At 62.8% G+C, this 56,987-nt stretch carries 53 protein-coding genes (2 of these 53 only partly in view); 29 read left to right on the plus strand and 24 right to left on the minus strand.

The genetic code is table 11. The features are described 5' to 3' along the window. The 7 genes from cycA to AC1DWA_RS13775 form a co-directional block, all read left to right on the plus strand. Window positions 1–1,268, plus strand: the 3' portion of a protein-coding gene (cycA, locus tag AC1DWA_RS13745; protein WP_019744791.1) for a D-serine/D-alanine/glycine transporter. Its footprint begins 196 nt before the window's first position; only the last 1,268 of its 1,464 coding nucleotides appear in the window; its start codon lies beyond the left edge, outside the window; the stop codon is at window positions 1,266–1,268. A gap of 122 nt (window positions 1,269–1,390) precedes the next feature. Beyond that, window positions 1,391–2,161, plus strand: a complete 771-nt coding sequence (locus AC1DWA_RS13750; RefSeq protein ID WP_003946431.1) for a M23 family metallopeptidase — start codon at window positions 1,391–1,393, stop codon at window positions 2,159–2,161. A gap of 125 nt (window positions 2,162–2,286) precedes the next feature. Next, window positions 2,287–3,792 carry a glutamate-cysteine ligase family protein gene (locus AC1DWA_RS13755; RefSeq protein WP_477846264.1) on the plus strand — a complete coding sequence of 502 codons (1,506 nt, stop codon included), beginning with the start codon at window positions 2,287–2,289 and terminating at the stop codon, window positions 3,790–3,792. A 141-nt stretch (window positions 3,793–3,933) separates the two neighbouring features. Then, a complete protein-coding gene (locus AC1DWA_RS13760) occupies window positions 3,934–4,827 on the plus strand; it encodes a universal stress protein (RefSeq protein WP_020970378.1) in 894 nt (297 codons plus the stop codon). A gap of 175 nt (window positions 4,828–5,002) precedes the next feature. After that, window positions 5,003–6,043 (plus strand): LLM class F420-dependent oxidoreductase, encoded by a 1,041-nt coding sequence (locus AC1DWA_RS13765; RefSeq protein WP_007727670.1) that lies wholly within the window; start codon window positions 5,003–5,005, stop codon window positions 6,041–6,043. A gap of 376 nt (window positions 6,044–6,419) precedes the next feature. Continuing rightward, window positions 6,420–7,313 carry a universal stress protein gene (locus AC1DWA_RS13770; protein WP_477846265.1) on the plus strand — a complete coding sequence of 298 codons (894 nt, stop codon included), beginning with the start codon at window positions 6,420–6,422 and terminating at the stop codon, window positions 7,311–7,313. Window positions 7,314–7,389: 76 nt separating this feature from the next. Further along, window positions 7,390–8,028, plus strand: a complete 639-nt coding sequence (locus tag AC1DWA_RS13775; protein ID WP_019744786.1) for a response regulator — start codon at window positions 7,390–7,392, stop codon at window positions 8,026–8,028. Between the two features lie 2 nt (window positions 8,029–8,030). Here AC1DWA_RS13775 and AC1DWA_RS13780 read toward each other — a convergent pair whose 3' ends face one another. The 5 genes from AC1DWA_RS13780 to AC1DWA_RS13800 form a co-directional block, all read right to left on the minus strand. Continuing rightward, entirely contained in the window at window positions 8,031–9,722 is a 1,692-nt protein-coding gene (locus AC1DWA_RS13780) for a sensor histidine kinase (RefSeq protein WP_021332279.1), read from the minus strand. A 27-nt stretch (window positions 9,723–9,749) separates the two neighbouring features. Further along, complete coding sequence (locus tag AC1DWA_RS13785) at window positions 9,750–10,445, minus strand: hypothetical protein (RefSeq protein WP_046379004.1); 696 nt, start codon at window positions 10,443–10,445, stop codon at window positions 9,750–9,752. A 19-nt stretch (window positions 10,446–10,464) separates the two neighbouring features. Continuing rightward, window positions 10,465–10,797 (minus strand): cupin domain-containing protein, encoded by a 333-nt coding sequence (locus tag AC1DWA_RS13790; RefSeq protein WP_003946336.1) that lies wholly within the window; start codon window positions 10,795–10,797, stop codon window positions 10,465–10,467. 84 nt (window positions 10,798–10,881) lie between these two features. Continuing rightward, window positions 10,882–11,373: a dihydrofolate reductase gene (locus AC1DWA_RS13795; RefSeq protein WP_019744784.1), complete on the minus strand. Its 492-nt coding sequence runs from the start codon at window positions 11,371–11,373 to the stop codon at window positions 10,882–10,884. A gap of 2 nt (window positions 11,374–11,375) precedes the next feature. Next, window positions 11,376–12,176 carry a thymidylate synthase gene (locus AC1DWA_RS13800; RefSeq protein ID WP_477916716.1) on the minus strand — a complete coding sequence of 267 codons (801 nt, stop codon included), beginning with the start codon at window positions 12,174–12,176 and terminating at the stop codon, window positions 11,376–11,378. A 47-nt stretch (window positions 12,177–12,223) separates the two neighbouring features. Between AC1DWA_RS13800 and cobF the strand changes: the two genes are divergently transcribed. The 4 genes from cobF (at window position 12,224) to AC1DWA_RS13820 (ending at window position 16,320) form a co-directional block, all read left to right on the plus strand. Next, window positions 12,224–12,952, plus strand: coding sequence for a precorrin-6A synthase (deacetylating) (cobF, locus tag AC1DWA_RS13805; RefSeq protein ID WP_477916718.1), 729 nt, complete (start codon window positions 12,224–12,226; stop codon window positions 12,950–12,952). 75 nt (window positions 12,953–13,027) lie between these two features. Further along, complete coding sequence (locus tag AC1DWA_RS13810) at window positions 13,028–14,194, plus strand: GGDEF domain-containing protein (RefSeq protein ID WP_257209767.1); 1,167 nt, start codon at window positions 13,028–13,030, stop codon at window positions 14,192–14,194. A gap of 43 nt (window positions 14,195–14,237) precedes the next feature. Continuing rightward, window positions 14,238–15,413, plus strand: coding sequence for a GGDEF domain-containing protein (locus AC1DWA_RS13815; protein ID WP_046379002.1), 1,176 nt, complete (start codon window positions 14,238–14,240; stop codon window positions 15,411–15,413). 40 nt (window positions 15,414–15,453) lie between these two features. Next, on the plus strand, window positions 15,454–16,320 hold the full coding sequence (locus tag AC1DWA_RS13820) for an Fpg/Nei family DNA glycosylase (protein ID WP_019744780.1): 867 nt from the start codon (window positions 15,454–15,456) through the stop codon (window positions 16,318–16,320). Here the strand turns inward: AC1DWA_RS13820 and AC1DWA_RS13825 are convergent. Further along, entirely contained in the window at window positions 16,313–17,188 is an 876-nt protein-coding gene (locus AC1DWA_RS13825; RefSeq protein WP_019744779.1) for a LysR family transcriptional regulator, read from the minus strand. The two genes, AC1DWA_RS13820 and AC1DWA_RS13825, sit on opposite strands and share 8 nt — an antisense overlap. A gap of 72 nt (window positions 17,189–17,260) precedes the next feature. Between AC1DWA_RS13825 and AC1DWA_RS13830 the strand changes: the two genes are divergently transcribed. Then, a complete protein-coding gene (locus AC1DWA_RS13830) occupies window positions 17,261–18,493 on the plus strand; it encodes an MFS transporter (RefSeq protein ID WP_041815142.1) in 1,233 nt (410 codons plus the stop codon). 48 nt (window positions 18,494–18,541) lie between these two features. Here the strand turns inward: AC1DWA_RS13830 and AC1DWA_RS13835 are convergent, their stop codons facing one another. The 6 genes from AC1DWA_RS13835 to AC1DWA_RS13860 all read right to left on the minus strand — a co-directional run bounded on the left by AC1DWA_RS13835 (window position 18,542) and on the right by AC1DWA_RS13860 (window position 24,545). After that, entirely contained in the window at window positions 18,542–19,321 is a 780-nt protein-coding gene (locus AC1DWA_RS13835; RefSeq protein ID WP_046379000.1) for a DUF427 domain-containing protein, read from the minus strand. Between the two features lie 57 nt (window positions 19,322–19,378). After that, entirely contained in the window at window positions 19,379–19,855 is a 477-nt protein-coding gene (locus tag AC1DWA_RS13840) for a nitroreductase/quinone reductase family protein (RefSeq protein ID WP_041815139.1), read from the minus strand. Between the two features lie 255 nt (window positions 19,856–20,110). Further along, complete coding sequence (locus AC1DWA_RS13845) at window positions 20,111–21,904, minus strand: DEAD/DEAH box helicase family protein (RefSeq protein WP_046378999.1); 1,794 nt, start codon at window positions 21,902–21,904, stop codon at window positions 20,111–20,113. After that, complete coding sequence (locus AC1DWA_RS13850) at window positions 21,904–22,764, minus strand: SDR family oxidoreductase (protein ID WP_046378998.1); 861 nt, start codon at window positions 22,762–22,764, stop codon at window positions 21,904–21,906. Before AC1DWA_RS13850 ends, AC1DWA_RS13845 begins: the two co-directional genes overlap by 1 nt. Window positions 22,765–22,823: 59 nt before the next feature. Next, window positions 22,824–23,726, minus strand: a complete 903-nt coding sequence (locus AC1DWA_RS13855; RefSeq protein ID WP_046378997.1) for a dihydrodipicolinate synthase family protein — start codon at window positions 23,724–23,726, stop codon at window positions 22,824–22,826. A 33-nt stretch (window positions 23,727–23,759) separates the two neighbouring features. Continuing rightward, window positions 23,760–24,545, minus strand: coding sequence for an aldolase (locus AC1DWA_RS13860; protein WP_019744772.1), 786 nt, complete (start codon window positions 24,543–24,545; stop codon window positions 23,760–23,762). A 165-nt stretch (window positions 24,546–24,710) separates the two neighbouring features. On the opposite strand from AC1DWA_RS13860, the gene AC1DWA_RS13865 reads away from it, so the two are divergent. Together AC1DWA_RS13865 and AC1DWA_RS13870 are read left to right on the plus strand one after the other, a co-directional pair. Continuing rightward, a complete protein-coding gene (locus tag AC1DWA_RS13865) occupies window positions 24,711–25,301 on the plus strand; it encodes a helix-turn-helix domain-containing protein (RefSeq protein ID WP_019744771.1) in 591 nt (196 codons plus the stop codon). Continuing rightward, on the plus strand, window positions 25,298–25,723 hold the full coding sequence (locus tag AC1DWA_RS13870) for a hypothetical protein (RefSeq protein ID WP_003946354.1): 426 nt from the start codon (window positions 25,298–25,300) through the stop codon (window positions 25,721–25,723). The genes AC1DWA_RS13865 and AC1DWA_RS13870 overlap by 4 nt, the downstream gene beginning before the upstream one ends. 7 nt (window positions 25,724–25,730) lie before the next feature. Here the strand turns inward: AC1DWA_RS13870 and AC1DWA_RS13875 are convergent, their stop codons facing one another. The 3 genes from AC1DWA_RS13875 to AC1DWA_RS13885 are packed head-to-tail and all read right to left on the minus strand — an operon-like array spanning window position 25,731 to window position 30,168. Continuing rightward, complete coding sequence (locus AC1DWA_RS13875; protein WP_477916720.1) at window positions 25,731–27,203, minus strand: carboxylesterase/lipase family protein; 1,473 nt, start codon at window positions 27,201–27,203, stop codon at window positions 25,731–25,733. After that, entirely contained in the window at window positions 27,200–28,729 is a 1,530-nt protein-coding gene (locus AC1DWA_RS13880; protein WP_021332290.1) for a carboxylesterase/lipase family protein, read from the minus strand. Before AC1DWA_RS13880 ends, AC1DWA_RS13875 begins: the two co-directional genes overlap by 4 nt. A 29-nt stretch (window positions 28,730–28,758) precedes the next feature. Beyond that, entirely contained in the window at window positions 28,759–30,168 is a 1,410-nt protein-coding gene (locus AC1DWA_RS13885; protein ID WP_046380000.1) for a dihydrolipoyl dehydrogenase family protein, read from the minus strand. Window positions 30,169–30,250: 82 nt separating this feature from the next. Between AC1DWA_RS13885 and AC1DWA_RS13890 the strand changes: the two genes are divergently transcribed. Together AC1DWA_RS13890 and AC1DWA_RS13895 are read left to right on the plus strand one after the other, a co-directional pair. Next, window positions 30,251–31,003, plus strand: a complete 753-nt coding sequence (locus tag AC1DWA_RS13890; protein WP_046378995.1) for an SDR family oxidoreductase — start codon at window positions 30,251–30,253, stop codon at window positions 31,001–31,003. Further along, on the plus strand, window positions 31,003–32,325 hold the full coding sequence (locus tag AC1DWA_RS13895) for an NAD(P)/FAD-dependent oxidoreductase (RefSeq protein ID WP_046378994.1): 1,323 nt from the start codon (window positions 31,003–31,005) through the stop codon (window positions 32,323–32,325). Before AC1DWA_RS13890 ends, AC1DWA_RS13895 begins: the two co-directional genes overlap by 1 nt. A 3-nt stretch (window positions 32,326–32,328) precedes the next feature. Here AC1DWA_RS13895 and AC1DWA_RS13900 read toward each other — a convergent pair whose 3' ends face one another. Further along, window positions 32,329–32,832, minus strand: a complete 504-nt coding sequence (locus AC1DWA_RS13900; protein ID WP_046378993.1) for a COG4315 family predicted lipoprotein — start codon at window positions 32,830–32,832, stop codon at window positions 32,329–32,331. Window positions 32,833–32,956: 124 nt separating this feature from the next. On the opposite strand from AC1DWA_RS13900, the gene AC1DWA_RS13905 reads away from it, so the two are divergent. From AC1DWA_RS13905 to AC1DWA_RS13915, 3 genes are read left to right on the plus strand one after another with little or no spacing between them, the layout of a single operon-like run. Beyond that, window positions 32,957–33,433 carry a MarR family winged helix-turn-helix transcriptional regulator gene (locus AC1DWA_RS13905; protein ID WP_052740958.1) on the plus strand — a complete coding sequence of 159 codons (477 nt, stop codon included), beginning with the start codon at window positions 32,957–32,959 and terminating at the stop codon, window positions 33,431–33,433. 1 nt (window position 33,434) lies between these two features. Continuing rightward, on the plus strand, window positions 33,435–34,286 hold the full coding sequence (locus tag AC1DWA_RS13910) for an ABC transporter ATP-binding protein (protein ID WP_046378992.1): 852 nt from the start codon (window positions 33,435–33,437) through the stop codon (window positions 34,284–34,286). Further along, a complete protein-coding gene (locus tag AC1DWA_RS13915) occupies window positions 34,246–35,064 on the plus strand; it encodes an ABC transporter permease (protein ID WP_019744762.1) in 819 nt (272 codons plus the stop codon). The genes AC1DWA_RS13910 and AC1DWA_RS13915 overlap by 41 nt, the downstream gene beginning before the upstream one ends. 13 nt (window positions 35,065–35,077) lie before the next feature. Here AC1DWA_RS13915 and AC1DWA_RS13920 read toward each other — a convergent pair whose 3' ends face one another. Continuing rightward, entirely contained in the window at window positions 35,078–35,521 is a 444-nt protein-coding gene (locus AC1DWA_RS13920; protein ID WP_019744761.1) for a helix-turn-helix domain-containing protein, read from the minus strand. 892 nt (window positions 35,522–36,413) lie between these two features. Here AC1DWA_RS13920 and AC1DWA_RS13925 point away from each other — a divergent pair. Next, window positions 36,414–37,226, plus strand: coding sequence for an FAD:protein FMN transferase (locus AC1DWA_RS13925; RefSeq protein ID WP_020970361.1), 813 nt, complete (start codon window positions 36,414–36,416; stop codon window positions 37,224–37,226). Between the two features lies 1 nt (window position 37,227). Here the strand turns inward: AC1DWA_RS13925 and pgi are convergent, their stop codons facing one another. After that, window positions 37,228–38,883 (minus strand): glucose-6-phosphate isomerase, encoded by a 1,656-nt coding sequence (pgi, locus tag AC1DWA_RS13930; RefSeq protein WP_477846266.1) that lies wholly within the window; start codon window positions 38,881–38,883, stop codon window positions 37,228–37,230. 92 nt (window positions 38,884–38,975) lie between these two features. On the opposite strand from pgi, the gene AC1DWA_RS13935 reads away from it, so the two are divergent. Further along, a complete protein-coding gene (locus AC1DWA_RS13935; protein ID WP_024487185.1) occupies window positions 38,976–40,430 on the plus strand; it encodes an NAD-dependent succinate-semialdehyde dehydrogenase in 1,455 nt (484 codons plus the stop codon). Window positions 40,431–40,504: 74 nt separating this feature from the next. Here the strand turns inward: AC1DWA_RS13935 and AC1DWA_RS13940 are convergent, their stop codons facing one another. After that, window positions 40,505–40,831 carry a chorismate mutase gene (locus AC1DWA_RS13940; protein ID WP_019744757.1) on the minus strand — a complete coding sequence of 109 codons (327 nt, stop codon included), beginning with the start codon at window positions 40,829–40,831 and terminating at the stop codon, window positions 40,505–40,507. Between the two features lie 316 nt (window positions 40,832–41,147). Here AC1DWA_RS13940 and pcrA point away from each other — a divergent pair, with 316 nt between their 5' ends. Beyond that, the gene (gene pcrA / locus AC1DWA_RS13945) at window positions 41,148–43,640 is read left to right on the plus strand and encodes a DNA helicase PcrA (protein WP_020908650.1); all 2,493 of its coding nucleotides are present in this window, start codon (window positions 41,148–41,150) and stop codon (window positions 43,638–43,640) included. A gap of 78 nt (window positions 43,641–43,718) precedes the next feature. On the opposite strand, the gene AC1DWA_RS13950 is transcribed toward pcrA, so the two are convergent. Continuing rightward, on the minus strand, window positions 43,719–44,741 hold the full coding sequence (locus AC1DWA_RS13950; RefSeq protein ID WP_020970357.1) for a M23 family metallopeptidase: 1,023 nt from the start codon (window positions 44,739–44,741) through the stop codon (window positions 43,719–43,721). Window positions 44,742–44,973: 232 nt separating this feature from the next. Here AC1DWA_RS13950 and AC1DWA_RS13955 point away from each other — a divergent pair, with 232 nt between their 5' ends. From AC1DWA_RS13955 to sucD, 3 genes are all read left to right on the plus strand, one after another. Continuing rightward, window positions 44,974–46,815, plus strand: a complete 1,842-nt coding sequence (locus AC1DWA_RS13955; protein WP_477916723.1) for a hypothetical protein — start codon at window positions 44,974–44,976, stop codon at window positions 46,813–46,815. A 179-nt stretch (window positions 46,816–46,994) separates the two neighbouring features. After that, window positions 46,995–48,164 carry an ADP-forming succinate--CoA ligase subunit beta gene (sucC, locus tag AC1DWA_RS13960; protein ID WP_019744753.1) on the plus strand — a complete coding sequence of 390 codons (1,170 nt, stop codon included), beginning with the start codon at window positions 46,995–46,997 and terminating at the stop codon, window positions 48,162–48,164. Window positions 48,165–48,179: 15 nt separating this feature from the next. Then, window positions 48,180–49,082, plus strand: coding sequence for a succinate--CoA ligase subunit alpha (gene sucD / locus AC1DWA_RS13965; RefSeq protein ID WP_003946432.1), 903 nt, complete (start codon window positions 48,180–48,182; stop codon window positions 49,080–49,082). Window positions 49,083–49,124: 42 nt separating this feature from the next. On the opposite strand, the gene AC1DWA_RS13970 is transcribed toward sucD, so the two are convergent. Further along, window positions 49,125–49,760, minus strand: coding sequence for an IMPACT family protein (locus tag AC1DWA_RS13970; RefSeq protein WP_020970355.1), 636 nt, complete (start codon window positions 49,758–49,760; stop codon window positions 49,125–49,127). Between the two features lie 86 nt (window positions 49,761–49,846). On the opposite strand from AC1DWA_RS13970, the gene AC1DWA_RS13975 reads away from it, so the two are divergent. The 4 genes from AC1DWA_RS13975 (at window position 49,847) to purH (ending at window position 54,843) form a co-directional block, all read left to right on the plus strand. After that, the gene (locus tag AC1DWA_RS13975) at window positions 49,847–50,899 is read left to right on the plus strand and encodes a DUF5336 domain-containing protein (protein WP_021332301.1); all 1,053 of its coding nucleotides are present in this window, start codon (window positions 49,847–49,849) and stop codon (window positions 50,897–50,899) included. 121 nt (window positions 50,900–51,020) lie between these two features. Continuing rightward, window positions 51,021–52,565, plus strand: coding sequence for a cell division protein PerM (locus AC1DWA_RS13980; protein WP_019744750.1), 1,545 nt, complete (start codon window positions 51,021–51,023; stop codon window positions 52,563–52,565). A gap of 6 nt (window positions 52,566–52,571) precedes the next feature. Continuing rightward, complete coding sequence (purN, locus tag AC1DWA_RS13985; RefSeq protein WP_019744749.1) at window positions 52,572–53,291, plus strand: phosphoribosylglycinamide formyltransferase; 720 nt, start codon at window positions 52,572–52,574, stop codon at window positions 53,289–53,291. After that, window positions 53,284–54,843, plus strand: a complete 1,560-nt coding sequence (gene purH, locus AC1DWA_RS13990) for a bifunctional phosphoribosylaminoimidazolecarboxamide formyltransferase/IMP cyclohydrolase (protein ID WP_003946407.1) — start codon at window positions 53,284–53,286, stop codon at window positions 54,841–54,843. Before purN ends, purH begins: the two co-directional genes overlap by 8 nt. 78 nt (window positions 54,844–54,921) lie before the next feature. Here purH and AC1DWA_RS13995 read toward each other — a convergent pair whose 3' ends face one another. The 3 genes from AC1DWA_RS13995 to AC1DWA_RS14005 form a co-directional block, all read right to left on the minus strand. After that, a complete protein-coding gene (locus AC1DWA_RS13995; protein WP_003946391.1) occupies window positions 54,922–55,143 on the minus strand; it encodes a hypothetical protein in 222 nt (73 codons plus the stop codon). 451 nt (window positions 55,144–55,594) lie between these two features. Next, window positions 55,595–56,563, minus strand: a complete 969-nt coding sequence (locus tag AC1DWA_RS14000; protein WP_020908642.1) for an alpha/beta hydrolase family protein — start codon at window positions 56,561–56,563, stop codon at window positions 55,595–55,597. Window positions 56,564–56,590: 27 nt separating this feature from the next. Then, window positions 56,591–56,987, minus strand: partial view of a DUF4126 domain-containing protein gene (locus tag AC1DWA_RS14005; RefSeq protein WP_097387063.1) — the 3' portion only. 176 nt of this gene lie beyond the right edge of the window; the window shows 397 of its 573 coding nt (coding positions 177–573); its start codon lies beyond the right edge, outside the window — the gene reads right to left on this strand; its stop codon occupies window positions 56,591–56,593.

Raw genomic sequence — 56,987 nt, forward strand, 5'->3', positions numbered from 1 at the left:
TCATGCTCTTCTTCGTCATGCGGGCGATGGGGGAGTTGCTGCTCTCGAACATGGCGTACAAGTCGTTCTCCGACTTCGCCGCGGATCTGCTGGGCCCCTGGGCGGGATTCTTCACCGGCTGGACCTACTGGTTCTGCTGGATCGTCACCGGCATCGCGGACGTCATCGCGATTTCCGGATACTTCAAATACTGGTGGCCAGGTCTCGCGGCATGGATACCTGCTTTGCTGACGATCGCGGCGCTGCTGCTCCTCAATCTCCCGACCGTTCGCGCCTTCGGTGAAACCGAGTTCTGGTTCGCGCTGATCAAGATCGTCGCCATCGTCAGCCTTATCATCGTCGGCATCGTCATGGTCGTCTCCGGGTTCACGGCGCCGAACGGTGCCACCTCGGGTATCGACAACCTCTGGAACGACGGCGGCATGTTCCCGACCGGATTCATGGGCTTCGTGGCCGGCTTCCAGATCGCCGTGTTCGCCTTCGTGGGAATCGAGCTCGTCGGCACCACCGCCGCCGAGGCGAAGGACCCGGAGAAGAACCTGCCGAAGGCCATCAACTCCATCCCCATTCGTGTCCTGCTGTTCTACGTCGTTGCACTGACCGTGATCATCGCGGTCACTCCGTGGCGCGAAATCAGCGCAGACAAGAGTCCGTTCGTCGCCATGTTCACACTCGCCGGCCTCGGCATCGCTGCATCTGTCATCAACTTCGTCGTGCTGACCTCCGCTGCGTCTTCGGCCAACTCGGGTATCTACTCCACCTCGCGCATGGTGTTCGGCCTTGCACAGGAGGGCGACGCACCGCGGGCACTCGGCAAGCTGAACTCGCGCAAGGTCCCCGCGAACGCCCTGATGTTCTCCTGCATCTTCTTGCTGGCGTCGCTGATCCTGCTGTTCTCGGGCGATTCCGTGATCGAGGCCTTCACCGTCGTCACGACCATCTCGGCGCTGCTGTTCATGTTCGTGTGGACGATCATTCTGGCGAGCTACATGGTGTACCGGAAGCGTCGTCCGCACCTGCACGAGGCGTCGAAGTTCAAGATGCCCGGCGGCATCGTGATGTGCTGGGTCGTGCTCGCGTTCTTCGTCTTCATCCTCTGGGCGCTGACAACCAAGGACGACACCCTGCAGGCACTTGTCGTCACACCGATCTGGTTCGTGGTTCTGGGAATCGCGTGGGCGATCATTCGTCGCCGACCCGCTCACCGGGCACGATACGACGCATTCAAGTCAGAACTGGACGCCAGCCGACAGAACGGCGAGAAATAGTTTTGGTCAAGATCGGGTAACGGTGGCGGCCGCCTTGATCAAACTGTTACATTCTTCGGCAGACAGAGGAGCGGGCTTCATCAGAAGGACGCTGCACGCCGACGACTGACGGAGTACACACTGTGGGAAACCACCACCGCACGGGCAATGACGATGTTGTCTTCGAGATCGATCCCGAGGCAGCAAGCGGCCGCCACCGCACCCCGTCGGCTGGCCCTGGTGCCGGTGTCAAGGCGGGTGTCGTAGCTGCGGCTACCGGTGCACTCCTCGTCGGTGCAGGCCAGATGGGTGCAGGAACCGCTGCTGCGGCGCCGGCAACTCAGACCATCGCCGGCATCGAAATCCCGCAGGGTCTGCTCCCCGAGGGCGTTGTCGTTCCGGCTGAATTGGCGGCACTTCCCGCTCTCGACATTCCCGAGCTTCCCGATTTTGCTGCCGATCTCAACACGCAGGCACAGCAGTTCCTCGCGGGGATCAACCCCGGCACCTCTGCTCGCACCGTGCAGCCGGTGTCCGGAACGCTGACCTCCACCTTCGGTTCGCGCTGGGGAGCACACCACGGCGGTCTCGACATCGCGGCTCCGATCGGTACGCCGATCCTGGCCGCAGCCGACGGCCAGGTCATCGACGCCGGCCCGGCGTCAGGTTTCGGCCTCTGGGTCCGCGTCCAGCACGACGACGGCACGGTCACCACGTACGGCCACGTCAACGACTACCAGGTCAACGTCGGCCAGCGCGTCAATGCTGGCCAGCAGATCGCCACAGTGGGTAACCGTGGCCAGTCCACCGGCCCGCACCTGCACTTCGAGGTTGCCGAGAACGGCGCAAAGGTCGATCCCGCAGCGTGGCTGCAGGCTCGCGGCGTGGCTGTCACCTGGGTAGACAACTCGTAAGAGAAACTTTCGGAGAACTGCGGTGGCGTCGGGAAATTCTTCCCGGTGCCACCGCAGTTCTCGTTTGTCGGTGACACCGGCCGGATAGCCTTCAGTGACGTTGATCGTCGAAGGGGGAATGCGCGATGGGTGCAGAAGTCACGGCGCGAGAATTCACGCGGGCGGACCGTAGGCTCTTTCGCAAGAAAGTGCGGTCATGCGTCGACGCCATGAAGCAGATGCTCGACGGTGGTGACTTCCGAGACGCCGTCGACAAGCCGGCGCCGCTGCTGGGCATGGAGATCGAATTCAACCTGGTGAACGGGGACATGGCTCCTGCGATGTCCAACCGTGAAGTGCTCGAATCCATCGACGACGCTGCGGTTTTCCAAACCGAGCTCGGACAGTTCAACGTCGAGATGAACGTTGAACCCGGCCCACTCACCGGTGATGCAACTTTCGAATTGGAAAAGAAACTGCGCGCCTCCCTCGACGTCGCAGACGCGCGAATCCATGCGCACGACGCCGAGATGGTGATGATCGGGATGCTGCCGACCCTGCAACTCGAGCATCTCGATCGAGAGTGGATCACCGCGAACCCGCGCTACGAATTGCTCAACGAGCAAATTTTCACCGCTCGAGGCGAGGACATCGAACTCGACGTCGAAGGTGTCGCGCTACCTGGCAGCGACGTGGAAATTCTTCGGGCCGATACCAATTCGGTAGTCCCGGAGGCGGCATGTACGTCCATGCAGTTGCATCTCCGCGTTGCGCCGGAAGAGTTTGCCGCGCATTGGAATGCCGCGCAGTGTCTGGCCGGCGTACAGGTGGCGTTGGCGGCTAATTCTCCTTTCCTGGCAGGCAAGGCACTCTGGCACGAATCGCGCATCCCGATCTTCGAGCAGGCCACGGACACAAGAACTTTCGAGCTGAAGAACCAAGGTGTGCGGCCGCGGGTGTGGTTCGGTGAGCGGTGGATCCACTCAGTGCTCGACTTGTTCGAAGAGAATTCACGGTACTTCCCGGCCCTGCTGCCTGACGTGTCGGACATCGATCCACTGGAAGTGCTCGCGGCGGGTGGGGGTCCGGAGTTGAGCGAGCTTCAGATGCACAACGGCACGGTCTATCGCTGGAATCGTCCGGTGTACGACTGCTCGGATGGCAAGCCGCACTTGCGTATCGAGAATCGAGTGCTGCCGGCCGGACCGACTGTCGTCGACATCATGGCCAATGCGGCCTTCTATTACGGCACAGTTCGGGCGCTGGTGAACGCGGAGCGGCCACTGTGGTCGCACATGTCGTTCCATGCGGCAGAAGAGAACCTGCACATCGGCGCCAAGTACGGACTCGACGCAACTTTGTACTGGCCGGAGATCGGTTGGGTCGGTGCCGACGAGTTGGTCCTGCGAAGGCTGCTGCCGTTGGCGGACGAGGGTTTGGCGGACTTCGGGTTGTCCGCCGCGGCCCGCGATCGGTATCTCGGCGTCATCGAGGGGCGGTGCCTGAATCGGCAGACCGGTGCCGCCTGGCAAAGAGAGCACGTGGCGCGCGCGGAGGCCTCGGGCGCGGACCGCTCGACTGCGCTCACCGGAATGCTCCGCGGTTACGTCGAGAACATGCGGGCGGGAGATCCCGTTCACACCTGGTCCTGATTGCTCTGCTAATTCTCCTATCCGTCAACAGTTTCGGGGACCTAAGTCCCCGAAATGAAGAGGGGGCGACCCCAAAAAAGCCGGACAAGTGGGATGGTTAGAGTGAAAGTGGCTCGGTTACTTCTTCAGGAAGGTGGGCACATGAGTTCACGCGAACATAACAGTGTTGTTGTCGGAGTCGAGGGTTCGGACACTGCGTCCACTGCGCTCCGCGAGGCCGCGAAAATCGCCGCCCAGCGCGAATTGCGACTCGACATCATCCACGCTCTCGACTTCGCGCCTTACGGTTTCGGCGGACCGTACGTCGACGCGGGTGGGGTGTACGAATGGGTCGAAGAGGCGGGAAAAGCGATCTTGGCAGAGGCGGAACAATTCGCCCGTGAGATCGATCCGAAACTCGAAGTTCACACCGAAATCGCCATCGGCAGCGCAACTCAGTGGTTGATCGAGAGTTCGGCGCAGGCCAGGCGGGTCGTTGTCGGAGCGTCCGCTTCAGGCAAGGCGGCGACGGCAGTTCTCGGCAATACAGCGGTCGGTGTTGCCAGTCACGGCAAGTGCCCGGTCATCGTCGTGCGGGACCGCGACGGCGCAGTGCCTTCGGAGGGACCCGTCGTGGTCGGCGTCGACGGCAGTGCGCTCAGCGCGCAAGCAGTGGGCGCGGCATTCGAGGAAGCAGCGTTCCGCGGTGCCGAGTTGGTGGCGCTGCACGTGTGGAGTGACCTCGGCAGCGCGGCATTCGAAGACCCGAGGGCAGCTGCGCTTGCCCCGCAGTCTCTCGAAGAGGAAGAGCACGCCGTACTCAGCGAGAGCTTGGCCGGTTGGTCCGAGCAGTACCCGGACGTGAAGGTCCGGCGCGAGGTATACCTCGACAACCCACGAGGACGGCTGCTGGACTGGTCGGCAAAGGCGCAGCTTGTTGTAGTCGGCAGCCGTGGCCGTGGCGGATTCCGTGGCATGCTCCTCGGCTCGACCAGCAATACCCTGATCGCTTCGGCCAAGTGCCCCGTCATGGTGGTTCGCCCCGAAGAATCCTGACCTCTCCAGGTTCTCCCGCTACCCCGTTCGTTTCGGTCATCGAATACGAACGGGGTAGTCACATGAATGCGGACTCATGTTCCGTAGTGTTCGATGTGAGTTAAGTGTTCGATGGGAGTACCAAGGCTGTGTGCGCGTCGCACACGGCGGCAATCGTCTGGATTGGGGTTACAACGTGCGTATCGGTATGGGTTTGAACTACAGCGGCGGGTTCGCCGAAACCGTCGAAGAGGTCGGTGACCTGGAGAAGGCGGGCCTGGACATCGCCTTCGTTCCGGAAGCGTATTCCTTCGACGCGGTCAGCCAGCTCGGTTACCTGGCGGCCAAGACGTCCACCATCGAACTCGCTTCGGGAATCTTCCAGATCTACACCCGTACGCCCTCGTTGACCGCCATGACGGCAGCGGGCCTGGACTTCGTCTCCAACGGTCGCTTCGTTATGGGCCTGGGTGCTTCCGGACCGCAGGTGATCGAGGGATTCCACGGCGTCAAGTACGACGCTCCGTTGGGACGCACGCGTGAGGTCGTCGAGATCTGCCGTCAGGTGTGGCGCCGCGAGAAGGTCGAATACCAGGGCAAGTACTACCAGGTTCCGCTCCCCGCCGAGAAGGGCACCGGACTGGGTAAGCCGCTCAAGCTGATCAATCATCCTGTGCGTGAGCGCATCCCGATCCTGATCGCTTCGCTCGGACCCAAGAACGTCGAGCTGACGGCTGAGATCGCCGAAGGCTGGGAACCCATCTTCTTCCATCCGGAGAAGGCAGCAAGCGTATGGGGCGAGCCGATTGCGAAGGGCAAGGCCAAGCGCGATCCGAGCCTCGGCGAGCTTCAGGTGTACGCGTCGCCGGCCCTGGCCATCGGTGACGACGTCGACCACATGCTCGACTGGGTACGCCCGAGCCTTGCGCTCTACATCGGCGGTATGGGCGCCAAGGGCAAGAACTTCTACAACGACCTCGCGGTGCGATACGGCTACGAAGAGGCCGCCGAGAAGATTCAGGATCTCTACCTCGCGGGCAAGAAGGACGAGGCCGCAGCAGCGGTCCCGGACGAGTTGGTTCGCGCCGTGTCGTTGATCGGTCCCGAGAGCTACGTCAAGGAACGCGTCGCAGCCTTCGCCGAAGCCGGCGTCACGACGCTCAACGTCACGCCGTTGGCGGCCGATCGCAACGGCCGTGTTCAGCTGATCGAGAAGTTCCGCAAGATTTGTGACTGACCCTGCCGTGGGGGGGGGGGGGGGGGGGGGGGGGGGGGGGGGGGGGGGGGTTAATAAAGGCGCACAGCAGATCGGGTGATTCGGGATCTCTTGCGCACGAAACCCGATTTTCGGCGCTTTCATATGGGACTTTTTTCACTTCTGACCGGTCGGGTTCTTCGCCTAACGTGGATCGAGTAGCCAGGGTTTGCGTGCGAATCCGGCACCGGTGGCCTCGTTGACGCCCGAAAGGGATGTTGGCGGGGCCGTTGCCGCAGTCCACCCGAACTCCGAATGTCCGATTCGGGACTCGCGTCGGCTGATGAATCCTTTTTGCCGTCATTGGGCAATAGTGTGAGGGCGAAGAGATTCTCTGGTCGATCGTGGAGGGACGAACATGAGTGCAACCAAACCCGTAGTCGTGGCAGTGGACGGCTCGGAATCGGCGTCGTCGGCTGTCGTCTGGGCCGCTCGAACGGCGGTGGCGCTCGGTCGTCCGCTGCACATTGCGACGGTGGTGCACATCCCCGCTTTCTACTACTCCGAGCCGTACCTCGCCGAGAGCTTCAAGGACGAACTTCGCCGTACTGCCACCGCTCGTCTGGACAGCGCGCAGATCCTCGCGCGGCAAAGCATCGACGACGACCTCCAGATCGTCACCGAACTACTCGACGGCAGCGTCTCCGATCGCCTGATCGAATTGTCCAAGGGCGCGTACGTCATTGCGCTCGGGCCCCGCGGGCATGGTGAATTCACCGGATTGGTCGTCGGTTCCGCGACGGTGTCGGTCGTCTCGCACGGCGAATCTCCGGTGGCGGTAGTCCGGGGCCGGACCCTCGATGGTCGACCGCCGACCGAAGGTCCTGTCGTCGTCGGCGTCGATGGATCCGAAAGCAGCATCGAGGCAGTCGAGCATGCTTTCGAACAGGCATCCGCTCGGGGTGCAACGTTGATCGCCGTCAACGTGTGGAGCGATGTGAGCGTGCAGCCCTCCCTGGGCGCCACCCCCGACGATCCACTGTGGAGCAGCATCCAGACAGGTGAGGAAGTTGTCCTTGCCGAGCAATTGGCTGGTTTCACCGAGCGCTACCCGGACGTCGTCGTCGAGAGAGTCGTCGCGCGTGACCGTCCGGTCCGAGTGCTGAGCGAATACGCGGAGACGGCGCAATTGCTCGTCGTCGGCAGCCGTGGGCGCGGCGGATTCGCGGGAATGCTCCTCGGATCGACCAGTCGGGCACTGCTCCATACTGCGGATTGCCCGGTTCTCATCGTCCGGCACGTCAACAAGTGAAGAGAATGCATTCAATGACTTTTGAGTCCACCATCTCCGGTACCGTTCGACGTGAGATGTCTTTTGGAGGGGTTCGATGACAACGCGGATATTCCTGGTCGACGATCACGAGATCGTCAGACGCGGATTGTTCGACCTACTCGGCGGGGTCGAAGACTTCGTGGTGGTGGGTGAGGCCGCATCCGTGGGAGAAGCATTGGCTGCGGTACCGCAGAGCAATGCCGACGTCGCGGTTCTGGACGTACGGCTGCCGGACGGCAACGGCGTCGAACTGTGCCGCGAACTGCGCTCGATGCTGCCCAACCTGCGCTGCCTGATGCTCACGTCGTACGCGGACGACGAGGCACTACTCGACGCGATCATGGCGGGCGCCTCGGGATTTGTCCTCAAACAGATTCTCGGAACCGATCTGGTCGCTGCGGTCCGCACAGTCGGGCGCGGCGGTTCACTGCTCGACAGTCGGGCGACGGAGGCGCTGATGCAGCGGATCCGTAGCGACCGCACCGCTGATCCGTTGGCCGAACTTTCCGATCAGGAGCGAGCAGTCTTCGACCTCATCGGAGAGGGACTCACCAACCGGGAGATCGGCGCGCGATTGTTCCTCGCGGAGAAGACAGTCAAGAACTACGTGACGCGTCTGCTCTCGAAGCTGGGCATGCAGCGTCGTACTCAGGCTGCGGTGCTGGCCACCGAAATCCGCAGCGGCAGTCGGTAGGTCTACCGACCGGACTTCGGTCGATTCGAGTTGGTGCGCCCGAGCGGTACTCGCCAGAGCAGGCGTGCACCGCTCGGATCGTGGTTGACGATCGTGCACGTACCGCCGCAATGTTCGGCACGGCGCTCGAGATTGTGAAGTCCACTCTTGTGGAAGTCGGAGGGGAGTCCGACGCCGTCGTCTTCGATCGTGATCGCAAATTCGACGTCCGCGGTGACTGCGATGGTGATGTGGTGTGCGTGTGCATGCCGAAGGACGTTGCTCAGCCCCTCACGCAGCACAGCTTCGGCGTGCTGGTGGATCCCGGGATTCACCAGAGTGTCGATGGCGCCGGAGAATTGGACGCTGGGGGTCACGGCGGACTGTGCGGTGGCGTCGCCGATGACATCGAGGAGGCGTCGGCGCAGGCTCGACGAATCGGTGGCTGTGGGAGTCTGCAGATCGAAGATGGTTGTCCGAATCTCGCGGACTGTCTTGTCGAGTTGTTCGAGGGATCGTTTGACAATCGCGCGCGCCGACTCCGGGAGGGTCTCGTCCGGAAGCGTGCTCTGCAGGCTCATTCCGCTCGCGAACAGTCGCTGGATGACGTTGTCGTGCAGGTCTCGTGCGATGCGGTCGCGGTCGGCGAGAACCGACAACAGGCGTTGCGCCTTTTGTTTCTCGTCGAACTCGATTGCAACGGAGCCGAGTTCGGCCATCGACTCGATTCGGGTCAGTTCGTCGTGATCCCAGTGCGTGTTGGTCGAGTTCGACGCCACGATGACCGCGCCGACTACACCGGAGGCGACGCACATCGGTGCCACGACCGCACTTCCGGCCGACGGCACCAGTTCGGTGAGTGCACCTAAAGTGGTGAGTACCTGTAGCTTTCGAGTGCTCCGCACCACGTCGAACGGATAGGTCGTCGCTGGAATTCTGACTCCACGTGACGTGGTTCTGGCGCTGGCTGCAGCGTGAACCTGTGCGTACCCGTTCTCGCAGATCACCACGATCACGTCGTCGACGCCGGTCAGGTCCCGAACGCGACTGGCAAGAAGTTGCAGGCCGTCCTCGAGCGAGTCACCGGCCAGCAACCGCGAGCGAATGGCAGATGTTGCGGTGAGCCATCTTTCACGAGTTCGTGACTGCTCGAACAGTCGAGCATTTTCCACAGCGATGCCGGCTGCGATGGCGAGGGCCTCGAGAATGACCTCGTCTTCTTGGGTGAACTCGGCTTTTCCGCGCTTCTCAGTCAGGTAGATGCTTCCGAACACCTTTCCTCGCATCATGATCGGCGCCCCGAGGAAGCTCTCCATCGGTGGATGATTCGCGGGGAATCCCACCGATTCGGGATGGTCGCCGAGATGCGCCACACGCAAAGTCTGCGGGTGATTCATCAGAACACCCAGAACGCCATGACCTTCGGGGAAATGCCCCATGGTCGCGCGTTGGGACCCGGAGATTCCCTCGTACACGAATTCCGAGAGCCCGCCCCCCGGCGCCGCAACCCCCAGGGCGCCGTAGCGGCAATCCAGAACCGTTGTCGCAGAGGTGATGATCCGTTGGAGTGTCAGGTCGAGATCCAGACCTGAACCGACCACCAGGACCGCCTCGAGCAGACGGTGGAGTGTCGGTATGTCTGCATTGGAATCGCCCAGGCGATCGAGCAACTCGCCGAACGTGCGTGCCGGACTGTGACCCGATGCTTCGACCATGGTCGAAGCATATCGCCTCGCGGGACGTCAGCCCTCCTGACGGCGACCTTCCCACCACGACGACCAGTGATGCTTGATTTCGTCGAACTCGTCATCGCTCAGGTCGTAGGTGGTCAGCAGGATGGACATGCCTCCGTCTGGGCGCTGCGGAGTCACCGACTGGGTCGCGACAGAGAGTAGACCAGGGCCGAGATCTTCGACTGTCAACCCGAATTGGTGATCGGTGACGTAGTCGACGACGCCTTCGAAATAGTCGCCGGGAGTGATTGTCGCCGCGTATCGACTTCCCGCTTCCAATTCGATTTCGGTGAGCCCGAGGACGGTTGCCGCATTCTCGCCAGGGAGCAGCAGGCCGTCGAGATAGATGGTTCTTCGCTCAGCGAGTCCGTGGCGCTCCACTGCGAATCTGAGCAACTGGAGGAACGTCGTCCATCCCTCGGTGATGTCGTCGTACCAGTCGTCGTCGGCAGATTTGGCCGGCCGATCGATGCGGACGACCGTCTTGCCGTCTTGTTCGAGAAGTGAGAAGCGGTCACCGTTTCCGAGTTTCAGCGTCAGTGCCTCGGGATCGGCCTCAGCGGTGGAGTAGATCTGGGCGATTTCGTCGTCGAGACCGTCGTACTCCCAGCCGAACCAACGACGAATCAGCGACGGGTCGCGCAGGGCGGGCCACAAAACGGACGGGGCTGCGACGATGGACACTTCGATCACGGTTTCGCTCACCCGGAAGACGGTACCGACTTCAACCCTTCATAGCGACGGTGAGCAGAAATGCAACGTCTTCGAGCGCTTCGACGCTGTGGCGGTCGGCCGGCACGGTGAGGAAATCACCGGTGGATCCTTTCCACTGGTCGCTCCCACACACAAGATTCAGCTTCCCGCTCAGGACCAACAGTGTGGCTTCGCCCGGACTGTCGTGTTCGGCGAGGCTCTTGCCGGCGCTCAGGGCGATCACCGTCTGTCGCAGGCTGCGCTGGTGGCCGCCGTAGACGGTTTGTGAACTGCGACCGCTGGTCGCCGAGCCCGCCAGTTTCAACTGTTGACGAGCGAGAGCGGTCAGTGACTTCTTGTCCATCGAAGACCTCTCGGAAGCGGTGAATGTCGTTCTTGGAGTATGACCGACTCACTCGCGAGGTGCCTCGTTATCGGCGGAAGTCGGTCAGCGCGTGTATTCCAGCCAGCGGAAGCGCAGCCCGCTCTTCTCCGAGGTCTGCCAGGGCTCGTCGGACTTCAGGTTCCATTCGGGGCCGATCTCGGGAGCAAAGGCATCACCGGCGATGTCGAGGTCGACCTCGGTCACCAGGAGATGCGTCGCGAATGGCAGTGCAGCCGAATAAATTTGCCCGCCTCCGACGACGAATACGTCACCGTCCGGCAACGCCAAGGCGTCGTCCAGCCTGTGGACTACCTCGGCGCCTTCGGCTTGCCATTGCGGATCGCGCGTGACGACGATGTTCCGACGCCCGCTGAACGGCCGGAACTTCAGTGGAATGGAGTCCCAGGTGCGCCGTCCCATGATCACCGGATGTCCCATGGTGACGCGTTTGAAGTAAGCCATGTCCTCGGACACGCGCCACGGGATCGTGTTGTCGACGCCGATGACGCCGTCGTGGGCCTGCGCCCAGATGAGGGTGACTGTGCGATCGGTCATCGTCAGACCGCTACCGGTGCTTTGATCGCGGGGTGGTGCTGATAATCGACGATCTCGACGTCCTCGAAGGTGTAGTCGAAAATGGAGTCGCGKTTGTTCAGCTTCAGGGTCGGCAACGGAAGGGGCTCGCGACCGAGCTGCTCGGTGACCTGGTCGACGTGGTTGTCGTAGATGTGGCAGTCACCGCCGGTCCAGACGAACTCGCCGACGTCGAGTCCGGCCTGCTGGGCCATCATGTGGGTGAGCAGCGCGTAGCTGGCGATGTTGAACGGAACGCCGAGGAACATGTCGGCGCTGCGCTGGTACAGCTGGCAGGAGAGCTTGCCGTCGGCGACGTAGAACTGGAAGAACGCGTGGCATGGAGCCAGAGCCATCTGTGGAATGTCGGCGACGTTCCACGCCGAGACGATGATTCGCCGCGAATCGGGGTTGGAGCGCAGGGTCTCGACGGTCTGCGTGATCTGGTCGATGTGCTCGCCCGAAGGGGTGGGCCAGCTACGCCACTGGACGCCGTAGACGGGGCCGAGTTCGCCGTTCTCGTCGGCCCACTCGTCCCAGATGGAGACGCCGTGCTCGTGCAGCCACGCCACATTGGAGTCGCCGCGCAGGAACCACAGGAGCTCGTTGACGATCGACTTGAGGTGGACCTTCTTGGTGGTGACGAGCGGAAAGCCGTCGGCAAGATCGAAACGCATCTGGTGACCGAAGATGCTGCGGGTGCCGGTTCCGGTTCGATCGGATTTGGCGGTACCCGTCTCCATGACGAGCCGGAGGAGGTCTTCGTAAGCAGTGGAGACAGTCACGGGAATCAGTCTAGGGCCTGCCTTGCCGTGCGCCTTTATTAACCCTCTTGGTGATCGGTATCGGTGCGGGTGATCCCGACCAGGTGACGGTTCAGGCGATCAAGGCTATGAACAGGGCCGATACGTTCTTCATCATCGGAAAGGGTGACGAGAAGCAGGCTCTGGTCGACTTGCGAACCGGCATCCTCGACGAGCATGTTCACCTCGACTACAAGGTGGTCGAGATCACGGACCCGCCGCGGGACCGAACCCCGACCGATTACGAGGGGGTTGTCGAGGACTGGCACGAGCGTCGGGCCGCGAAATTCGAAGCGGAATTCGCGGCCGAACCTGGCGTCGGAGCGATTCTCGTCTGGGGTGACCCCTCCCTCTACGACAGCACTCTGCGGATCGTCGAGCGCGTGCTCGCTCGCGGGAGAGTGACGTTCGACTACTCCGTCATCCCGGGAATCACCAGCGTGCAGTCGTTGGCTGCACAGCACCGAATCGTCCTCAACCGAATCGGCGAATCCATCCACATCACGACCGGCCGCAAACTGGCCGAGGGATTGCCCGACGGCGTGGACAACGCCGTCGTCATGCTCGACGCGCATTGCACTTTCACTCAGGTGGCCGAAGACCATGCCGAAATCTGGTGGGGGGCATACCTCGGAACCGCGGACGAGGAGTTGATTTCCGGCAACCTGCGCGACGTCGAAGATCGGATCGTCGCGCGCCGGGCGGAGCTGCGCGAGAAGCACGGTTGGATCATGGACACGTACCTCGTTCGGCGCTGACACCGACCGTGGATTTGCGGCCTCGATCCTGCGCTCTTGATCCCGAACGACGGTCTGCGCACCTATGATCTGCGCATGACATCGTTCGGACAGGACCGACTGCAGTCGATTCTGCCCGCGCCGCGTGGCCGTGAAAAATCAGCTGTGAAGTCGGCTTTCGACCTTCTCGTTCAGTGGTATCGGCGTCCTGATCAATTCGACAGTTTCAATCGATACCTCGCCACGAAGGGCCTGGAGCTAGCCGTCCGATTGCTGGTCATCGGTTCCCTGACGACGGTCATCGTTGCGATGACTCTGCTGCGCTTCAGCGACGCGGGCGTGCACAACCACGTCACCAGCGTCGTCAACGCCGTCATCATCGGAGTCACGGTCGCGGTGATCGTGCTCTTCTGCCTTCTGCCCGAAATCACGCGTCGGTGGTCGTACTTTTTTGTCGCCTACTGCGAGGTCGGCGTATTTGTCGGTGTGTTCTTGAACCACGACCCCTTCATCGGGTTGATCCAGTGCGTGCTCTTGATACTGATCGGTGGTTACATCGCGTATTTTCACAACGCGAGACTCCAGGCGATTCACATCGCCCTGTCCATCGTGGTTCTGGCAGTGGTCGGCCGAAAGGTCGCGGTCTACGCGGATCCTGCGTTGGCCACCGCACTGTGTCTGATCATCGCCACCGGGATCGTGGTCATCCCGTTCGCCTGCCAGTTCGTCCTCTCACTTCTCGGCTCCGACGCGGACAGTTCGGATGTGGATCCGTTGACCGGCCTTCTGAATCGGCGCGGGCTGCAGCGAGCTGTTGTCGAAATGGGGGCAACGGGGCATGCGTCGAGCAAGTCGTCGTATGTCGTCGCGATCGTCGATGTCGATTCGTTCAAGAGCGTCAACGACTCGCGGGGGCACGAAGAAGGCGATCTCGTACTTCGTCAGATTGCTGATCGACTGCGGTGGTGCGGCGGTGAGAAGGCGCTCTTCGCCAGATTCGGTGGGGACGAGTTCGTCTTGGTGGACACGATCGACGTCGGTGCAGCGCCCGCATTCGAGGACAATCTGCGAAGGCACCTGCGAATCGACGATCGTGATCCGGCGGTGACGACCAGCGTCGGAGTCGCGATCACCTCTGCCGAATGGTCTTCGATCATTTCCGACGAGGAGTTGACGGAACTGTTTCGAGTAGCAGACGCCTCGATGTACCGCGCGAAGGCCGCCGGCGGCGATCGAGTTGTGATGTGGGACGGCAAACAGTGAGAATTGTCTGATTGCGGGGAGTTGACTGGATTACCCTGACCCTATGGAATCTGCCGAGGGTGTGGAGCGTTCGGATGCCGTCGCGTCTCAACGAACGCTCTCCGGTCCCGCATTCCGGCTGATCTCTTCTCAACTTGTCGATTGGTATCGGCGTCCGGACCAATTCGACACCTTCAATCGCTATCTCGCAGACAAAGGGTTGACTGTCGCCTCGCGGTTTCTTGTCGTCTGCTCGTTGGTGCTGGTCACCGTGATCATGTTCTTGACTCGCTTCAGTCCACAGGGACCGACCACTCCGCACGCGCGCACCGCGAACGCAGTCATCATCGTCATGACCGTGATGATGGCTGTCGCCCTCTCGACGAGGCGCAACCTCTCCCGTTCCTGGTCATACGCCTTTGTGCTCTATTCGGAAGTGGGAATAGCGGCCGCAATGCTGTTGTATTCCAATCCACTTGCGGCACTGGCACATGCCGTGATGTTCTCGGTGATCGGTGGATACATCGCGTTCTTCCACAATGCTCGAATACAGAGCCTGCACATGTTGTGGGTATTCGTCGTAGTCATCGGCATTGTGACGCGCATTTCCGTTGTCGAGAACTATTCGGATGTTCCGGTTCTGGTCGCTTTGACAGTTCTCGTCGGCGCGGCGATCTACGTGATCCCCTTTGCCTGTCAGTTCATCTTCTCCATTCTCGGCACCGATGCGTTGAATTCGCAGTTGGACCCACTGACCGGACTTCTCAACCGGAGGGGACTGGCCGACGAGGTGCGACTGTTACTGGAGCGGTCGTACGCGAATTCGGCGCTTGTCGTTGTCGCCGCTGTCGACATCGATCGATTCAAGACCATCAACGACGAGTACGGGCACACAGTCGGGGACGCTGTGATCGAGAAGGTCGGATCGAGACTGGTCGAATGCGCCGGCCCGGCGGCCTTGATCGCACGGATCGGCGGTGACGAGTTCATCATCGTCGATTCGGGCGATCAACGCTCGGTCGATCGACTCGAACAAGAACTTCAGCGATCAACGGTCACTGCTCCCGGCCATTCCGAGGTGGCCCTGAGCGTCGGAATCGCGAAGGTCGCAGGTCCTTTCGAATCGCCGGACGATGCACTCATCGCTTATCCCACTTTGCTGCGACGTGCAGATCGCGCGATGTACGCAGCGAAGGCGCGCGGTGGACACTCGGTGGTTCTGCTGACCGAAACGGACTGAGCACACGGTGAGTGTCCGTGGTCGGCGTTAGTCTGATGCCATGCCTGAACTACCCGAGGTGGAAGCGCTGGCAGGGTTCCTTCGTCAGCACGCGGTCGGCGCAGTAGTGGGACGCGTCGATATCGCTGCATTGAGTGTGCTCAAGACCTTCGATCCGCCGATCACGGCTTTGCAAGGGCGTGACGTCACGGGCGCCGCCCGCTTCGGGAAACATCTGGCTCTGGATTGCGACGGGTTGTGGTTGGTCACGCATCTCTCCCGTGCCGGTTGGATGCGGTGGCTCGATAATCCGTCGCCAACGCCGCCGAAGCCGGGGAAGGGGCCGTTGGCGCTGCGCGTTCATTTCTTCACACCTGAAGGGTTGACGCCGGCATTCGATCTCACCGAAGCCGGCACCAAGAAACGTCTCGCCGTGTGGGTGGTGAACGATCCGCAGGAGGTTCCGGGCATCGCCCGGTTGGGGCCGGACGCGATGGCTGTGACAGAAGCTGAGTTCGCAGAGATTCTGGGCGGGACGTCGGCGCGGATCAAGAACTCGATAGTCGATCAGTCGCTGATCGCCGGCATCGGGAACGCCTACTCGGACGAGATCCTCCATACCGCGAAACTATCGCCCTTCGCGACCTCGTCGAGGCTGACGCCGGAGCAGATTTCGACGCTGTATGCCGTGATGCGGTCCACGCTGGCCGACGCGATCGAGCGTTCGGAAGGTCAGGACGCGGCGCGGCTCAAAGGTGAGAAACGCTCGGGGATGCGAGTACATGCTCGCACCGGACTTCCCTGTCCCGTGTGCGGTGACGTCGTACGCGAGGTGTCGTTCGCGGAGCGTTCTTTTCAATACTGTGCGACGTGCCAGACAGGCGGTAAGCCGTTGGCGGACAGGCGAATGTCGAAACTGCTCAAGTAGCGAACTGCGCCGCGAGTAGTTCGACGAATTCGCGGGCGAGCGCCGACGAATGGGTGGGTTCGGTAATTGCGTGGACGATCCGATGCGGGGCATCGGTGATCGGAATACAGACCAGTTCGGGATGTAGGGCGCTCATGGACTGGGGGAGCAAACCGACACCCAGGCCGTTGGCGGTCAGTGAACAGATCAGGTCCACCGAGTTGGCTTCGAGCGTTTTTCCGCGTGGGACCTGTGATTCGGCGAAGGCTTGGTCGGTTTGGACACGGGCCTCGCTGCCGGAGGCGAAGTCCACGAGAGTGTGATCCCGTAGGTCTTCGAGTCTGATCGACGAGGCCTGGGCAAAGGGATGGTCGGGAGCAACAAACGCTGCGGTGGGTTCACTCCACAACGGTGCGGCGGCAAAGCTCTTGGGTAAGCGGCCTGCGGCCAATCCGACGATGCCGACGTCGATTGCGCCGGACCGGACTCCTTCGATAACTACTTCACTGCCGTACGGTCGCGCGGTGATGTTGATTGCAGGGTGGCGGCGTGTGAGATCTGCCAGCGCACGGCCGACGTCGACGCGCCCCGCCGAGGTGATGGTGCCGACCGTCAGCCGCACTTGCTCGTTGCTCCGTGCCGAGACATCACTGACCAGTCTCGACACGGCGCCGAGCACCTCACGGGAGCGGGCGACAAAAACCTCCCCGGCAGCAGTCAGGCCGACGTTTCGACTGTTGCGGTTGAACAATTCGACTCCCAGTTCCTTTTCGAGGTCTCTGATCTGGGCACTCAACGCGGACTGTGAAACGTGCAACCGCGCGGCAGCACGGCTGAAGTGTCTGTCTTCCGCGACTGCCAGGGCGTAGCGGATGTGACGTAGTTCCATTGCACCAATCTATCGCTTCTGGAGATAGATCATGCATATCTATCTATTGGACGCACGTCGGTGTGGGCGGTCATGCTTGACGACATGATTTCAAGCGACGCGCGTCCGAGGCTCGGACTACCGATAGTGCTGCTGATGGCTGCAGCGACGGGTCTGTGCGCGGGCGGTAACTACTTCAATCAGCCACTTCTCGATTCCATTTCGGATCACTTGAACGTCTCGGCCTCCGCAGCGGCCGCGACGGTGACCATTGCACAGGTCGCGTATGCACTCGGATTGATACTTCTGGTTCCGGTAGGCGACATGGTCGACCGACGCAAGCTGACGGTAGGGCTCATGCTGCTGGCGGCGACGGGTCAAGCGGTCAGCGGATTTGCGCCCAACTTTGCCACGCTTGCCGTGGGAATCGCAGTGGCAGGGGTCTTTTCGGTTGCTGCCCAGGTGCTGATTCCGTTTGCCGCCTCACTGGCCGAACCTGAGAGGTCCGGTCAGGTGGTCGGAACGATCATGAGCGGACTGCTGATCGGAATCCTGTTGGCGCGCAGTGTTGCCGGCGTGCTCTCCGGACTGGGAGGTTGGTCGACGGTCTACAAGGTTGCGGCAGTTCTGATGGTGGTGATGGCCGTGGCACTGTGGCGATCTCTGCCTTCCGATTCCGCCGATCGACCGAAGGCAAGCTACGGGGCGACGCTCGCGTCGGTAGGGAAGTTGGCTGCGACCTTGCCGCGCCTGAGAACTCGATCGGCCATGGGCGGGCTGGCTTTTGCTGCCGTCAGCACAGTCTTCACGACAATGGCCTTTCTTCTCTCCGGCGAATTCGGCTACAGCGATACTCAAATCGGCCTGGTCGGACTACTCGGCGTGGCGGGAGCGTTGATGGCGACCGTGGCGGGCAGACTGGCCGATCGGGGACTGGGTCAGGTGGCGACGGGCGGAGCTATCGCGATTCTGTTGGTGTCGTGGCTTCCCTTTGCCTCCGGTGCCACGCATATAGTGTGGTTTCTTGTTGCCATCGTTCTTGCCGACCTCGCGCTGCAGGGAGTGCACGTCAGCAACCAGAACGTGATCTACGCCCTTGTCCCCGAAGCGCGTTCGCGTGTGAACTCGGTGTACATGACCACCTACTTCGTGGGTGCCGCCGTGGGCTCGGCTGTGGGGTCGATGGTGTGGAAGTCGTACGGCTGGAACGGAGTATGCATCGCCGGGTTGGTCTTCTCCGTTGCAACGGCGTTGGTGTGGATGCACGATCGCCGGCTGGAAAAGGCTGAACTGCGAATCCCGGAATCCCTTGTCTCGGTGGGATAGGCACCCGTACCTTCTCGGATCCCCGCACCTGTCAGATTTCGGCGCCTGTCAGATTTCGGTACCGTCCACCAAGATCTTGCCGACGCGTTCGGGATAGAACGACACGTGGTTGTCGATCCCGGACGCTTCGGCGGTGGTGAACGGATAGAACCACGCCAGATCCGCGATCGGTGCGAGTTCGGTTGTGCCGGTGAAGGACAGATACGACGCAGTGCCCTTGTACGGGCAGGCCGTGGTGGTCGGGGACGGCACAAAGTACTCGCTGCGAACGTCGATTCTCGGAATGTAGTACCGCGTGGGCAGTCCGGTTTCGAACAGCAGTCTGGGTCGTGTCGTCTCGGCGACCAGTACGTCGCCGACAAAAACCTGGACGTGTCGGGACGAGGGGAGTGCGTCGATACGTACGTATGGATCGCGGGCGTGGACAAAGACCTGTTGATCCTCCTCGTACCAGGCGTCCATGCGATCCCAGTAGAACGCGACGTACTCACTCAGGTCCAGGGAACCGTCGAACTGTTCAGGGTAGGACCAGACGGCGTCCTCGGCCCGGCGATCCCCGATCTCGATCGTCCAATAGGTGGCGTCACCTTTCCATGGGCAATGGGTGGTCGTCGACGTCGGGACGAGGAATTCGGTGCGAACGTCCGCGCGAGGGATGTAGTACATCGGCAGGCGGCCGCGTTCGAAAAGGTACACCGAACGAGTGGTGTCCGCGACGGCGTGACCAGCGAAGAATGCTCGAATGCGGCGGGGGTTCGGCTCCAGTGCGATCCGCCCGTTGGATGCTGTGATCTGTGTGTCTTCTGCGTGAGTCAGTGCTGTGGACATTCGCGAATGCTCCTGAGATCGGCAGGGTGGTCCTTCCCATCCTGCGCCCGGCAGCAGCTATTTGACAGGTTGGAGTCGAAATACGCGGATCTGGCGCCCGAATGCTCGATCGGCATAGGTTTCGTACGGTGGCCACGTGGTGGTCGCGAGCTTCCACAGCTTCTTACGCGTGGCGCCCTCCGCCAGACTCGCACCTACCGGTATTTCGACGCCCTTCACTGTCACGATTGCGGTGGGATTTGCCATCAAATTGAGTGTCCACGCTGGATGCGTATCCTGCCCCCAGTTGGATCCGACGACGACAAACGCATCGCCGTCGGGTGCGTACAGAAGTGGCGTAGTGCGAGAACGGCCGGTCTTGCGGCCAGTGGTGGTGAGCAGTAGCTGGGTCACGGTGTTCTCGCCGACGAGTGAGAGCTTGCCGCCCGACGCTCTCTGCACTGCTCGATCGAGCGGAACCAGATCCTTGCCGAGATCCGAGAACCATTGTGTATGGCCGACATTGCGCATCAATGACCGGTAGATATTGCGCATAGGACCCCTCGGTTTCTCGGCACTGTTTCGAGGCTGGTGCACCTCGACTCGAAAGAGTCTGCCACGTCAGGTCACAGATACCTGAGTCCCAAGGTCCCGAAAGGAATGAAGCGGTCAGCCGAATTCGGTTTTGGTGGAGCGGAATTGGGGCATACCTCCGAAACCGTTCGTGTGCGCGCGTTGGATGGCCATTGGAAGGTCAAGCCTCCGTGGTCAAGCCGCCGAGGTCAAGACTCCGAGGTCAAGACTCCGAGGTCAAGCCTCCGTGGTCAAGACATCGGGCTCTAGCCACTCGACGCCGAGCAGTTCGGACAGCGACCGCAGACCGGATCGATCACCACCTTTCAGACCTGTAACCGAATTGAGATTGCGCAACATGACCGTGGCGACGTCCTCTTCCTTGGTGCCCACGCCGAAGGGTATGACCCATGGACACGTCTGGTAGTCGCGGTGTGACCGACCGAATGTCTGTTCTGCCGCAATCCCTGAGTATCGCGGTTGATGAAAGATTCCCGTCCGTGGCAACGAGGACGCGTGAGTGCCGTCGGGGAGTGCTTCGTTGGCGTGGAGCGAGATCGAGGTCGTGACATTGAAGACGATGACCGGTGCATCCCCGCGTTGAAACCGCAGACGTTGACCCTCCTTGTCCGGCACCGCGCCGAACAGCTTTGCGACCGAGATCCCGGAGTCTTCGATCATCTCGACCAATGGATCGCCTGCCGTGGAGACGAATTCGACGGCCACCAACACCTGTTTGCCTGCCTTGACCTGCGCCTGCGCCCACTGGGCCGTCGATTCGGCGCGGATCATGCCCGCCTTCTGTCGATAGCGCAGAACAAGCGCACGGCCCCGCGCGATGTTGCGGCTCTTGCGGGCCAATCCCATTTCGTAGGCGTACTCGGCCCACTCGGTCTCGTACTCGGCGCGCTGGGCATGGGTGAGGTCGATCGGCATACCGTCGAGCGGAACGGGTCCCCACGGAGTCGGTCGATGAATCATCAAGGGCGGTTTGCTGTTCGACATCCATCCACGCACGGTCTCGAGCGCCTGGGATTGCAGGGTCGCTGATTCCTTCGCCTCTGCGCTCCACGTCCACTTCCCGTAGGACTTGTCCAGCGGAAGGCCGGACTCGACAAGCCTGGCACCCAGGTCGGACCAGTACTCCGAAGGTTCTGAATGCAGCTGCGCAAAAAGCGGCGCCAGGTAACGCTGATCTGCCGGCGTATGTCCCGGTGTTGCTGTCACGGACAGGACGAACGGCGCTTGCTCGTGTGAATTGGAAAAGCGCGCAACCTTCTCGAAGGCAGCTGTGCGCTGTGTGTCGTTGCTGTACAGCTGGGCCTCGTCCGCGATCACCACACCGAAGGTGTACTTGGGACGGCCGTTTCGCGCGATCAGCTTCTTCAATTGGTCAGGCGACATGATCAGCCAGCGGAATCCGCCGTCGCCCACCGATGCGATGGAATAGCGCCAATGCGGAATGGTGATCTGTGCGGGTCGATCGACGAGGACGAGGATGTTGGTTTCGCCGCGTTCCTCGGCAATCGTCTTGGCCGACATCACTGCGATCAGCGTCTTACCCAGGCCGGCATTGTCTGCCAACAGAAATCCGCGTTTGCCGGCCCGAGCAGCGTCGACGACGGCCGCAGCCCCCGAAACCTGCTCGGGCCGAGGAATTTTGGGTGCAGCAACCGGGCGTTCGCCGGTGCTGTCATTGATGTCGTCCTCGACCCACTGCTGATATGAGAAGGGGAGTGCCTTGAACGGAGCGAGTTCTACAGGCAACTCCGTGCCGACCCACGCGTAGCTCTTCCATTTCTTGACGAACTGCGCACCAGGCGCCGGCGTCCGAAAGGGTACGTCGAGAAGCCAGACTCGTTCGCCCGGAGCAGCTGTCGGAACGTCGGGCATCACAGCGCGTGATCGTTTCTTTGCGACAGTCTTCTTTGCGGCGGTCTTTTTGGTTGCACTCTTCTTGGGAGCAGCCTTCTTCGGTGCAGCCTTCTTTGCGGCAGCCTTGCGTGCCGTGGTTGCTTTGCGTGGTGGCATCAGGCGGTTTCTGCTGTGAGGAATTCACGCAGCGTGAGCGCAGGCCGGCCGACAAGGTCCTCCACGGTGCTCGTGATCATCGCCAATTCACCCTGCGCGATTGCGGTGTACGTCGACACCCAAGCATCGAGCTCCCAATCGGGTGCGTTGTACGACGCCCGCGACTCGTAGGCTTCCTCGAGCGTTTCCTCGACGTACGTGGTCCGCTTGCCGGTGACCTCGGTGATGATGCTCGCGGCCTCGGAGAGCGTCAGTGCCTCGCGTCCGGTCAGGTTGTACGTCTGTCCGACATGAGAATCCAGATCCTGCAGAACCGACACAGCGACGGCAGCAATGTCGGACCGCGCTACCGCGCCGACAAGACCGTCACCTGCGGGGCCGCGGATCACACCGTCTTCACCGGCGAGAGCGGGTAGGAAATCGAGGTAGAAGCTGTCGCGCAGGAAGGTGAATGCGAGTCCGGAAGCGCGGATATGTTCCTCGGTGACCCAGTGATCGCGAGCGAGCGTGAACGTCGCGTCCGGAGCGGCACCGAGGAAAGACGTGTAGACGATGTGCCTGACCCCGGCCTCCGCTGCGGCGTCGATGAAGGTGCGGTGCTGATCCAGACGATCTGCGCTTTCGGCCGCCGAGACCATGAAGAGGGTGTCGATTCCGGCCAGAGCCGCGAGAGCGCTCTCCTGATCCCCGTACGTGGTCTCGGCCGAATCGGCACCGGGGAGCTGCGGTAATCGGTTGACCGAACGCGCGATCAGCCGCTGCGGGACACCGGCGTCGGCCAACGACCGGGCCACCAGTCCGCCGATATGACCGGTAGCGCCGGTGACGGCGATCCTCGCTGACCGTGAATCTACGGACATGGTGCCCCTCCTTCGGTCGGTGTGCATCCCATCTTGCCGGAACCCACTCCCACGTCAGGTCACGACGCGACGATTACACCGCGAGCCACCGACAGAGCGTCGGACAAAGCTGTTCTGGTGTTGTCGTCGAGGGGCAGCAGGGGCCGGCGGGGAAGGCCGGCGTCGACGCCGAGAAATTCCATCCCGGCTTTGACCGTCGACGGCAGTCCGCGACTGACGAGGACCTTCAGTAGTGGCTCGATTTGTTCGAACACAGCGGCGGCACCCGACCGATCACCGGATTCGAGTAGACGCCAGAAGTGCACCACCTGTTCGGGGGCCAGACACGGGGCTGCCGTGCACCATCCGCTTGCACCGGCAGAGAAAGATTGCAGTGCAAGAGGATTGCTGCCGTTGAAGAAGGGAATCGTGCCACCGCTCAGTTCGTTGATGCGGTTCATGCGGGTGATGTCGCCGGTGGATTCCTTGATCATCGTGATGCCGTCGACGGTGGAGACGAGGTCGACGAGAAACTCCGGCGACATGTCGATCCCTGTGGTCGCGGGATTGTTGTAGATCATCGTGGGAATGTCGACGGAATCGGCGACCGCACTGACGTGTTCACGAATCTCCTGCTCACCCAGATGCCAGTACGACGTGGGGAGGATCATCATCGCGTCGGCGCCGGCGTCTGCCGCGATCGATGCTCGGCGGAGTGCTCCCGCCGTCGTCAGATCCGACACTCCGACGACGGTGGGGACTCGTCGGTCGACGTAGTCGACAGTTTCCCGGGCGACCGACTCCCATTCGGCGTCGTCGAGATAGGCGCTCTCGCCGGTGCTGCCGAGTGGGGCTATCGCGTCGACACCACTGCTGATCATGCTGTCGAGGAGCGTGTGTAGCGGCTTGGGATCGAATGCTTCGGTGTCCCGGTCGAACGGGGTGATGGGGTAGGCGACGATTCCCTTGATTGTGCTGCTCATGGGGTTCTCTGTTCTGTTGGTGGGAAACGAAATTCAGTTGGTCAGTGCGTCGGGATGATTGCGGAGAGCCCGACGGGCGTAGTACGCGAAGTTCGCCTCGCTGCGCCGAGGGGTCAGTGTCCAATCGTGAGCCTCCTTCGCCAGGCGAGGCGGTAGCGGCTTGATGTCGCCGGCAGCCATTGCCAGCAACTGCAGCCGCGCGGCCCGCTCGATCAGATGCCCGAGGGAGCATGCTTCTTCGACTGTGTTGCCGACGACGAGTTGGCCGTGGTGGGCGAGCAGAATTGCCCGCTTGTCGCCGAGCGCAGCCGAAATGATCTCGCCCTCTTCGTTTCCCACGGGAACTCCGGGCCAGTCGGCGAGAAATGCGCAGTCGTCGTAGAGGGGCGCGATGTCCATTTGGGAGACGACGAGGGGAATCTCGAGCATCGACAACGCCGTCGCGTGCAGTGGGTGTGTGTGGACGATGCAGTTGACGTCGGGTCGGGCGCGGTAGATCCAACTGTGGAACCTGTTGGCGGGGTTCGGCATGCCCTCCCCGTCGAGGACTTCGAGGTCCTCGTTGACGAGCAGGAGGTTGTCCTCGGTGATCTCGTCGAACCCGAGGCCGAGTCGCTGGGTGACAAACGTGCCAGGCTGCTCACCGCGGGCGGAGATCTGGCCGGCGAGACCGGAATCGTGGCCGGCGTCCGACAGTGCGCGGCAGGTCAGTGCGATCTTCTGTCGAAGTGTCCAACTGCCTGTGGTTACTTCGGTGAGCATTTTCGTCTCGGCGGTGGCCATGAGTTCTTGCTTGCTCGCATGCATCGTGTCGGTCATGGGGTGTGCCTTTCTCGGGGCCCGGAATCAATGACATTCAGTCACCTATAGGACACAAAGTGTCATATAAGACGGAAATGCGCAACCCTCAGGACGAGCGTCGGTGATCGTCGCAGGTCAATGTGTTGGTAGGGTGATGACACAAAGTCTCGTGAGGGGAATCGAATGGCAGCGTTTTTGCGAACACATCGGCGTCGCGCCGGTCTGACGCTCGAGGGCCTGGCCGAGCAGACCGGTCTGACGAAGAGCTATCTCTCGAAGGTCGAGCGGGGTATCAGTACCCCGTCGATCGCGGTGGCGCTCAAAATTGCACGGGTGCTCGATGCCGATGTGGGACAACTGTTCTCGGACAGTATGGAGGGCAATGCCATGACGATCGTGCGCGCCAAGGACCGCGTGATCGACCCGGCTTCCTCCGTGCAGTCTTCCGTCTACGATCCGATCGCGCCCTCCATGGTCGGAAAGGCCATGCAGCCGTTCGTGGTTCATCCGGCGTCGGTGATGGGTCCCAAGTTCATGGACCACACGGGAGAGGAGTTCGTGTTCGTGCACTCCGGATCCGTAGAATTCGAAATCCCCGGACAGACGATGCACCTCGACGCCGGCGACAGCCTGTATTTCGACGCGAATACGCCACACCGGATGCGATCGGTGTCGGCAGATCGTGCGGTGGTGCTGGTTGTCGTCTACGACAAGCCTTCGACTGGATCACCCAGCGGTGACTCACTGGAAGCGCACTGCGGGGTGAGCAGATGACCCTGGGGATCGACACGACACTGACGCTGCTCGCGGCCGGTCTGATCTTCCTTCTCTCCCTGTGCCTGGGAATCTGGAAGTACCGACAGATGGCCACCTCGGATAATCACCTCGCCCATCCGTATGTCGACATCGCCCACCGCGCAGCCCTGATGTACTCGTTTGCGACGCTGCTGATCGCGGTGTTCGTCGAACTCAGTGCGTGGCCGACGTGGATCAACCTGACCAGTGCCGCAGTGGTCGTGTTCTTCTTTCTCGCAGCGATTTTCAGCTACATCGCTCACGGTGCGATGAAGGACACCGACAATCAGTTCGAGTCCGCCGGTCCGCCCCTGCACCTCGGAATGTTCCTGCTGATTCTCGGTGAGGTGGGCGGATTCGCGGTCCTGCTCGCAGGTTTCGTGAAAGGCCAGTTCTTCTGACCGGGCTTCAGCGTCGGTGCTCGTAGCCGATCCAGGCGCGTCGACGCTCACCCATCGGGTCGTTCTCCACTCTGGACGTCTCGTCGAAGATCATCGTTTGCCGCTCCGGGACGGAGTAGGCGGGCCAATCCTGGTCCGGCACTCCGTGTCGGGCGAAATGGATCCAGTGGCGCTGCACGGTGGAGGTCACCGCGGCCAGTCCGCGACGTCCACCGACCGCGGTCAAGGCCGCGGTGAGTGCATCCGAACGGCCGAAGACCGCAAGCAATTCGGTGGCATGGGTAGCGCCCATGCCGATGAGTCTGAGCAGGCGAGGCGCAAAATCGTAGCGGTAACTGTAGGTAGGAGCTACCGGGCAATGGCCCTGTGCGCACAGTATTGCCGGTTCCCAGAAGGTGATGTCGCCGCCGAGATCGGCGGCAGCGAAACGATGCGGATACGTGGGATACGCCGCGAGCGCACGTGCTTTCACTTCAGGGGTGGTGTGGGAGAACATCTTCTCGATCCGAACCGGGTTGGTAGGCAAGATGTCGAGAACGCGCGGAAAGATCCGCCCCTCATGGAGATTCGAACCGACGAGCAGCGGAACGGGGTGGGCCCGTCCGGCGGCGAACACGTCGAGCGGGTGTTCGGGAAGAATGTCGTCACCCACTACAGGGGCGAATGCCCGTGTTCCGGGTTCTTCGTCCGCGCCGCGTCGCGCAAGTTCTTCGCCGGCGTCGACCAGTTCCTTCACCGAAGCGGAGCGCAGCCACGAGGCAGGATCGGYTTCCGGTGCGTCTGCGATCTCGAGGAACTCGCGCGCCCATCGCTGCGCTCGATCCTTTCCGTATGCCGAAGCAGCCGGCGGACTTTGAGCAATGGCCCGAGCGAACAACCCTCGGGCCGCGGGCGTTGCCATCAGAGTGGTGACAGCGTTGGCGCCGGACGATTCACCGAAGACGGTGACGGCGTTCGGGTCGCCACCGAAGGAGGCGATGTTGCGCTGGACCCACGTCAGCGCGGCGATCTGATCGCGCAATCCGAGGTTCGTGTCGAATGATTGTTCAGCAGTGGAATACTCACTGAAATCGAGGTAGCCCAACGCGCCGAGACGATATTGGATCGAGACGTAGACGATGTCGCCACGTTCGACCAGGCTCGTTCCGCGGTACATGGGCGTCGACGGATTCCCGCCGTTGTACGCGCCGCCGTGAATGAAGACCATGACCGGTCGCAACGAATCCGACGGTACCTGCGGGGCCACGACATTGACGAAGAGTGAGTTCTCGTCGAAGTTGCTCTTGCGCTGCGGAGACGGAGAGCCGAATGCTTCCGCCGGGCGGACACCATTCCAAGCCTCGACCGGCTGTGGTGTGCGAAATCTCGAGCGGCCGGTCGGGGCCGCTGCGTAGGGGATTGCTCGCCAGGTGCGCAGTCCTCGATCGAGGCGCCCGCGTACGACCCCGGAATCGAGAGTGATCTCGAGGGGGCTCGTCACGGTAGGGAGATGTCGGTGCCGTGGCTACGGTAACCGCTGTATCCCGACCAGGCCAAGCGTTGTTCACGTCTGGGATCGTTCTCGACGCGGACGATCTCGTCGAAGATCATGGTCCTACGCTCCTGCGCGTCGTAACGCGGCCACGACCCACGCGGCGAGCCGTGCTTGGCGAAGTGAAGCCAGTGTCCCTGAACAGATTCGGTGACTGCGCGCAGTCCGCGCCGACCGCCGGGAAGGGTGAGGCCGCGCCCGACAAGGGTGTCGCCGATACCGAAGACCGCGAACATCTCGAAACCGTGAGTGGCGTCGAGGCCGAGCCAACGCATCATCGTCGGCGCGAAGTCGAATCGGTAGGCGTACGTCGGCGCCGATTGTGCGTGAGCCTGCATCAACTCCACTGAAGGGTGCCAGAACGTGACGTCTCCACCGACGTCGATCGCGGACTGCTCGTCGGGATAGCCGGGATAGGTTGCGAGGATGCGCTTTCCGGCCTCGGGATCGGTGAGAGCGAACATGGTGTCGATGCGCGACGGGTTGGTCGGGAGTGCGTCGAGCACCTTCGGGAAGAGCGTTCCCTCCCGTCTGTTGGTGCCGATGATCATCGGAACCTGGTGTGCCGATCCTTCATTGAATGCGTCCAAGGGGGAGCGCGGCAGGAAGTCGCCGTCGACGACCGGACCGAAGGGATGTAGTCCAGGCGTGTTCGCCAGTACCTCGGCACCGAGTCTGCTGCCTGCTCGGCCCAATTCGACGGCAGTCGCCGAGGTCAAAGCCTTCGCGGGCGGTAGACCGGAATTGAGGATCTCGACGAAACGCGCGCCCCAGGCGTGCGATCGCTGCGTGCTCGAGACCAGATCAGGAGCCGAACTCTCGGCGATCGCACCAGCGAACAGTCCCTTGGCAGCCGGAGTAGCCATCAAGGTGGTGACGGCAGTGGCTCCGGCGGATTCACCGAAGATCGTGACTTTTTCAGGATCCCCACCGAAGGCAGCGATATTGCGCTGCACCCATTGCAGGGCCGCGACCTGATCGCGCAGTCCGAGGTTGGAATCGAATGCCCGCTCGGCCGTGGAGAAGGGTGTGAAATCGAGGTACCCCAGAGCACCGAGGCGGTAGTTGATCGAGACGTAGACGATGTCGCCGCGTTCGACGAGGGACACACCGGAGTACAAGCCGGTAGCCGAGGTCCCGATGGTGTTTGCCCCACCGTGGATGAAGACCATGACCGGAAGCGGGGTGTTACCGGCGTTCGCTGGAGCGAGCACGTTGAGTGTCAGACAGTCCTCGCTGCTCGGCTGGTACTTCCCGGGCGAAAGCAGCAGCCCCTTCTTGTGCTGGACCGAGGCGTCGCCGAACCTGGTCGCGTCTCGTTCTCCGGTCCATGGTGTGACCGGCTGTGGCCGCGTCAGACGCAGTGTTCCGACCGGCGGCCGGGCGTAGGGAATTCCGCGCCAGGCACGAAGTTTTCCCACCCGGCGGCCGCGTAGGGTGCCGTCGGCCGTGGTCACAAGTATGTCGGACGCCATGTCGCGACTATACGTACTTCGGGATCGCGTCAGCGGCGAGCCTCCAGCAATCGAAGCCAGACCTCACTGACCGTCGGATACGAGGGCACCGCATGCCAGAGAGTTTCGAGTGGGACGGCGCCGACGACCGCGATTGTCGCCGCGTGCACCAGTTCGGATACTTCGGGCCCGGCAAAAGTAGCGCCGAGGATCACGTCGGTGGCCTTGTCGATGACCAACTTCGCGCGCCCGGAGTAGTCGTCGCGCAGCAGCGAGGATCCTGCGACGGCCAGTTCGATCTCCACGACTTCGATGTCGTAGCCGTCGTCGCGAGCTTTCTTCTCGGTGCGTCCCACCCAGGCGATCTCGGGTGAGGTGAACACCACCTGGGGGACCTGTCCGTTGTCCGCCGACGCCGTGTACCGAGGTCCCCTGAGTCCGCGGCTCTCGGCCCGCGCGGCGATGACGTCTCCGCAGACTCTCGCCTGATACTTGCCCATGTGGGTGAGGGGAGAGCGACCGTTGATGTCGCCGACGGCGTAGAGCCACTCACCTTGGGCACAGAGGTGATCGTCAGTGGTGACGTACTTGCCGTCCTCGAGGCCGATGACGGACAAGCCGAGATCGGCCGATGTCGGCCCGCGGCCCGCCGCGACGATGACCTCGTCGACCTCGATCACACCGGAAGAGGTCTCGATGCTGACGGGTCCACCGTGGATGTGGCCTTCACCGGTGTCCTTGGCGTCGGGTCGCGACACCGAGTTGACGGCGGTGCTCAGTCGAACGTCCACACCGCGGGCGCCGAGTGCTTCGGCAACCATCGTTCCGGCAAACGGTTCTGCCGATTTCAACAGAGCATCGCCTCTCACGAGCAGTGTCACGTGAGCGCCGAACGACGACAACCACGTTGCGCACTCCGTTGCGACGACTCCGCCGCCGATGACCGCCACCCGCGACGGAACCTCGTGGAGATTGGTCGCATCGCGCGACGTCCACGGGAGTGCTTCACGCAACCCCGGCGTCTTCGGGACAGTGGCAGTTGTGCCCGTGGCGAGTACAACGGCTTGGCGGGCGCGGAGCTTACGGGTCCCGTCGACGGTCACAGCGCGCTCGCCGTCGATCACCCCGTGGCCTTTGATCACGGTGATTCCCGCGGAGGTGGCCCAGTCGACCTGGGACGAATCGTCGTGGTTGTGGGTGAACGAGTCGCGCCGTTTCAGGACGGCCTCGACGTCCAGCGGTCCGGCCGGGATCCCGGGCAAAGCGTCGGCCGCCTCGAGGACCTGCCCCGGGCGCAGTAGCGCCTTGCTGGGCATACAGGCCCAATACGAGCATTCACCGCCGACCAGTTCGTGTTCCACGATTGCGGCGGTGCGATTACTTCCGGCGATGGCGTACGCGGCGGCGTTCTCGCCGGCGGGCCCACCGCCGATCACGATGACATCGAATTCGTCGGTCATGGCTCCACGGTATGTCGGATCGGTCCGAGTTCGCTCGGTTACCGCCGGGTACGAGAACTCGAAGATGGTTACAGTTGCACCCATGACGCGGCAGAAGATTTTGATCACCGGTGCCAGTTCTGGTCTGGGCGAGGAGATGGCCAGGAGATTCGCCGCGGCCGGTCGCGACCTCGCGTTGTGTGCCCGGCGGACGGATCGTCTCGACACGCTGCGTGGGGAGCTGGTGGCGCAGTACCCGTCGATCAGCGTCGCAGTGCGCGAACTCGATGTGACCGAACACGATTCCGTCGTCCGGGTTTTCGGTGAGCTGCGCGACGAGTTGGGTGGCCTGGACCGGGTGATCGTGAACGCCGGGCTCGGCAAGGGCGCCAAGATCGGAACCGGAAAAGCGCACGCGAATCTTGCAACAGCGCAGACGAATTTTGTCGGCGCGCTGTCGCAGTGTGAAGCCGCGCTCGAGATCTTCCGCGCGCAGGACGCCGGACACCTGGTTCTCGTGTCCTCGATCAGCGCGGATCGGGGGCTACCAGGGCCAAAAGCGGCCTATTCGGCAAGCAAGGCCGGGGTAGCGGCTCTGGGTGAGGCGCTCAGTATCGAGTTGGCGCGCACACCTATTCGCGTCACCACCCTGCTGCCGGGCTTCATCAAGACCGACATGTCCGCCGGCGCCGGCGACGACGCAGCGCTCATGGCCAGTTTGGACGAAGGCGTCAGTGCCATGGTCGACGCCATCGAGAAGGAAACCACCCGAGCGGCGCTACCCGGCCTCAAGTGGCAAGGGATAGATGTGGCCCTACGATTCCTGCCCAACTCCGTGACAGCGAGGTTTGTCTGATGAGCATCCACATCTCGAACGGTAAGCCCCGCGTAGTGATCGTCGGTGGCGGCTTCGGTGGACTGTACGCAGCGAGACGACTCAAGAAGGCCGACGTCGAGGTGGTTCTGATCGACCGAGGGACCAGCCACGTCTTCCAGCCCCTGCTCTACCAGTGCGCCACGGGTCTGCTCTCCGAAGGGCAGATCGCAAGTCCGCTGCGACATCTGCTCGAGGACAACAAGAACACGAACGTCGTTCTGGGCGAGGCCAAGTCGGTGGACGCCGACGCCGGGATACTGACTGCCAGTCGCTTCGACGGGTCGACCTTCGAATTGCCGTACGACTACCTAATCGTGGCGGCTGGAATGCGCCAGTCGTACCACGGCCAGGACGAGTTCATCAAATGGGCGCCCGGCATGAAAACCCTCGACGACGCTTTGGCGATCAGACGCAGTCTCATTGCTGCGTTCGAGATGGCCGAATCGCTCCCGACAGCGGAAGAACGTCGACCGTGGCTGACATTCGCCGTGGCGGGCGGCGGACCCACCGGCGTCGAATTGGCCGGACAGATCCGCGAATTGGCGATGCACGCGCTCACAAACGAGTTCCGGTCCATCGACCCGGACGAGGCAAGGGTACTGCTCTTCCACGGCGACGATCGGGTGCTCCCTTCGTTCAGTCGCAAGCTCTCGGCCGCCGCCAAACGTACTCTCGACGGGATCGGCGTCGAGACTCACCTCGGCGTGCACGTCACCGACGTGTGCGAGACCAGCATCGAGACGACGGACAAGAAGACAAAAGAGAAGCAGCAGTACGAGACCCGCACGATTCTGTGGACCGCGGGCGTCGAAGCAGTGCCGTTCGCCGAGGCACTGGCCACGGCGCTGGGTGTGAAGCAGGTCGGCGGTGGCCGCATCGAGGTGGAAGCCGATCTGACCGTTCCCGGCCACCCGAACGTCTACGTGGTGGGCGACCTCATGTCGCGGGACAAACTTGCCGGGGTGGCCGAGGTCGCGATGCAGGGTGGTCGGCACGCCGGTGCCCGGATCGCTGCAACCGTGGAAAACGGCGTGCCCAGCCGAAAACCGTTCAAGTACCGCGATCTTGGAACCGCGGCCTACATTTCGCGACGCCACGCGTTGCTTCAGGCAGGGCCGGTCCAGTTGTCCGGGTTCATCGGATGGGTGTCATGGGGAATCATCCACATCGCGTTCCTCGCGGGGTTCCGCAATCGCGCCAGCACGGTGCTGAACTGGGGCGCAACCCTGGCGTCGAAAACGCGTCGGGAACGGGCAATCACGTACGGCGACCCCGAAACCGCGCGGCAGCCGTACAACTGAGGGTTACTCAGTCTTGAACACGGGGTTTCCGGCGGCGTCGATCATCCACCACAGGCTGCCGACGCTCTGTCCGAGCATGTCTCCGGGAACCTTGTCGTCGAGGTACCGATAGACGGGCTTGCCGTTGACGGTGATCTGGAAAGATCCTTCAGGCCCGTCGACAGTGTCGATGACGGCGTCGATTCCTTCGACGATCGGCGAATCCGTGACCGAGGTGACCGCCGGCCAGTAACGCAGGCACGCTTCGTCGCACGACCCGGCTTGTGAGTTCTCCTCGTCCGGGTTGTAGACGTAGACGGTCATGCCTTCGCCGTCGACGGCGATCGTCCCGAGTGGGGAGTCGGCGGTCTTCAGCAGGGGTGCATCAGCGGCGGCGGGTGGCGACAGCGACGTCGCAATGGCAGTGACGTTGTCTGCGCTGTCCCCGGAATCGAGGGCGTCGGGCGAGCAACCGGTGAGGATCAGGGCGCTACTCGTAACCGTCGCGAACAACCACTGTCTGCGCATGACGTCTCCGTTCTGGGCGGGAGTGCTCGGGACAAGCAATCGGGGATACCCGTTGCGGACGAGCTGAAAACGCCGGGCGTCCGGATTCCTCGACAATAGCTCTGTTACAGAGCTATTGTGGGGTGTGGATGAAATCGGAGCAGATCACAGGCTTTCGGAAGACGTCCTGGAGACGCTCGGGCAATTGCGCCGGGGTACGAGGAAGGCATCGGGGCGACCGTTTGCAGAACGACCGCTCGGCGGCGCCCAAATCGAACTCGTCAGGCTGCTACGGCGCAACCCGGGTCTGTCGGTGGCTGAGGCTGCCGGGCGATTGGGTGTCGCGGCAAACACGGTGTCCACCCTGGTTCGGCAGCTCGTCGACGATGGAGTGATCGAACGGGTTGCCGACGAGGCTGATCGACGCGTCGCGCGATTGGTCCTCTCGGACGAGGCGCGCGCCCGCGTCGAAGTGTGGCGTGATCGCCGGAGTGTGATTGTCGGTCAGGCATTGTCGAGTCTGACCGGAGAAGACAGGGCGAGGATCGAGGCTGCGCTACCAGCCCTGTCGCGATTGGCGAGCGCTCTGGCAGCAGCCGGATCAGAAGGTGAGGGGCAGTGAGATGCTGACACAGTGGTGGAAGAGCCGAGCGGCAGGTTCACCCGACCCCGGCGCACACGCGGTCGAGATCGACTCGGTTACATACAAGTTCGGCGACCACCGCGCGGTGGACAACCTGAGTCTGGTCATCAACGCGGGGGAGTGCTTCGGCCTGCTCGGTCCCAACGGTGCAGGAAAGACTACGACGATCAGATTGCTCAACACGTTACTTCCTCTGCAAGACGGTGATATTCGGATTCTCGGTCGCTCAGTTCGTACCGAGGCGATGACCATTCGGCGCTACCTCGGATACGTGCCACAACAACTCTCGATCGAAAGCGCATTGACCGCGCGCGAGAACGTGACCTGGTTCGCGAGACTGTACGACGTTCCGCGGTCCGAACGACGCGAGCGCGTCGACCAGGCGCTCGAGATGGTGGACCTGCTCGATTCAGGCGATCGCCTGGCGTCGAGTTTCTCCGGCGGTATGGTGCGACGGCTCGAACTTGCGCAGGCGCTGGTGAACCGACCGTCGCTGCTGGTACTCGACGAACCGACGGTGGGGCTGGATCCCATTGCCCGCGAATCCGTCTGGCAGCGAGTGGCGGAGATGCAGAAGCAGTACGGCATGACTGTGCTGCTGACGACGCACTACATGGAAGAGGCCGAGGAGCTGTGTGATCGTGTTGCGTTGATGCATCACGGTGAACTTCGGGTGGTGGGCGAGCCGAGCGAGTTGGCCGCCGAACTGGGGCCGGAGGCCACTCTCGAAGACGTGTTCCGTCACTACACCGGCGACGATCTCACCGGCGACAAGTCAGGAGGTCTCCGCGATGTCCGCAGTGCCCGTCGCACAGCGCGCCGCTTGGGCTGATCCCACTACCAACGGTTTTGCTCGATTGCTCTCGAGAATTTACACATTCTGCCTCGTGGAAGTTCAGAAGTTGCGGCACGACCGATCTGAATTGGTCACGCGCGCAATCCAGCCGATCCTCTGGTTGGTGATCTTCGGCCAGACGTTCAGCCATATCCGAGCGATCCCCACTGGCGACGTACCGTATCTCGACTTTCTCGCGCCCGGCATCATTGCGCAGTCCGCTCTTTTTGTTGCGATCTTCTACGGAATCCAGATCATCTGGGAGCGTGACGCGGGAGTCCTCACCAAATTGATGGTCACGCCGACGCCGCGCGCAGCATTGGTGACAGGTAAGGCATTCGCCGCCGGGATCCGCGCAGTCGCCCAGGCAATGGTGGTCGTCATCGTGGCGGCGCTGTTGGGCGTGAGTATGACGTGGAACCCGCTCAAACTGCTCGGGGTCGTATTGGTCGTTGTCCTGGGTTCAGCGTTCTTTGCCTGCTTGTCGGTTGCGATCGCGGGAATCGTGCTCAAACGAGATCGATTGATGGGCATCGGGCAGGCAATCACCATGCCATTGTTCTTTGCGTCCAACGCGCTGTACCCGGTCGAACTCATGCCGACGTGGGTTCAGTGGCTCAGCCGCATCAACCCGCTGAGCTACGAGGTGTCAGCACTGCGCGGTCTACTCATCGGAATGCCGACCAACTATGTCGTCGACTTCGGCGTGCTGATCGGGGCAGCGCTGCTCGGAATCGTCACCGCCTCGGCACTATTGGGCCGCTTGACTCGCTGATCTTCGCGCTGGATCAGTCACGAGTGAACGGTGGGGCGTACGTGCTGCAATCCGGAGGTACGGCCGGGAGTCCTTCGGACGAGCGAAGTTTCTCCGCAATCGACGAGAGTAAGTCCTGCGATTCAGGGGAGAGATCGACCGCTTTCATAGCCAGAGAACGCAATTCGCTGTCGTGGAACTCTTCGACAACCGAACGGTCTTCTTCCGGAATCAGTTCGGGATCTTGGCGAGGCGTCGGGCCGAAGAAGTACTCTGCTGCTACGCCGAAGTAGTCGGCCAATGCCAAAACGACTTGCTCTGACGGATTTGTGCGCACACCGCTCCGGAGCTGAGAGAGGTACGGTGTCGAAATCTTGCATCCGCGTTGTGAAAGGGCTTCCACAACTTGTGCGTTGGTGAGTCTCGGTGCTGTGGCCGGGTACAAGGCGTTCAAGCGGTCCTTGAATGAATCGGTCACAATTCCTCCCTCGAGCGTGACCCAGCGTCACAGCTACTTCGCAGTTTTCACATAGTAGACGACACGGTTATTCTGGACTCCGGTCGAAAGTCCTTTCACCTGCGGATATTTGGCGCGGAGAGATTCCAAAGACTTTGTAAAGTATGTGATTTACGCCGCGTACTGACCGTTCGTTTTGCCAACGGGCGTGCGGGTGGCGTATAAGCAAAATGTCGGTGGTTACGCCGTTGCGCTGCAGGTTCTTTCGGCCGGTCCTATGTAGCTGCGTCGATGCATCGTGGCCCTGTCTGTAACGTGCGAGCATTGCCGCCGTGCGCCGGGCGTTACTCTCTCCGGCGGTTGGCGCGCCGCGTGTTCGGAACTCCTTCTCGGTGCTCTGCTCGACGCTCGCGCGTAGTGATGGGCGCGTATTTTTCTCGGCAGTCGAGAGTGAGCGGGCAGGTGTGTCGACCTGTCGAAAGTGGCGCGCGTCGAAAGCGGCCGATTGGTATGTCATCGACGTTGGAACACAGTGCTTCTCGTCAGTCGCCGCTATCTCCTGCGGTGATACCAGCGTCGCCCGGACGTGTTTTGCGGCAGACCGAGCTCGAGGCGCAGCGTCTCGGCACGACATGTCGAGCGTCGCCTCTGCGTCTTTCGGATCGGAATAGCCCGTTGCGCCGGTAGTAGTCGACGTCCGTCGACATCGGGTACGTGTCAGGACCCTTCGAAGGACTACGCGGCTTGCACAGGGAGGGCGGCAATTCTGTCGCACAGATCTACCATCAGCCCCTGCCGTGCGCTGCTCCTCCTGCAGGATGCGTGCCTCGGCCTCGGAAGCGGCTTATGGCACGGGGCTTGCTGACCGGCGCATACTGGTTACAACGCGGTGTGTTCGAAGGGCAGGACTGACATGGTCAGTGTCGAGAAGTGGGCGATGTGGGATTCCGCCGTGGAGGTGGATGTCACCGAAGGCGCTGCGCTGCCCACTGCGCACGCGTTGATCGCAGCTGCCATCGACGAGACCGAGGCGGTGTGCGACCTTCGCCGGGGCGACGCCGAGATTCACGCCGTCAACCTCGCTCAGGGAACTCCGGTCAAAGTGACTCGGCGTATGTCTGCTCTCTTGCGGTCGGCGCTGTGGGCGGCTCGTATGACCGGCGGCGCAGTCAATCCGCTTGCCGACAACTACTCCGAGGACGAGTCCATCCCTCCGGTCCACCCGACCCCGACGTTCGAGGACGTACAGCTCGACGGCGACGTGGTGTACGCGCCCTGGGGTGCGTCGTTCGACATCACCGGAGTTGCCAAGGCAGACACCGTCGATCGCGCCGCGCAGATCGTGGCTGCCGAACTGCAATGTGGTGTTGCCGTACGGATCGGCGACGTGATCGCCACGGCCGGCCATGCACCGGCCGGTGGCTGGCAGATTCCGGTACCGGGCAGCGAGGAAGTCGAACTGATCAACGGAACCGCGATGGCGACGGCGCGGGCGGTAGAGCTGCCCTCCTGGGAGCCGAACCAGGAGCGTCCCTCCACGGAGTGGGCGCAAGTCTCGGTGATCGCGGACGACGCGGTGTGGGCGTACGCCGCGAGCGAAGCAGCGTTGATCCGGGGTATCAGCGCCATCAAATGGGTTGAACAGCAAGAGCTTCGCGCTCGGCTCGTCGACCGATCCGGACGTGTGTACGCGACGGAGAGTTGGTTCGGCCCTGCTGCCGCGTGAATCAGGCCCGTCCGCGTTCCTTGCGGTACCAGTGCACGAGTGCATCGGTGGACGTGTCGCCGAGGTCGCCGGGTGCCTCTTCGGAGGAGAGTGCAGGTCCCAGTTCCAGTGCCTGCGTCTTGCCGAGTTCGACGCCCCACTGATCGAACGGATTGACACCCCACACAGCACCTTCGACAAATACCTGGTGCTCGTAGAGTGCGATCAACTGACCGACGACCGAGGGCGTCAATTCCTTGGCCAGGATGGTGCTCGAAGGCCGGTTGCCTGGCATCACCTTGTGCGGCACCAACTCCGGGGCCGTGCCCTCTGAAGCGATTTCTTCGGCAGTCTTGCCGAAGGCGAGAACCTTTGTCTGAGCGAAGAAGTTACTCATGAGCAGATCGTGCATGGATCCGGTGCCGTCCGCCGTCGGCAGATCGTCGGTGGATTCCGCGAAGCCGATGAAATCGGCGGGCACGAGCCACGTGCCCTGATGCAGGAGCTGATAAAACGCGTGTTGGCCGTTGGTCCCCGGCTCGCCCCAGAAGATCTCACCGGTGGACGTGGTCACCGGTGAGCCGTCGGCGCGCACCGACTTGCCATTGGACTCCATGGTCAGCTGCTGCAGGTACGCGGGAAAGCGCAACAGGTCGTTGGAGTAGGGCAGCACTGCGCGGGACTGAGCGCCGAAGAAGTTGGAGTACCAGAGTCCGATGAGCCCGAGGAGAACCGGCGCGTTCTGCTCGAGCGGTTGGTTTCGGAAGTGCGTGTCGATCTGGTGGAAACCGTCGAGGAATTCGGCAAAACGAACGGGTCCGACGGCGCACATGACCGACAAGCCGATCGCCGAGTCGACGGAGTAGCGCCCGCCGACCCAATCCCAGAATCCGAACATGTTCGCGGTGTCGATGCCGAACTCCGCCACGCGATCACCATGGGTGGAGACTGCGACGAAATGCTTGGCTACGGCCGAGACGTCTTCGCTGCCCAGACCGGCGAACAGCCAACGCTTTGCCGCCGTCGCGTTGGTGAGCGTCTCGAGGGTGGAAAACGTCTTGGACGCGACGATGAAGAGCGTCGTCTCCGGATCGAGGTCGTCGAGCTGCCCGACCAGGTCGACCGGGTCGATGTTGGAGACGAACCGAACGCTGATCCCGGCGTCCGCGTAGTGCCGTAGCGCGCGATAGACCATCACGGGCCCGAGATCGGAACCGCCGATGCCGATGTTGACGATGGTGCGGATGCGCTTGCCGGTGGCGCCCGTCCACTCGCCACTGCGCACCCGATCCGCGAAAGCGCCCATCGCGTCCAGAACTTCGTGAACGTCCGCGACGACGTCCTGACCGTCGACGGGCAGAGCAGAATCCTTCGGCAGACGCAGTGCTGTGTGCAGCACGGCTCGGTCTTCCGAGCTGTTGATGTGATCGCCCGCGAACATCGCGTCGCGTCGTGCCTCGACGCCGGCCTCGCGGGCCAGCTCGACGAGTAGCGCGAGAGTCTCGCGGCTGACGCGATGCTTGCTGTAGTCGATGTGAAGATCACCGGCGTCGATCGTCAGCTCTCGCCCGCGGGCTGGATCGTCCTGGAAGAGTTCTCGCAGGTGAACGCCTTCGATGTCGGCGTAATGAGCGCGCAGTTTCTGCCAGGCTGAGGTTCCGGTGATGTCAGTGCTCACGATCATCGACTTTAGTGGCACAAGCTGGAAACTTCCGCGTGAGTCTCGCTGGCGGGCAGACGGACGCGGCTCCGACGAGCATCATGGAACCCATGGACACATTCGAATTCATTCGATCAGTTCCCACCCAGTTGTTCGTCGGCGGCCGGTTCGTGCCCGCGGAGAACAACGCGACCTTCCCGGTGGCGGATCCGGCGACCGGAAAATCGTTGACCGACGTCGCCGATGCGAGCCCCGCGGACGCGCTGCGCGCTCTCGACGAAGCCGTGGCCGTCTCGTCGAAGTGGGCGAGCACACCTGCGCGCGAGCGTGGTGAAATTCTGCGAGCCGTCTTCGAGAAGATCACCGAGCGCGCCGAGGACGTGGCGCTGCTGATGACCCTCGAAATGGGCAAGGCACTCGCCGAGAGCCGTGCCGAGGTCAAATACGGCGCCGAGTTCTTCCGGTGGTTCAGCGAGGAGGCCGTTCGCATCGGCGGGCGCTACACGCCGGCGCCGGCGGGCAACGGCCGGATCCTTGTCACCAAGGCGCCGGTCGGACCGTGTCTGGCCATCACTCCCTGGAATTTTCCGTTGGCGATGGGCACCCGCAAGATCGGACCGGCGTTGGCCGCCGGCTGCACGATCATCGTCAAGCCCGCCTCGGAGACCCCGTTGACGATGCTGCTGCTCGCTCAGCTCATGGCCGAAGCAGGGCTGCCCGACGGAGTCCTCTCGGTGTTGCCGACATCGAAATCCGGTGAAGTGACCGGCCCTCTCATCGACGACCCTCGACTGCGCAAGCTCACCTTCACCGGCTCCACCGGCGTCGGCAAGATGCTGGTGGAGAAGTCCGCGAAGCGATTGCTCCGCACGTCGATGGAATTGGGTGGCAATGCGCCCTTCGTCGTGTTCGACGACGCGGACGTAGACAAGGCAGTCGAGGGTGCGGTACTGGCCAAGCTTCGCAACGGAGGCGAAGCCTGCACCGCCGCCAACCGGTTCCATGTCGCCAACGCCGTGCGTGAGGAGTTCACGACCAAGCTGACCGAGAAGATGGCGGCGTTCACGATGGGACCGGGTACCGACCCGGAGACGAAGCTCGGCCCGCTGATCAACCAGAACCAGCTCGACACGGTCGCAGAGTTGGTTGCAGATGCGGTGGATGCCGGGGCGAAGGTTCGACTGGGCGGTAAAGCGCCAGGTGGTGAGGGTTACTTCTATCCGGCCACGGTGTTGGCCGACGTTCCGGCGAGCGCGCGGATACTGAAGGAAGAGGTGTTCGGACCCGTTGCCGCGATCACCGGCTTCGACACCGAAGCCGAAGGCATCGCGGCCGCCAACGACACCGAGTTCGGATTGGCTGCGTACATCTTCACGAGGGATCTCGACCGTGCGCTTCGGGTCTCCGACGCACTGGAATCAGGAATGATCGGCGTCAACCGAGGAGTGATCTCGGACGCGGCAGCGCCGTTCGGCGGTGTGAAGGAATCCGGATTCGGCCGCGAGGGCGGGACCGAGGGGATCGAGGAATACCTGAACACGAAGTACATCGCGCTCGAGAACTGATACACACACGAACGGCTACATCGGGACTGCCAGAGGCATCCGATGTAGCCGTTCGCAAGTAATCTGGGTGTGCGCTAGTGGCCCAGGCGTCCGCGGCCCAGGCGCAGGAGCAGCATCGCGAGGGTGTGGCCTTCCTGGCCCAGCTCGTTGAACCGTTCGAGGACCTTCATCTCTCGGCTGTGCACCAGACGCGGACCACCCGATGCCATCCGGGTACGGCCGATGATTTGGGAGACCTCGGAGCGGCGTTTGATGGCCGCGAGGATCTCGGCGTCGAGACGGTCGATTTCTTTCCGTAGTTCGTCGATCTCCGCCTCACTCTGGGGGATCTCGACGTCTGTCGGAGCAGTGTTTACAGTATTTACAGTATTTCCATTGGGGGCTGCAGCCTGGGTGCTCATTGCTATTCGTCTCCTCTTCCTACTGCGTGGATCGTGGTCTCGGCTCGGGTCGTTACCGATCCAGGCACACTGACGAAAATGCCCCGGATCCGATTCGGACCAGGGGCGGGTGAGCTGTTCAGATCACGTGCACCGAGGTCCGGGGCACGTAAAGTAACGCCACAGCGGGCCGACGGGGTCGGCCGTGTTGTCGCGAACGGAAATGCTGAACATAGCGTCCAGTTTGCCATGCTCGACACAGGTAATCCAAGTGCCTCTACCAGCAGGTGGACGCACTGACGACCGTGTCGGTGGACGCCGGTAGCGTGGACAGGCGATGAACACGTACCCAGCACTCGGTGAGCACGACGGACATTCCCAGCACGACGGGGGCGGCGCGCGGGGACATGGCGCGGGTTCGGACGCCCTCCTCGAGGGTCTCAACCCGCAACAGCGCGAGGCCGTGGTCCATGCCGGTTCGCCGTTGCTGATCGTCGCGGGCGCCGGCTCGGGCAAGACGGCAGTGCTGACGCGTCGCATCGCCTATCTGCTGGCCGAACGGGGTGTCACCCCCGGTCAGATCCTGGCCATCACGTTCACCAACAAGGCTGCGGCCGAGATGCGCGAGCGTGTGGCAGCTCTTGTCGGACCGCGTGCCAACGCCATGTGGGTATCGACGTTCCACTCCAGTTGCGTGCGCATCCTGCGAGCACAGGCGGCGCTCCTGCCCGGTTTGAACTCGAATTTCTCGATCTACGATTCCGACGATTCGCGTCGACTGCTGACGATGATCTCGAAGGACCTCGAGCTCGACACCAAACGATTCTCCGCGCGGCTTCTCGCCACTCACATCTCCAATCTGAAGAACGAACTCGTCGGACCGGAGGAGGCGGTTGTCGCAGCCGATCAGGATCCGGCCGAACTGCCGCGACTGATCGCCAAGGTCTACGGCCATTACCAACAGCGGTTGCGTGCGGCGAACGCACTCGACTTCGACGATCTCATCGGTGAGACCGTTGCGCTTCTCCAGGCGTTTCCCCAGATCGCCGAGTACTACCGCCGCCGCTTCCGTCACGTGCTCGTCGACGAGTACCAGGACACCAACCACGCGCAGTACATGCTGGTGCGTGAACTGGTCGGCGGTGCCGGAGAGTCCGACCATGCCGTTGCCCCGGCCGAATTGTGCGTCGTCGGTGACGCCGATCAGTCGATCTACGCATTCCGCGGAGCCACTATCCGCAACATCGAAGAGTTCGAACGCGACTACCCGGACGCTCGGACCATCCTTCTCGAACAGAACTACCGTTCGACGCAGAACATTCTGTCTGCGGCCAACTCCGTGATTTCCAAGAACACCGGCCGACGTGAAAAGCGTCTGTGGACCGATTCGGGTGAAGGTGAACTGATCGTCGGCTACGTTGCAGACAACGAGCACGACGAAGCATCTTTTGTCGCCTCGGAGATCGATCGGCTGGTGGACCAGGGCGAGACCAAGTTCGCCGACATCGCGGTGTTCTACCGGACCAACAACTCCTCACGCGCGCTCGAGGAGATCTTCATTCGACTCGGAGTGCCGTACAAGGTGGTCGGCGGCGTTCGCTTCTACGAGCGCAAGGAAGTTCGGGACATCGTCGCGTATCTGCGCGTCCTCGCCAACGAAGACGACACCGTGAGCCTGCGACGCATTCTCAACACGCCACGACGCGGTATCGGTGATCGAGCCGAAGCCTGCGTCGCCGTGCACTCCGAGCATCGCAACATCAGCTTCGCCGCCGCACTGCGCGACGGCGCGGAAGGCAAAGTGGCGCTGCTCAATACGCGGTCACAGAAGGCCATCGCGTCGTTCCTCGAGATGATGGACGGGCTGCGGGCCCTGCTGCCGACGCCGGCCGCCGACGAGGACGAACCCTTCGAACTCGGTGACATCGGTGAGGTCGCCGAGGCGGTGCTCGAGCGAACCGGCTACCGCGCCGAGCTTGCGGCCAGCAGCGATCCACAGGACGGCGCGCGGCTCGACAACTTGAACGAACTCGTCAGCGTGGCAAGAGAATTCAGCTCCGACGCACGAAACGCGGCCGGACTGATCGATCCGGACGACGAGGAAACCGCAGCAATGCGTGAAGGCGAACCCGATCCGGGTTCGCTCGCCGCCTTCCTCGAACGGGTATCACTTGTCGCCGACGCCGATCAACTGCCGGACTCCGACGACGGCGTCGTCACGATGATGACGCTTCACACCGCCAAGGGCCTCGAGTTCCCGGTCGTCTTCGTCACCGGTTGGGAGGACGGGCAGTTCCCGCACATGCGCGCCCTCGGTGATCCGGCAGAGCTGTCCGAAGAGCGTCGACTCGCTTACGTCGGCATCACCCGTGCCAGGCAGCGCCTGTACCTGACGCGCGCGATCATGCGTTCGGCTTGGGGACAACCGATCCAGAACCCGGCGTCGCGGTTCATCCAGGAGATCCCGGAGGACCTGATCAATTGGCGCCGTGAGGATCCGGGCACCGGTGGTGGATTCGGAAGCGGCAGGCCGGGTTACGGCAGCGGAAGCCGATACGGCAGCCAGGGCGGCCAGGGATACGGTGGCGGGCAGAACTACGGGGGAGGGTCCGGCAAGGCTGCGTCGACTCCCAGTTTCGGTGCCGCGCGTGGCCGCAACAACGTTCTGGTCCTTGCCACGGGTGACCGCGTCAGTCACGACAAGTACGGTCTGGGCACCGTGTTGGAAACCAAGGGCACCGGACCCACCGCGACGGTCACCATCGACTTCGGTAGCGCGGGCAAGGTGCGGTTGATGCTCATCGGCGGTGTGCCGATGGTCAAGCTGTAGAAGACAGACAAAAAACTTCCGGCCCGTACCTGGAAAGGTGCGGGCCGGAAGTTTTTGTCAGAAGCGTTGGGCTTGCGGTCAGTCCTGCTCGATGCCGAGGCTGATGCCGCGTGATGCGAGCCAGGGGAGGGGGTCGATCTTGTTCTCGCCGGCGAGGTGAACCTCGAAGTGAAGGTGGGGGCCGGTGGAGAAGCCGCGGTTGCCGACAGTGGCGATCTGGTCGCCGGCCATGACCTGCTGACCGACGGTGACGGTGGACGTGTCGATGTGGCCGTAGACGGTGATCGTTCCGTCTGCGTGCTGTAGGCGTACCCACATGCCGAATCCGGAAGCCGGACCTGAATCGATGACCTTGCCGTCGGCGACTGCGACGATGGGCGTCCCGATCGGGGCGGCGATGTCGACGCCCGCGTGCAGGGTGCCCCAGCGGGTGCCGAAGTTGGACGTGAACGTGCCGACTGCCGGCAGGACGAACAGCGGGCGACGGGCAGCTGCTTCGCGTGCTGCGCGCTCGTCACTGAAACGCTGGCCCTTGGCAAGCAGGTTGCTGAACTGGGAGAGGTCGGTCGGTGCTGCGACGTTGAGGACCTGGGGAGCGTCGGCCTCGGTGGTGGCTGCCGTGGAGGTGGCCGGAGCGAACTGAGCGGCCTGCGGTTCTGCGGTGGTGCCGATCGCGGAGGACTCGTTGGCGAGTGCAACTTCCGAGTGGTCGGCGGCGGAAGAGGAACCGTCGTTGACAACTGCCTGGCCCGCGGCGACAACTGCGCCGGCTGCAACTGCCAGAACGGCGGCGCGGCCCTTGAGAGCAGAGGGAGGGGTGGGGAGTCGGTGAGCACCGCTGCGGCGAACCGGAGATTCGACATCGACTGTCGGTGCGGAGGAGGCGTAAGTGGGGGTGCTGATCACGTCGGACTCGACGAACTCGTGAGAGTCGGAATCTGACGACGTGGAGGATGAATTTCGAGTGAACATATCGGTAGAGATCTCAGAACTTTTGGTCTCGGTGTAACGCCTGGCCGAGTGCGTTGGATAAGTGGTCGTGACCTCGTCTGGAGCTGAGTTCGAGAACCTACTAGCGGTGAACTGGCTGCGGTGATGCATATGCCGGTTCTCTCCTCGAGTTCGTGATCAGCCCGTGACTTAGACCGACTGACGGTAACGAAATGATTGCGATGGGCGCAAGCCGTAGCGGAAACCTGTCCGATTATGTGACGTGCCTCACAGCTTGACCTGGGAATATGTCGATACGGGCAAAACGGACGAATCATCTCGTTTCGTGATCACGCGTGTCACAACCGGATCACCGGTCCATTCAGGCACTACCGTCGATCGAGTGTCCACAACACCTGGAACTACGTYGCAGGCGCGTTTCGACGACCCCGGAGTGAAGTCCGGGGCGCCACTCGCGGCGGTAATCGGACTGCTCGGTGCCGTCGGAGTGGCGGCCAGCCCCGTCGTCGGAGTCGGGAGTGGCCGCGGGGTCGACACGACGGGGGCTCTTGCTTCTGCCGCTCTCTTCGCGGCCGTCTGCACGATCATCGTGCCGTTGGTTGCAGTGCTCACCTCGGGCCGCAGGCCCGCCTTGGCCGGTGGACTCCTGGCCGGTATCGGAGCGGTGTCGCTCGGAGCGGCAATTCTCGACGTCCAGTTGTTCGTCGACGCAATCGATGCAAACCGCTTGGACCTTTTCCGTCCGATTTCGGCGGGTTCGATCGATGCGGGTCCGGGCGCTTATCTCGCGCTCGCGGGACACTGCCTTCTTGTCCTGTCCGGGGTGCTCGGACTTGTCGCTGTCCATCGTGAATCGGAACGGGACGGATACGGCAGCGCTCGCGCCGCGGAATTCGACGGGCGATCGGTTGGCGGACGGATCGGCGCGTGGCCGACAGCGCTGCTGATTCTGGCCGCAGTGGTGTTCGTGCTCTCCCTGTTCGGTCCTTCCTTCAGTTCGCAGGATCCGATCTTTCTGGTCAAACCGCTCGTCGACTCGGTGTCGGCCACCGCCGTCGGTACAGGATTGGTGGGCGTCGTGGTGCTCGTTGCGGTCGCGGCGGCGTTGACGTCCATCTCGCTGCCGGTGGGCTGCGGCGCCCTGATCGGTGTCGGCCTCGGCGCACTCGCAGTCAGTGGAACCAGGGTGGTGGCTGGGTTCGCGGCCGGCGATCGGATCGGCGTCGGTTCGGGATCCGTGGTCGGGGCACTGGCCGCCGTGGTCATCGTCGTGATCGGAGTTTCAGCGCCTTACCTCGCATCCAGGCGTGAAACGGATGCGATTCCCGCTGAAAGTGTGGTCCGCGCGCCTGCGAAGACAACAAAGGGTGCGCTCAAGGCAGCGATGGTGGCTCAGTCCCGGGCGGCGCAAGCGCGGGTGAACAGACTTCACCGCGTTGCCGGTACCGCCGCAATCATCACTGCGGCTGTTGCGGGCGTCGGCTCGGCTTTGCCTGTCCTGTCGTTGCCGGATGGAATCCCGGAGCCGTCGATGCTGTCGTCTCGAGTTGTCCTGCTCGCGGCTGCCGTATTGCTCCTCGCCGCGCTGGGCCTGTTTGCCCCGGGCCGCGCCGCCGTGGTGCGTCCGGCCGTCGGAGTGCTGTGGACCACCGTCGTGATGGGCGTCGCGGCTGTCATGCAGTCGGCGRTCATCGCGACGGACGTACCAGGCGTCGGGTTAGGTGCCGGCGCCTTCGTGCTTTGTGGCGCGGCTTTCCTCGCTGCGGCGACGGGACTGCTCGTCTGGCTGGCGGGAAGCGCAGAACGTGAAGACGTCGACACGTCGTTAGACGGCGGTTCGAGAGGGCTGGTGCTTCTCGTCGGTGGGATCGGCGCAGTCGCAGTCCTGATCGGGACCGCGCTTCCCCTCTATCGGGGTGACGCCTACACAGCGGCGTCAGTTCTGGAGTGGCCGTGGGGAATTGACGTCTGGGGGCAACTGCTCGTCGGCGTCACCGTCGTGATCGCCGCTGTGATCGCAGCGTCTGCGCGGCCGGCTCGAGGCGCGGCATTGCTGATCGGATCTGCCGTGGCAGCTCTGGTGTACGTCAGTGAGTGGCCGCTCACGTCATCGCGCATATCGGACGCAACCGTGGGGGTGGGTGCGATCACAGCGGCCACGGGCATAGTGTTGCTTCTCGTTGCAGCGTTCTCGAGCGCAAGAATCAGTGAGACTGATGCTTGACAAATTCGGTGTGGCCACCTTGCTCGATCGGTGAGGCGTGCCTCATTGCGCATTTGCGCGTGACTTGGGCCACATAGCATCAGTGCGGGCGCAAACCGAACGCGGCAACTGGTTAAAGTCCAGAACAGACCCGCTCCTACCCCTCGAGCGGGTGACAACGCAGACGAGACGGTGAGCAGATGGATCTCTTCGAATACCAGGCGAAGGAACTCTTCGCCAAGCACGGAGTGCCGACTTCGGCTGGACGTGTTACAGACACAGTCGCCGGCGCACGCGAGATTGCCGAAGAAATCGGTAAGCCCGTGATGGTGAAGGCACAGGTCAAGGTAGGCGGCCGCGGCAAGGCCGGTGGCGTCAAGTACTCGCCCGACGTGGATGCCGCAGTGGCAAACGCCGAGGCAATCCTGGGCCTGGACATCAAGGGCCATGTCGTCAAGAAGCTGCTGGTCGCAGAGGCAAGTGACATTGCCGAGGAGTACTACATCTCCTTCCTGCTCGACCGCACCAACCGCACCTACCTGGCCATGTGCTCGGTAGAGGGTGGCGTCGAGATCGAGGTCACCGCCGAGGAGAACCCCGACGCTCTCGCCAAGATCCCCGTCGACGCAGTCAAGGGCGTCGACCTCGCGTTCGCGCGCAGCATCGCCGAGGCAGGAAAGCTGCCCGCAGAGGTGCTCGACGCAGCGGCCGTCACGATCCAGAAGCTGTGGGAGGTCTTCATCAACGAGGACGCACTCCTCGTCGAGGTCAACCCCCTCGTTCGCACGCCTGACGATCAGATCCTCGCCCTCGACGGCAAGGTCACCCTCGATGAGAACGCGGCGTTCCGTCAGCCCGGCCACGAGGCATTCGAGGATCGCGACGCTACCGATCCCCTCGAGCTCAAGGCCAAGGAAAACGACCTCAACTACGTCAAGCTCGACGGTGAGGTCGGAATCATCGGCAACGGCGCAGGCCTGGTCATGTCCACCCTGGACGTCGTCGCATACGCCGGCGAGAACCACGGTGGCGTCAAGCCCGCCAACTTCCTCGACATCGGCGGCGGAGCTTCCGCTGCAGTCATGGCTGCCGGCCTCGACGTCATCCTGAACGACGCACAGGTCAAGAGCGTGTTCGTCAACGTCTTCGGCGGCATCACCGCGTGTGACGCAGTTGCCAACGGCATCGTCGGCGCACTGAAGACCCTGGGCGACGAGGCCAACAAGCCGCTCGTCGTTCGCCTGGACGGAAACAACGTCGAAGAGGGTCGTCGCATCCTCGCCGAGGCCAACCACCCGCTGGTCACGGTCGTCGCAACCATGGACGAGGCCGCCGACAAGGCCGCCGAACTCGCTCACGCAGCGAAGTAAGGGACTCACAGAACAATGGCAATCTTCCTCACCAAGGATTCAAAGGTCATCGTCCAGGGCATCACCGGCGGCGAGGGCACCAAGCACACCGCTCTGATGCTCAAGGCCGGCACCCAGGTCGTCGGCGGCGTCAACGCTCGCAAGGCCGGCACCACGGTCTCGCACGTTGCTGCTGACGGTTCCCCTGTCGAGCTCCCCGTCTTCGCGACGGTCGAAGAGGCAATCAAGGAGACCGGCGCAGACGTCTCCATCGCATTCGTTCCCCCGGCCTTCTCGAAGGACGCCATCGTCGAGGCCATCGACGCGGAGATCCCGCTCCTCGTGGTCATCACCGAGGGCATCCCGGTTCAGGACTCCGCTTACGCTTGGGCGTACAACGAGTCCAAGGGCAAGAAGACGCGCATCATCGGACCGAACTGCCCCGGCATCATCACCCCGGGTGAGGCCCTCGTCGGCATCACGCCCGCCAACATTGCAGGCACCGGCCCCATCGGCCTGGTCTCCAAGTCGGGCACCCTGACCTACCAGATGATGTACGAACTCCGTGACTTCGGCTTCTCCACCGCCATCGGCATCGGCGGCGACCCGGTCATCGGAACCACCCACATCGACGCCATCGAGGCGTTCGAGAAGGATCCCGAGACCAAGGTCATCGTGATGATCGGTGAAATCGGTGGCGACGCGGAAGAGCGTGCAGCCGATTACATCAAGGCCAACGTCACCAAGCCGGTCGTCGGCTACGTGGCTGGCTTCACCGCTCCCGAAGGCAAGACCATGGGCCACGCAGGCGCCATCGTCTCCGGTTCCTCGGGAACGGCTCAGGCAAAGCAGGAAGCTCTCGAAGCTGCAGGCGTGAAGGTCGGCAAGACGCCGTCCGCCACTGCTGCTCTCGCTCGCGAGATTCTTCAGTCCCTGTAAGGGGCTTCGCCCCCGTGCGTGGTTAGGGAGTCTCCGGACTCCTTAACCACGCACAGTGGTATCGACCCACATCGACCCGGCAGGTTCCAACTGCCCGGCACCGGATGTGATGGATGCGACGATCGAGTCGAGATCGTCGGCGTCACCGGCGGCGAGCGTCATCACCGCCTTCGATCCGTACGTAGTTCCGAGCACCGAGACGCCCCGCGCTCTCAGTTCCGCTTCCACCCGACCGGCCTCTGAGTGCCGGATCGCCAAAGTGCGCAGGATCTTCCTCTCCCTGGCCACAAGCTCGGCCGAATCGAGAGCAACCGAGACGGCTCCCGAATACGCGCGGACCAATCCACCGGCGCCGAGCTTGATTCCGCCGAAGTAGCGCGTGACGACAACAATCACATCGACCAGATCTCGAGACTTGAGAACCTGAAGCATCGGCACCCCAGCTGTCCCGCCTGGTTCGCCGTCGTCGTGTGCACGCTCGACGCGTGAGTTCGCTTCGTATCCGATCACGAAAGCCGAACAATGATGGCGCGCATCGGGATACAGCGACTTCTGCTCCGCGACGAACTCCGTGGCGGCTTCGGCGTCGTCGATCCGGCGAAGCGCGGCGATGAATCGTGAGTGCTTCACCTCGGTTTCGACGACATGGTCGGCGCCGGGCGCGAGGGTGAAGGGCATCTGCCCATTGTCTCCTGTCGGTGTTAGCGTGCGAAGTCGAGACACATACGCTGGTAACCATCGAAGACCGTCTACGAGGAGAAGTCATGACGTTCACGCCGCAAGGGCCCAGCTTCGGGCCACCGAATCAGCCGGCAGCGGGCGGTGGAACCAAGAATCTCGGATTCATCCTGCTCATCGCCGTCGCGGCACTCGGCCTGATCAATTTCCTACTCGGTTTTGCGCCTTTCACGTCGATCAGTGGAAGCAGCAGCGGCATCGGTAGCGGTCTGGACACCAGTTCGAGCTTCTTCGAGTCGAGCATCTACGGCCTCGGATTCGTTTTCGCCGGCGGTGTGGTCGCAGGCGTATCGCTCCTCCCGAAGCAGTCGTATGCAGGTATTGCCGCAGCGCTCACCCTCACGGGTTTCTTCGCTTTGGTGTTCGCCGCGTTCTCCGTAGGTACCAGCGACTACGTCGACATCAGCCTCGGTTGGGGTCTGATCATCGTGCTGATCCTCTCGTTCGTGCAGACGGTCGTCGCAGTCGCCGCGTTGTTGTTCGAGATCGGAATCCTGAAGGCTCCCGCGCCGCGTCCGGTAGCTCAGCAGTACGGTCAGCCGCAGGGCTATGGCCAGCCCCAGGGCCAGGCGCCGGGGCAGGCGCCAGGTCAGCCACAGGGATATGGACAGGCTCAGTACGGCCAGCCGCAGCAGGCTCAGCAGCCGGGCCAGTACCAGCAGAATCCGCAGTACGGGCAGGCGCAGCAGCAGGGATACGGGGGAGCGCACGCCGCCCCCGCCGACCCGACTGCTTCGCAGCCGCCTTACGGCCAGACTGCGTCTCCCTACGGTCAGAACCCGGTGCAGAATCCCGCACAGACCGACTCGGCCGCGACGACGTCGTCTTACTATCCGCTGACCTCGCAGCCCGCGAGTCAGCCGAACCCGAGTTACTCGTCGGATCAGTTCACCGCTCCGCGCGGTTACGGCCAGCCGTACAACCAGCAGCAGACTGGCTCGACCGAGCAGCCGACGGGCTTCGAGCCGCCCACTTTCGAAGCGCCGACGCCGTCTGCTGAGCCTGACCAGGGCAGCAGCGATTCCGCGGCCGAGACCAAGGTCTTCGGCTCGCAGAACCCCGACGAGCGTCAGCAGTAGTACTACTTCGTTTCACGAACATGAATGTGGCCTCCGACCCGCTGCGGGTGGAGGCCACATTCCGTGAGCCCGACGGCGCGCCTGAGTGCGCGGCGCACTATCGAGTGAAACCCTCGAGGGGATGAGTTCTTTGATTGATGGCACCCGGTCCCGTCCCGCGTCCTCACGACCCGGACGTGGTCGTACTGGCGGCGGCCGCGTCGGCGGCGGTCGCCCGGCACCGAACCCGGACCTGGCGCGCAAGCTGCTGACGGTCGCCTTCCGGCCGTCGGGTCTGACGATGCTGCTGATCGCGGCTGTCGTTGTGGTCACCTTGGTATCGGCGAGCAGCGACCTGACCGGAACTTTCGGCGCCATTGCCACCACATGGTTGGTCATCCACCAGGTGCCGGCGACTATCAGCGGCGTCCAACTCGGTGTACTGCCTTTGCTTCCGACGGCCGTCATGATGTGGGTGGTTGCACGCCGATGCGCGTCGACTGCGGTGCACACCGACTCCCGTGACGACACCCTCCGCCTGGTGGGGGCCGCGGTAGCCGGACCGTTGACTATCACGGCAATCGCTCTCGCCGTGGTTGCCGACGCCTCCGCAGCCATTCCGCTGTCTAGCCCCAACACGTTGGCTGCTTTCGGCTGGGTCGCCGGGATTCACCTGATCGCCGCGTCCGTCGGTGTTGCTGCTGCGCACTGGGATCGGGTCGTCGCCGAGATTCCGCCGTGGGCATCTGCCGCTCTTCGACCGGCAACGGCTGCGTCGGCAGCGCTGTTGGCTGCGGGCGCCGTGGCCGTCGTGGTGTCACTACTCGTGTCGTGGTCGACGGTCGGTGACCTACTCGCGCGCGGCAACGGGTTTGTCGGCGTACTGGGATTAACGGTGTTGTCGCTGCTCTATCTGCCGAACCTCGTGGTCGGCGCAGCCGCGGTGATGACGGGATCGACGGCCGATTTCGGCAATGTCTCCATCAGCGTGTTCGGCAACATCGGCGGTGACCTGCCACCCTTGCCCCTTCTCGGAGCGATTCCGGAAGGCGTCGCCGGTGGAATCTGGCCCGTGTTGTTGATCGTTCCGGCAGCGGTGGGCATGATGCTCGGCCGTGATTGCGCTCGACGCATCGCCGGGCAGGACAGTGTGCTCGCAGTGCTGACGGCAGCTGCCGGTGCCGGCGTCGTCATGGCGCTGCTCGCTCTTGCTGCCGGGGGAGACCTCGGGCAGTTCGGCACCGTCGAGGTCCTGTGGTGGGGCTTCGGTCTTCTGACCTTTGCGTGGCTGGGATTGTTCGGAACGGTCTCGGCGCTGTTCGCGATGTGGTTCTCACACCGCGGACACATGAAGGACGAGGTTGCGCCCCCGACGGCTGAACCGGCTCGAACAGTCGAGCCCGAACTTGCGATCACGGCCGCGGCCACACCGGAAGACGAGGACGACGAGAACACGGGCGAAGTGCTGGCCCAGGAATCTGCGGTCGTTGTCACCAAGGTCGTCGAAGCGGAAATCGTCGAGGAATCAGGCGAACCCGTGCAGGTAGTGACAGAGGAAACCGTCGAGATCGAAGTAGTCGACGCCGAGGTTGTCGCGGCACCCGAGGCGGACCCCACAGCCGACTCCGCAGCCGGGGCCGAGCCGGAGACCGACCTGCCCTCGAAGCCGCAGAAGTCCAGCGACTAGGCTGTCATGCGGCCGATACTCCGGCCGCATCATCTTCCAGTTCTCAGGAGTAGTGCGCTGACTGCCTCGGCCGACAATCCGCAGCCGACAATGCCCGACGGGGTCCAATTTCGCGACTCGATCGCGCGGGTAGTCGTACTCGCTTCCGGCGCGGGAACCCTGCTGACTTCGCTGATCGAGGCTTCGCACGCCGAGGGATACCCGGCCGAGATCGTTGCCGTCGGGGTAGATCGTGACTGCCTCGCCGCCGAGCACGCTGCGGATTCGAAGATCCCGTCCTTCAAGGTCTCGATCAAGACTTATGAAAATCGTGCCGCCTGGGACGAGGCGCTGACAGCAGCGGTGGCCGAGCACGAACCCGATCTCGTGGTCAGTGCAGGCTTCATGAAAATCCTCGGCCCCAGCTTTCTCGCGCGTTTCGGCGGCCGAATCATCAACACTCATCCCGCGTTGCTGCCTGCCTTTCCCGGCGCGCACGCGGTTCCCGACGCTCTGGCGTACGGCGTGAAGGTCACCGGTTCCACGGTGCATCTCGTCGACGGCGGAGTTGATACCGGGCCGATCTTGGCGCAGGAAGCTGTGCCGGTGCATGACGACGACACCGAGTCTTCGTTGCATGAACGCATCAAAATTGTGGAGCGACGGTTGTTGGCGGACGTCATCGCCGCTGTTGCTACGCGCGGAGTGGTTTCCGATGGACGAAAGGCCGTGATCCCCAGTGAGTGAACGCAAGGCTGTGCGCCGTGCACTTGTCAGCGTCTACGACAAGAGTGGTCTGATCGAGCTGGCCACGGGCCTGCACGAGGCCGGTGTCGAGTTGGTCTCGACCGGTTCGACCGCGTCGAAGATTGCCGACGCCGGAATCCCCGTGACGCCGGTCGAGGCTCTGACCGGATTCCCGGAATGCCTCGAAGGCCGCGTGAAGACGCTGCATCCGCGCGTCCATGCCGGCGTTCTCGCCGATACCCGCAAGCCGGATCACCTCGCTCAGCTCGAGGAACTCGGCATCGCGACCTTCGAATTGGTCGTCGTGAACCTGTACCCCTTCACCGAGACGGTTGCCTCGGGCGCTAGCCCGGACGAGTGCGTCGAGCAGATCGACATCGGTGGCCCGTCGATGGTGCGTGCTGCAGCCAAGAACCATCCGTCGGTTGCCGTCGTGGTCGATCCGGCTCGTTACGCCGATGTCCTGACTGCCGTTGCCGGTGGCGGATTCACCTTGCGTGAGCGCACTGTGCTTGCGGCGCAGGCGTTCCAGCACACTGCGTCGTACGACGTCGCTGTTGCAAGCTGGATGACGAGCACGATCGCAGCTGACGAGGACGGTTCGCTGTTCCCCGCCTGGGTCGGTGCTACCTGGAACCGCAGCGCTGTCCTTCGCTACGGCGAGAACCCGCACCAGGATGCCGCGCTGTACGAAAACCCGGCTGCGCCTGCAGGTTTGGCTCAAGCAGAGCAGTTGCACGGCAAGGAGATGTCGTACAACAACTACACGGACTCCGACGCAGCGTGGCGTGCAGCTTACGACTTCACTGATCCGGCCGTCGCAATCATCAAGCACGCCAACCCGTGTGGCATCGCCATCGGCACCGACATTGCCGACGCCCACCGCAAGGCGCATGCTTGTGATCCGGTCAGTGCTTTCGGTGGTGTCATCGCAGCCAACCGTGAGGTCACCGTCGAACTGGCAGAGCAGATCGCCGATATCTTCACCGAGGTTGTCATCGCGCCCTCGTACGAAGACGGGGCTGTCGAGGTTCTGCAGCGTAAGAAGAACATTCGTGTTCTGAAGGCTGCCGCTCCGACCGCTACCGGAATCGAACTGCGTCCGATCTCTGGCGGTACCTTGCTCCAGCAGCGCGACGTTCTGGACGCTGACGGCGACAACCCGGCCAACTGGACTCTCGCCAACGGTGAGGCTGCAGATGCCGAGACTCTCGCTGACCTCGAATTTGCTTGGCGTGCCAGCCGATCGGTGAAGTCAAACGCGATCCTGCTGGCCTCCGGCGGCGCGTCCGTCGGCGTCGGTATGGGCCAGGTCAACCGCGTCGATGCAGCGCATCTTGCTGTTCAGCGAGCCGGTGACCGCGTCGTAGGGTCGGTTGCGGCCTCGGACGCGTTCTTCCCGTTCCCCGACGGTCTGCAGGTTCTTCTCAACGCCGGCGTCAAGGCTGTTGTGCAGCCGGGTGGTTCGGTTCGCGACAACGAGGTGATTGCCGCGGCCAAGGAAGCCGGTGTCACTCTTTATCTGACCGGTGCGCGCCACTTCGCGCACTGACTTTCTGCTTCGGTAGCGGGCCTCGACTCCTCAACGGGAGTTCGGGGCCCGTTCTGCTTTCAGGCCGGCCCGGTTCTTTCAGGCTGCGCTGCTGTGGGTGCCCTGGAGTTCGCGGGGTGAGCCGGTGATGACCACGCGTGAGGCTCCGCGACTGCGGATCTCGCTGATCAGTGCGCCGAGGGTGGCTTCGTGGGCAGCATCGGAGTGCGAAAGATCCAGGGTGACGGCGTATCCGGTGAGGTCACCGGGCAGATCGACATACGGCGGCGCGATGGACAGTTGGTTGACTCGAAGTTTCATCTGGTGCTCCTGCGTGTGAAAGGTAAAAGAAAAGGCACCCGAGGCGTTTGCCCTGGGTGCCCGAGAACGAATCCGGTGAAACTGGGGATCATTCTCGGGGTACACCGCGCTTGTTGCCCATGTGCTTGGCCGACATTGCGGCCGAAAAAATGTGCTTGCCTGCGGTGCAGCTGCGCCACGCAGGTACGGATGCAAAGTTCGGGTGTAGCGACATGACGTCCGTTCCTTTCTGTGTGGCGTTGCTGGTTAATGGATGACCGTACAGCACGGATCGAGGGTTCGCACCAATAAAAAGCGCCGCGAACGTAAACTCCGGGTGACTTCTGTCCCCGGGTTCGCTGGATTGAGAGAGCCTTTGTTGCAGGTCAGGCGTAGAAAGCAGAAGTCCCTCCGCGATGGTTCGCGGAGGGAACTTTCTACCCGGAAAAGAGGACGTTCGGTCTGTACGTGATCAGGAGAACGAGCGGACCCACGCTGTGAAGGGCTCCGCGAACTCTGCCGAGTACGGAAGCGGAGCGACGTAGTCGGCCCCGGTGGACTGTTCTTCGCCGATGTCCTTGAGCACGAAGTTGGCGTTGCGCATCCGCACTGAAGTCAGCGCGGTATGTGAGAGCGCGGCGTCGAGTGCCGCGACGTCGGAGGGAATTACTTGGATGTCCTTGTCCGAGCAGCTGGTGAGAACGGGCATGCCTGCCGGCAGCGCCGTTACGAGCGCAACCGGGTCCAGTGCGTCTTCCTCGGCGAGTGCCTTGGCATTGGCGTGAACGAGTCCCGCGTTCTGCAGCGGTTCGGGTAGATCATCCGGAACCGTGCCCTCGGTCCGAAGAGACTCGACGGCGTCGGCGAGCGCTACGCGCAGTTCGTCAGCCAGTTCGACCGGCAACTGTCCGGCGCCGACGACGGCGTCGAGCTGGCGGTGAATCTGCGTCGTGAGTAGATCGAGAAGCCTGACGCTCAGTGGCTCGAGCAGTGCGAGGGCGCTGACTCTTGTGCCCTCTTTCGCCGTGGCAAGTGCCAGCGCGACGACGGCGCCGTCGCTGTGTCCGACGACGAACAGTCGCTCGGGATCGACGCCGGGTTGTCCGGCGAGGTAGTCAAGTCCGTCGGAGGCGGCGTCGACGAATGTGTTGAAGCCGAGATCGGCGATGTCCTCGATCTCGTAGTCGCCGAGGGCGGTTTCGCCGCTGCCGAGCTTGTCGTAACGCAGGCTTGAAATGCCTTGATTTTCAAGAAGATCCGCGATGAACCGCAGAGTTCCGATGTCGCCTTCGAGGAGTGCGCTGTCGCCGTTTCGGTCGGTGGGGCCGCTGCCGGCCAGAATCAGCGCGGCCGGCGCCGGGGAGTCGGGTGAGGCTGCCAGGCGAAGACTCCCGTACAGGGTGACGTCGCCGGATTGGAACGAGATCTCGGTGTCGGACATGACGACTTGTCTACCAGGTCCACAGATTCAGGCGGTGCGCAGACTCCGGACACGTCGCCATCCGCGCCAACTGAACCACAAGAGTGCGGCGAGCAGCGGAATGATCAGGAGCGGCAAGATCATCGCGATCAACGAGGTGAAGAAAGTCAGCACATCCTCGATGACGGAGACGACGGGATTCGCCAGTCCACCGGTAGTGGCCGTACTGACCGCGCGAGTGCCGGTCTGGGCGGCGCTGAACGTCAGCGCCGTCGGCGCTCCGACGATGATGCCCGCCAACGCGGCCATCGCAGGGTCGAGATGGCTGAAGGCCGCCCAGGCCGCGATCACTCCGGCGATGGGCCCGGTGACGTTCCCGATCACCGAGAGTGCGTTGTCCACGAAGGGAATGAGGTCGGCACCCAGTTCGACCACCGCGGCTATT

This window comes from Rhodococcus sp. P4_F3_2, assembly GCF_056401335.1.

Bases quoted from the DNA above. Each gene is read 5' to 3' on its own strand.
- AC1DWA_RS13775 (WP_019744786.1), top strand. From the start codon at position 7,390: ATGACAACGCGGATATTCCTGGTCGACGATCACGAGATCGTCAGACGC.
- AC1DWA_RS13865 (WP_019744771.1), top strand. From the start codon at position 24,711: ATGGCAGCGTTTTTGCGAACACATCGGCGTCGCGCCGGTCTGACGCTC.
- AC1DWA_RS13825 (WP_019744779.1), bottom strand. From the start codon at position 17,188: ATGGAACTACGTCACATCCGCTACGCCCTGGCAGTCGCGGAAGACAGA.
- AC1DWA_RS13840 (WP_041815139.1), bottom strand. From the start codon at position 19,855: ATGCGCAATATCTACCGGTCATTGATGCGCAATGTCGGCCATACACAA.
- AC1DWA_RS13855 (WP_046378997.1), bottom strand. From the start codon at position 23,726: ATGAGCAGCACAATCAAGGGAATCGTCGCCTACCCCATCACCCCGTTC.
- AC1DWA_RS13880 (WP_021332290.1), bottom strand. From the start codon at position 28,729: ATGGCGTCCGACATACTTGTGACCACGGCCGACGGCACCCTACGCGGC.
- AC1DWA_RS14000 (WP_020908642.1), bottom strand. From the start codon at position 56,563: ATGTCCGACACCGAGATCTCGTTCCAATCCGGCGACGTCACCCTGTAC.
- AC1DWA_RS13885 (WP_046380000.1), bottom strand. From the start codon at position 30,168: ATGACCGACGAATTCGATGTCATCGTGATCGGCGGTGGGCCCGCCGGC.
- AC1DWA_RS13820 (WP_019744780.1), top strand. From the start codon at position 15,454: ATGCCTGAACTACCCGAGGTGGAAGCGCTGGCAGGGTTCCTTCGTCAG.
- AC1DWA_RS13980 (WP_019744750.1), top strand. From the start codon at position 51,021: ATGAGTTCTTTGATTGATGGCACCCGGTCCCGTCCCGCGTCCTCACGA.
- AC1DWA_RS13830 (WP_041815142.1), top strand. From the start codon at position 17,261: ATGCTTGACGACATGATTTCAAGCGACGCGCGTCCGAGGCTCGGACTA.
- AC1DWA_RS13970 (WP_020970355.1), bottom strand. From the start codon at position 49,760: ATGCCCTTCACCCTCGCGCCCGGCGCCGACCATGTCGTCGAAACCGAG.
- AC1DWA_RS13760 (WP_020970378.1), top strand. From the start codon at position 3,934: ATGAGTTCACGCGAACATAACAGTGTTGTTGTCGGAGTCGAGGGTTCG.
- sucD (WP_003946432.1), top strand. From the start codon at position 48,180: ATGGCAATCTTCCTCACCAAGGATTCAAAGGTCATCGTCCAGGGCATC.
- AC1DWA_RS13845 (WP_046378999.1), bottom strand. From the start codon at position 21,904: ATGCCACCACGCAAAGCAACCACGGCACGCAAGGCTGCCGCAAAGAAG.
- AC1DWA_RS13925 (WP_020970361.1), top strand. From the start codon at position 36,414: ATGGTCAGTGTCGAGAAGTGGGCGATGTGGGATTCCGCCGTGGAGGTG.
- AC1DWA_RS13950 (WP_020970357.1), bottom strand. From the start codon at position 44,741: ATGCATCACCGCAGCCAGTTCACCGCTAGTAGGTTCTCGAACTCAGCT.
- purN (WP_019744749.1), top strand. From the start codon at position 52,572: ATGCGGCCGATACTCCGGCCGCATCATCTTCCAGTTCTCAGGAGTAGT.
- AC1DWA_RS13890 (WP_046378995.1), top strand. From the start codon at position 30,251: ATGACGCGGCAGAAGATTTTGATCACCGGTGCCAGTTCTGGTCTGGGC.
- AC1DWA_RS13910 (WP_046378992.1), top strand. From the start codon at position 33,435: ATGCTGACACAGTGGTGGAAGAGCCGAGCGGCAGGTTCACCCGACCCC.
- AC1DWA_RS13790 (WP_003946336.1), bottom strand. From the start codon at position 10,797: ATGGACAAGAAGTCACTGACCGCTCTCGCTCGTCAACAGTTGAAACTG.
- AC1DWA_RS13810 (WP_257209767.1), top strand. From the start codon at position 13,028: ATGACATCGTTCGGACAGGACCGACTGCAGTCGATTCTGCCCGCGCCG.
- AC1DWA_RS13995 (WP_003946391.1), bottom strand. From the start codon at position 55,143: ATGAAACTTCGAGTCAACCAACTGTCCATCGCGCCGCCGTATGTCGAT.
- AC1DWA_RS13780 (WP_021332279.1), bottom strand. From the start codon at position 9,722: ATGGTCGAAGCATCGGGTCACAGTCCGGCACGCACGTTCGGCGAGTTG.
- AC1DWA_RS13900 (WP_046378993.1), bottom strand. From the start codon at position 32,832: ATGCGCAGACAGTGGTTGTTCGCGACGGTTACGAGTAGCGCCCTGATC.
- AC1DWA_RS13770 (WP_477846265.1), top strand. From the start codon at position 6,420: ATGAGTGCAACCAAACCCGTAGTCGTGGCAGTGGACGGCTCGGAATCG.
- AC1DWA_RS13895 (WP_046378994.1), top strand. From the start codon at position 31,003: ATGAGCATCCACATCTCGAACGGTAAGCCCCGCGTAGTGATCGTCGGT.
- AC1DWA_RS13935 (WP_024487185.1), top strand. From the start codon at position 38,976: ATGGACACATTCGAATTCATTCGATCAGTTCCCACCCAGTTGTTCGTC.
- AC1DWA_RS13795 (WP_019744784.1), bottom strand. From the start codon at position 11,373: ATGACCGATCGCACAGTCACCCTCATCTGGGCGCAGGCCCACGACGGC.
- AC1DWA_RS13915 (WP_019744762.1), top strand. From the start codon at position 34,246: ATGTCCGCAGTGCCCGTCGCACAGCGCGCCGCTTGGGCTGATCCCACT.
- AC1DWA_RS13850 (WP_046378998.1), bottom strand. From the start codon at position 22,764: ATGTCCGTAGATTCACGGTCAGCGAGGATCGCCGTCACCGGCGCTACC.
- AC1DWA_RS13815 (WP_046379002.1), top strand. From the start codon at position 14,238: ATGGAATCTGCCGAGGGTGTGGAGCGTTCGGATGCCGTCGCGTCTCAA.
- AC1DWA_RS13870 (WP_003946354.1), top strand. From the start codon at position 25,298: ATGACCCTGGGGATCGACACGACACTGACGCTGCTCGCGGCCGGTCTG.
- pcrA (WP_020908650.1), top strand. From the start codon at position 41,148: ATGAACACGTACCCAGCACTCGGTGAGCACGACGGACATTCCCAGCAC.
- AC1DWA_RS13835 (WP_046379000.1), bottom strand. From the start codon at position 19,321: ATGTCCACAGCACTGACTCACGCAGAAGACACACAGATCACAGCATCC.
- AC1DWA_RS13975 (WP_021332301.1), top strand. From the start codon at position 49,847: ATGACGTTCACGCCGCAAGGGCCCAGCTTCGGGCCACCGAATCAGCCG.
- AC1DWA_RS13940 (WP_019744757.1), bottom strand. From the start codon at position 40,831: ATGAGCACCCAGGCTGCAGCCCCCAATGGAAATACTGTAAATACTGTA.
- AC1DWA_RS13755 (WP_477846264.1), top strand. From the start codon at position 2,287: ATGGGTGCAGAAGTCACGGCGCGAGAATTCACGCGGGCGGACCGTAGG.
- sucC (WP_019744753.1), top strand. From the start codon at position 46,995: ATGGATCTCTTCGAATACCAGGCGAAGGAACTCTTCGCCAAGCACGGA.
- AC1DWA_RS13860 (WP_019744772.1), bottom strand. From the start codon at position 24,545: ATGACCGACACGATGCATGCGAGCAAGCAAGAACTCATGGCCACCGCC.